Annotated in this window: 31 protein-coding genes and 1 pseudogene (1 of these 32 only partly in view); 10 read left to right on the top strand and 22 right to left on the bottom strand. The window is 37.7% G+C overall.

Annotated elements, in window-relative coordinates; genetic code table 11:
• Positions 1-341, top strand: a pseudogene (locus BWI92_RS27200) (hypothetical protein); the annotation flags it as partial.
• 74 nt (positions 342-415) lie between these two features.
• Here BWI92_RS27200 and BWI92_RS02805 read toward each other — a convergent pair.
• The 7 genes from BWI92_RS02805 to BWI92_RS02775 form a co-directional block, all read right to left on the bottom strand.
• Entirely contained in the window at positions 416-2215 is a 1800-nt protein-coding gene (locus BWI92_RS02805) for a T9SS type A sorting domain-containing protein (protein ID WP_095160603.1), read from the bottom strand.
• 101 nt (positions 2216-2316) lie between these two features.
• Complete coding sequence (locus BWI92_RS02800) at positions 2317-3246, bottom strand: sialate O-acetylesterase (protein WP_095160602.1); 930 nt, start codon at positions 3244-3246, stop codon at positions 2317-2319.
• A gap of 441 nt (positions 3247-3687) precedes the next feature.
• On the bottom strand, positions 3688-6516 hold the full coding sequence (locus BWI92_RS02795; protein WP_095160601.1) for a T9SS type A sorting domain-containing protein: 2829 nt from the start codon (positions 6514-6516) through the stop codon (positions 3688-3690).
• Positions 6517-6804: 288 nt separating this feature from the next.
• Positions 6805-7248 (bottom strand): 50S ribosomal protein L9, encoded by a 444-nt coding sequence (rplI, locus tag BWI92_RS02790; RefSeq protein ID WP_095160600.1) that lies wholly within the window; start codon positions 7246-7248, stop codon positions 6805-6807.
• 87 nt (positions 7249-7335) lie between these two features.
• A complete protein-coding gene (rpsR, locus tag BWI92_RS02785; RefSeq protein ID WP_095160599.1) occupies positions 7336-7587 on the bottom strand; it encodes a 30S ribosomal protein S18 in 252 nt (83 codons plus the stop codon).
• A 65-nt stretch (positions 7588-7652) separates the two neighbouring features.
• Positions 7653-8015: a 30S ribosomal protein S6 gene (gene rpsF / locus BWI92_RS02780; RefSeq protein WP_095160617.1), complete on the bottom strand. Its 363-nt coding sequence runs from the start codon at positions 8013-8015 to the stop codon at positions 7653-7655.
• A gap of 201 nt (positions 8016-8216) precedes the next feature.
• Positions 8217-9185: a hypothetical protein gene (locus tag BWI92_RS02775; RefSeq protein ID WP_095160598.1), complete on the bottom strand. Its 969-nt coding sequence runs from the start codon at positions 9183-9185 to the stop codon at positions 8217-8219.
• 217 nt (positions 9186-9402) lie between these two features.
• On the opposite strand from BWI92_RS02775, the gene BWI92_RS02770 reads away from it, so the two are divergent.
• Positions 9403-10068, top strand: coding sequence for a YggS family pyridoxal phosphate-dependent enzyme (locus BWI92_RS02770; RefSeq protein ID WP_095160597.1), 666 nt, complete (start codon positions 9403-9405; stop codon positions 10066-10068).
• Positions 10069-10173: 105 nt separating this feature from the next.
• Here the strand turns inward: BWI92_RS02770 and BWI92_RS02765 are convergent, their stop codons facing one another.
• From BWI92_RS02765 to BWI92_RS02745, 5 genes are all read right to left on the bottom strand, one after another.
• Positions 10174-10890, bottom strand: coding sequence for a peptidylprolyl isomerase (locus BWI92_RS02765; RefSeq protein ID WP_095160596.1), 717 nt, complete (start codon positions 10888-10890; stop codon positions 10174-10176).
• A 67-nt stretch (positions 10891-10957) separates the two neighbouring features.
• Entirely contained in the window at positions 10958-11884 is a 927-nt protein-coding gene (hemC, locus tag BWI92_RS02760; protein WP_095160595.1) for a hydroxymethylbilane synthase, read from the bottom strand.
• A 60-nt stretch (positions 11885-11944) separates the two neighbouring features.
• Complete coding sequence (gene holB / locus BWI92_RS02755; RefSeq protein ID WP_095160594.1) at positions 11945-13069, bottom strand: DNA polymerase III subunit delta'; 1125 nt, start codon at positions 13067-13069, stop codon at positions 11945-11947.
• A gap of 97 nt (positions 13070-13166) precedes the next feature.
• On the bottom strand, positions 13167-14345 hold the full coding sequence (locus tag BWI92_RS02750) for a GlmU family protein (protein ID WP_095160593.1): 1179 nt from the start codon (positions 14343-14345) through the stop codon (positions 13167-13169).
• A 344-nt stretch (positions 14346-14689) separates the two neighbouring features.
• Complete coding sequence (locus BWI92_RS02745; RefSeq protein ID WP_095160592.1) at positions 14690-14935, bottom strand: type B 50S ribosomal protein L31; 246 nt, start codon at positions 14933-14935, stop codon at positions 14690-14692.
• A gap of 1254 nt (positions 14936-16189) precedes the next feature.
• On the opposite strand from BWI92_RS02745, the gene BWI92_RS02740 reads away from it, so the two are divergent.
• The 4 genes from BWI92_RS02740 (at position 16190) to BWI92_RS02725 (ending at position 21731) form a co-directional block, all read left to right on the top strand.
• On the top strand, positions 16190-18661 hold the full coding sequence (locus BWI92_RS02740; protein WP_095160591.1) for a ribonucleoside-diphosphate reductase subunit alpha: 2472 nt from the start codon (positions 16190-16192) through the stop codon (positions 18659-18661).
• 217 nt (positions 18662-18878) lie between these two features.
• Positions 18879-19331 (top strand): regulatory protein RecX, encoded by a 453-nt coding sequence (locus tag BWI92_RS02735; RefSeq protein WP_095160590.1) that lies wholly within the window; start codon positions 18879-18881, stop codon positions 19329-19331.
• A 309-nt stretch (positions 19332-19640) separates the two neighbouring features.
• Positions 19641-20813 carry a pyridoxal phosphate-dependent aminotransferase gene (locus BWI92_RS02730; RefSeq protein ID WP_095160589.1) on the top strand — a complete coding sequence of 391 codons (1173 nt, stop codon included), beginning with the start codon at positions 19641-19643 and terminating at the stop codon, positions 20811-20813.
• 69 nt (positions 20814-20882) lie between these two features.
• Positions 20883-21731 carry a prephenate dehydrogenase gene (locus BWI92_RS02725; protein WP_095160588.1) on the top strand — a complete coding sequence of 283 codons (849 nt, stop codon included), beginning with the start codon at positions 20883-20885 and terminating at the stop codon, positions 21729-21731.
• 56 nt (positions 21732-21787) lie between these two features.
• On the opposite strand, the gene BWI92_RS02720 is transcribed toward BWI92_RS02725, so the two are convergent.
• The gene (locus BWI92_RS02720) at positions 21788-22390 is read right to left on the bottom strand and encodes a DUF4230 domain-containing protein (protein ID WP_095160587.1); all 603 of its coding nucleotides are present in this window, start codon (positions 22388-22390) and stop codon (positions 21788-21790) included.
• Positions 22391-22709: 319 nt separating this feature from the next.
• On the opposite strand from BWI92_RS02720, the gene BWI92_RS02715 reads away from it, so the two are divergent.
• Positions 22710-22988, top strand: a complete 279-nt coding sequence (locus BWI92_RS02715; RefSeq protein WP_095160586.1) for a DUF6471 domain-containing protein — start codon at positions 22710-22712, stop codon at positions 22986-22988.
• A complete protein-coding gene (dcm, locus tag BWI92_RS02710; RefSeq protein ID WP_095160585.1) occupies positions 22985-24313 on the top strand; it encodes a DNA (cytosine-5-)-methyltransferase in 1329 nt (442 codons plus the stop codon). Before BWI92_RS02715 ends, dcm begins: the two co-directional genes overlap by 4 nt.
• On the opposite strand, the gene BWI92_RS02705 is transcribed toward dcm, so the two are convergent.
• The 4 genes from BWI92_RS02705 to BWI92_RS02690 form a co-directional block, all read right to left on the bottom strand.
• On the bottom strand, positions 24294-24980 hold the full coding sequence (locus BWI92_RS02705) for an NgoBV family restriction endonuclease (protein WP_095160584.1): 687 nt from the start codon (positions 24978-24980) through the stop codon (positions 24294-24296). The genes dcm and BWI92_RS02705 overlap by 20 nt on opposite strands.
• A gap of 94 nt (positions 24981-25074) precedes the next feature.
• Complete coding sequence (hemA, locus tag BWI92_RS02700) at positions 25075-26352, bottom strand: glutamyl-tRNA reductase (protein ID WP_095160583.1); 1278 nt, start codon at positions 26350-26352, stop codon at positions 25075-25077.
• Between the two features lie 422 nt (positions 26353-26774).
• Positions 26775-27608, bottom strand: a complete 834-nt coding sequence (locus tag BWI92_RS27715; RefSeq protein WP_205749556.1) for a group 1 truncated hemoglobin — start codon at positions 27606-27608, stop codon at positions 26775-26777.
• Positions 27609-27968: 360 nt separating this feature from the next.
• Positions 27969-28394, bottom strand: coding sequence for a heavy-metal-associated domain-containing protein (locus tag BWI92_RS02690; protein WP_095160582.1), 426 nt, complete (start codon positions 28392-28394; stop codon positions 27969-27971).
• Between the two features lie 393 nt (positions 28395-28787).
• On the opposite strand from BWI92_RS02690, the gene BWI92_RS02685 reads away from it, so the two are divergent.
• A complete protein-coding gene (locus BWI92_RS02685; RefSeq protein ID WP_095160581.1) occupies positions 28788-29699 on the top strand; it encodes an NAD(P)-dependent oxidoreductase in 912 nt (303 codons plus the stop codon).
• A gap of 56 nt (positions 29700-29755) precedes the next feature.
• On the opposite strand, the gene BWI92_RS02680 is transcribed toward BWI92_RS02685, so the two are convergent.
• The 5 genes from BWI92_RS02680 to recG all read right to left on the bottom strand — a co-directional run bounded on the left by BWI92_RS02680 (position 29756) and on the right by recG (position 39447).
• The gene (locus BWI92_RS02680) at positions 29756-33232 is read right to left on the bottom strand and encodes a T9SS type A sorting domain-containing protein (RefSeq protein ID WP_095160580.1); all 3477 of its coding nucleotides are present in this window, start codon (positions 33230-33232) and stop codon (positions 29756-29758) included.
• A gap of 370 nt (positions 33233-33602) precedes the next feature.
• A complete protein-coding gene (obgE, locus tag BWI92_RS02675) occupies positions 33603-34658 on the bottom strand; it encodes a GTPase ObgE (RefSeq protein ID WP_095160579.1) in 1056 nt (351 codons plus the stop codon).
• Between the two features lie 696 nt (positions 34659-35354).
• Positions 35355-35927 carry an adenylate kinase gene (locus BWI92_RS02670; RefSeq protein WP_095160578.1) on the bottom strand — a complete coding sequence of 191 codons (573 nt, stop codon included), beginning with the start codon at positions 35925-35927 and terminating at the stop codon, positions 35355-35357.
• 335 nt (positions 35928-36262) lie between these two features.
• Positions 36263-37042 carry a DUF3050 domain-containing protein gene (locus tag BWI92_RS02665; RefSeq protein WP_095160577.1) on the bottom strand — a complete coding sequence of 260 codons (780 nt, stop codon included), beginning with the start codon at positions 37040-37042 and terminating at the stop codon, positions 36263-36265.
• A 308-nt stretch (positions 37043-37350) separates the two neighbouring features.
• Positions 37351-39447, bottom strand: a complete 2097-nt coding sequence (recG, locus tag BWI92_RS02660; RefSeq protein ID WP_095160576.1) for an ATP-dependent DNA helicase RecG — start codon at positions 39445-39447, stop codon at positions 37351-37353.
• Between the two features lie 580 nt (positions 39448-40027).
• Between recG and BWI92_RS02655 the strand changes: the two genes are divergently transcribed.
• Positions 40028-41835, top strand: partial view of a gliding motility-associated C-terminal domain-containing protein gene (locus tag BWI92_RS02655; protein WP_176464341.1) — the 5' portion only. Its footprint extends 634 nt past the window's final position; 1808 of the gene's 2442 nt are visible here — the first part of the coding sequence; the start codon lies at positions 40028-40030; its stop codon lies beyond the right edge, outside the window.

Genomic DNA, 41835 nt, shown 5'->3' with positions numbered 1-41835 from the left:
CTGTAGAATCAGCTAAGGATGCTTGGGAAATATGTCATAGCTACATGCACCGATGGAATATCGAACAGGCGTTTAGATTCGCCAAAACTGAGCTAGCTATTGAATCTCCTAGGTTATGGTTCTTCGAAAATACCCTCAAACTATTAGCCATCGTCTCACTTATTTACGACTTCTTGATGAAACTCATCAGGAATTGGCCATCTATTATCAAGATAATCATCAATCAATTTGCTCATAGAACAGGAAATCGGTGCCAAAATGCTTTGACACCGATTTATCGATTGAGAACGGCCATCCAAAACATGCTATGGTGCTACTTCGCACAACAAAATTCGGGATGACTCATGTTTGATGAAAACTTAGAGAATAACCCCAATCTTAAAATTCGGGATGGGTCATATAAACCTAACTATAACTAGCGATTGATTTGCACATGTTTGGTTGCTGTAAAGTTTTCATTTCTAATTCTTATCAGATATGGACCTTCTGGCAACTGTGTTAAATTAATATCCTTTTTAGTTTCAAAAGTAGCTATATCAGAAGCATAAACAAGCGAACCACGATTGGTATACACTTCGACTTTAAGATTTGCCCATGGATAGCGAGTATCTAATGTAAATGCACCATTACTTGGGTTTGGATATACCGCAAATCCTCCATCCTCATATAACTGTATATTTTTTCTATCGGAAATAGGAGAAAGACAAAACTTAGTACCGTAGCTCTGCGTTGAATAAAGCTTCTTGGCTGTCACCTGAATATCGCCAGAGTCACTCAATTTTATTTGACTAGTCGAACCATTCAATTGTGTTCCATTCCAAGTCCAGATATATTGTTCTGTTTGAGGGTTGGCAACTCCGATAGAATAAGGGCTGTAACGTACAATTTCATCTACCGAAACTTTTGCAGGAGTAGGTTTTACTGCTACATAAATTGGCGAAGAAAGCGCCGAATTACAGTTATTATTATCTGTTTGGAAAGCTCTAAATGTTCCAGATATAGTAACATTAAGGTTTTGTACAAGATACTGGCTTGTTTTTCCCCCTTGCACTGCCACCCAAGTAGGATAGTTTCCATTGGCTAAAGCCATTTGAAGAACAGTATTATCACCATCACAGAAAACGGTATCCTTGCTCCACGAAGTAGTTGGAGTTGCAGGAATTTGGTTTACTTTAATCGTTAATGGAGAAGAACTCAAAGAGAAACAACCTTTAGCATCTACAGTCTGTACGGTATAATTTCCGCTTTGACGAACATTGAGTGTTCTCGTTGTAGTACCTGTATTCCATTTATAACTTACAGCTCCTGTATTCGAAGAAATCAAATCAACACTTGTATCTGAGCAAAAGGTTGTTGGTCCATTTGGAACAATATTAGGCGTAACTGGTAAGGGATTTACCTTTACCACAACCGCATTAGAGGCAAATGAAGAGCAACCTTCTGAGTTAATCGTTTGAACAGTATAAGACCCTGACTGATTTACAGAAATCGCTGCGGAAGTTGAGCCTGTAGACCAACGGTATGCCAAGTTTTGACCCGAAGATGTTAATGTTACCTGTGAATCCGCACAAAACTCTAAAGCACTATTCGCACTAATCGTTGGTTGCGCAGGAGAAGCTTTCATAAAAGTTGTCAATGGAGCAGACTGTGTCAAACATCCAGAATTGTCGACTGCTGTAACGGTATAATTTCCTGCACTGTTAAGAGCAATACTTTGTCCAGAGGCTCCAGTACTCCAACGAAACGCAACACCATTTGAAGCTGAAACAGTCAAACCATCATTCTGACATACACCAACAGTTCCTGATGGGTTTGTAGTAACGGTCTGTGGGGTCGTAGTTCTCACTAAAATAGGTGAAAATTGCATCACATTACCACGGCTATCGATCGCACGAGCGTAATAAGTACCATTAGAAAGTGTTACTTTTTGTTGAGTAGAGAAAATAGCACTTTCAAAATTAACGCTACGAGACCATTGATACTGATTATATCCCGATGGCATGGTCACATCTAAAGTATTATTTCCACAAGCAAAAGATAATTGAGGCTGTACTGTTGGTGCTTGTGGTACTGAATTCTGGAAAAAACTATCATTTAGAGAGTTACTCCATGCTTGGCCTAACTGTAATAGCCCGTCGCCATGGAAATGTAAACAATCTGACCTTCCTGGATTTTGGATATTATCTGTATAAGGCCCCAAAAATGCATTGGTCATACTTGAAGCTACTGTACGTTGTGCTGCCAGTACTGGCTCCCATGACTCAGACGCATTAGAAGGATTACAATTATTGGGCGCAACACTAGCAGAGGTTTGTGCTATAACCCAAGCGATATTTTTCCAAGTTGCTCTCTTGTTTTTGAGATAACAACTTGAAGCTTTGCTGTATAATCAGATTGAGATGTTCTAAATGGATAATTATCTGCCTCTCCTTGGCACCATAATATAGACCTTGCCCCTAATAAAGGAACAAAATACTGTAATACTGATTCTAATCCGCTATAAGGTAACCGATTGGGATAATACCCTCCAAGGTATATATTTGAAGCACTACCACCTATAGAGGAAACAAACCATGATTCTATTGAAGTACCATTAAAACCTGCATTTAGGAAAAGAATAGGTACATTAAGCTTTGCAGCTAATAAATCTCCAAGTTTTCCCCAACAATACGCACCTTTTCCTCTAGGGGCAATATATGTATTGGCACTTAGTTGCGTAAAGGGGCTCAATGTGGCATAAGAGGTTCCTCCATTTATTTGGTCATTGGCATTACCAAAGGTATTTACTCTATCATCCTGAGCGCCTTGTTGCCCCATGTTAAACAAACCTTCGGCGTTGGACTGACCTGCAATAATAAATACCTCTCCCACCCCAAACCTATCAATGGACGCAATATTTCCTACTACGTTATTATTGAGTACACCTCTGATTTCCATTCGATACCATCCTTGATTAATGGTCATCGAACTTGAAAACCCTCCATTCGTAGGAAAATCTTTTAGGGTTTTCCAATCACTCCATTCCCCGGGATTGCCTTGACCTGCGTTGATAGCAATTAATCTGGCCTCAATTCTATCTACTTGCTGCTCGTATGTACCCGAAACAGTAATTGTGGCCACACCAGCATTATTACGTTGATAAACAGCGCGGTTTAGTGGCGAAGTAATGGAAAACTGCCCTAAACTTACACTAATACTTCCCAATAAAATAACTATGATACCTAATAATTTTCTCAAAAAAAGCATAAATCTACATTCAGTTTTTATTCATTCCAAAATCTACTGAGGCTTTGTAATACTTGTTTATTATAAAAGTTAATACACGGATAATTGTACTATTTCTAAACAAAAATCCTGCAAAGAAATTGCTTATCTGGCATATTCCTATCCTAGCATTACTCAAACTTAGTAACTGGTACAGAACATTTATAAACAAACATCATTTTATAGAAGATTTAAACTAATCTTCTATAAAATGATGTTTGAGATTGGTAATAAATAACTTTAGGGATTCGTACTGCATTCTGTAGTATATTTTCAATAATCAATACCTACACCACATTACTAATTATAATTTTACCCACATTAGGTATTAAGCTACAGGCAAAACGTATTAAAAGGTTTCTTTGAAAACCAATTTGCTGGGTGCCCATAGCTCTATAATGCAATTGTCTTTTACATTAATACTTAACGCGTAATTATGAGCTGTTTAGTCAAACGATAGCTTTGAGAATCTACTCTTAGCAAATAAGTACCAGTTGGTAAATTACTCAAATCTAAAACTCTACGGCTATTAAAATCAAATTTTTCAGAGACATACACCTCTATGCCCGCCATGGTATATACTTTTAAAACAACACCTTCCAAGTTAAATTTACTATCAACACTAAATACTCCACTTGTTGGATTTGGGTAGATAGAAATCCCTTTGTCATCAGGAAACTTAAATTCTGCTGTCTCTAAGGTAGAGCTAGATTTGGTATCAAAATAAGTAACTAAAGATGTTTCTGGAGATAAACATACCAATGGGGAAGCTGAAGCCAAAATAGGATATCTTCTCTTTGACTGTAATGTATAAACACCTTCAGTTATAGCGCGAATTAAGGTATCTTTTGTAGCAAGTGCTTGTCCACTCAAACTCCAAGTATACTCATCAACTGGTTGTGTGGAGCGTGCTGCCAATAAATATGGTCCTACTCTGTAAATAACTGGGGATACAGGCTTAGCTTTACGAACAGCCCAAATACCGTTTGAAGGTTTAGAATAACACCCTTTAGCATCTACCACATACCCTTTTACTAATGCTGTGGTTGAAATATCAATGGCAGAAGCATTTTCTCCGCTCAAAGTAGCATTTCTTTCCCAGTTAAATGCCACATAATTGGCATTCGCTGGAGTCAATGTTAGACGAGTCTTAGACCCTTCACAAAATACAGTATCCGAAGTAGCTCTAATGGTTGGGCTCGTAGGCAAAGGATTCACAACTGTAGGTACACCACTCGATGGCGCCGAATAACATCCGTTAGATCCTAAGGTACGAACAGTAAAGGTTCCTGCTGTTCTGATATCTACATCTTGTGTTGTTAGTCCATTACTCCAAAGGTATCCTATGGCACCTACATTTGACGAACTCAATTTAGCACTTTGACCATCACAAAACTCAGTTGAGCTTTTCAATGAAATAGTCGGTTGTACAGGTCTTGGTTTCGAAACTATTGTTACTCCATTTGACAATGGTGATAAACATGCATTTTGATCGATAATACGAACAGAGTAAGTACCATTAGTACCTATATTAAATGTTTTTGTTCTTGCTACAATAGTATTAGAATTACTGGCAACCCATTCATATAAAGCCCCATCTGATGAAGTTAACCCAACGGTTGTCCCTTCACAATAATTCAAATCAGCATTAGCAGAAACAGTCGGTGCAGCAGGAGGAGTGTTTGCATTTACAGTGAATGATGGAATTTGAATAATGTTACCATTGGGTTTAGTAATTTTGGCAAAGTAAGTACCCGGACCAACTGTAACATCTTTGGTATTTCCCATAATTTCATAGTTACTACTCACCCATTGATAGGCAGAATATCCAGCAGGTAAACTCAAGCCAAGCTTTTGATTTGAAATACAAGTAAGATTCACTGCAGGAATAGTATCAGCCATAATTGGGGCATTCAAATCAAAGAAATTTCTAGAATCATTACTACTCACTGGACTAGTTAAAGAATTAATCCAAGAATTAGCAGCCTCATCTAAACCTGAACCTGTGAAGTGAACACATTGATCTCTATCTCCAATTTTATCAACTTGGATATTATCTGTAAAAGGTCCAGGGAAAATAGGAGAAAATGACTGGTCTGCAATCGCAAGGTTTTGAGCACGAACAATAACAGGAGACGGTTTAGGAGGCAAAGCTCCAGCAACGCCACAATTAAGTACACCAGAGTAAGAGGTTCTAGCAACTACCCAAGTTAAGTTATCATTTCCTAAATCTTGACGGGTTCTAGTAATCAATCGTTTCAAGTTATCTAAATAACTTGCCTCTGTTACAGGTAAAGGCTTTTGTTGAGAAAGCGGCAACGTAGCATTTTGTTGCTCCACTGAAAGATTTAGGAGATTTTGAGTTTCTCCTTCCATCCACAAAATGGCTCTAATACCCATGTTAATTCCATAGTATCCCAATACTGCTTTTAGGTTAGCATAAGGGTAACCAGGCATATATCTGTTTATATTACCTGAATCAAATTGAAAATCACTCGGTGCACCAACAGTTGGATTTTCAGCACTTTCACGCCATACTCGTACAGAAGCACCACCCCAAGCTACATTAAAAAATACAATAGGAACATTTAATTTTGCTGCAAGTGCATCTCCTACCTTTCCCCAATAATAAGGACCAATACCCAAAGGACCAATCGTTACATCTTTAGATAGTTGAGAAAATTCAATAATAGAAAATGCATCGGTAGTTGTAGTAACAAAACTCTTATTTTTAGAGTCAAAATTCTTAATATAGGAAGCGGAGGTACCGTATCCGGGGTCATTAATAAAGTTTGCACAGTTGACACGGTCATCTGAAGATGCAGTCTCATTTGTCGATCTCAAGCCACTACCACCAGCGTTGGACTGCCCTGCAATTACAAACACCTCCCCAACACCTACGCGTTCAATACGGCTTACATTACCAACAACAGCTCCACGAAGTAAACCTCTTACTTCCATCGAATACCATCCTCCTGTTAAAGTTACGGTTCCTTTAAAAAGTCCTCCTCTTGGATTTGTTTTAAAAACAGTCCAATCAAGTGCCGTTCCTTGTCCAGTTTTTACAGGGATAAATCTAACTTGAAGCTCATCTACAGGTTGTGAATAACTTCCTACAATAGTAACAATAGCCTTATTAGCTAAATCTCTTTGAATTACTTGACGTTGTACAGGAGAGGTGATGGTAATCTGGCTTACTACAACATGGCTTATAAACCAGAAGCATAGTAGTAATGGTAATTTTTTAAGCATATCCACTTTAGATTAAAAATAATGGAGGGTTTGAGTCGAATGTTTATTTGAATTTCTATAAAGACATCCATAAAACGGATATTTGTTATATCCATTTTACTTAGACGGCATATTAGTCAATTTGGTTGCTCTAAGAATCAATAAAACTCACCTTTCTTTTATGATTTTATAGACAATATTCAAAAAACCAGTGTTTTAGAATAATCCAACAAAAATAAGAAAAGCATCCCAATACTGGGATGCTTTTCTTATTTTTCTACAAAATTCGAGTAGACAGCATCGTAATGATTAGTCAGCTACTACTGTGAATTTCACTTTATGTTTTACATCTTTGTGAAGGTCAAGAGTTGCAGCGTACTCACCTACAAACTTAACTTCAGAGTCCAAAGAGATTTTCTTACGATCTACTTCAAAACCTTTCTCCTTCAATGCTTCAGAAATTTGAAGAGTCGTAACACGACCAAAGATTTTACCACTTTCACCAACTTTAGCAGCGATTTCAAGTGCTAACTCTCCGATTGAGTCAGACAATGTCTGAGCATCTAACTTGATTTTCTCAAGTTTGTGAGCGATTTGTTTAATGTTCTCAGCAAGAATTTTCTTGTTTGATGGCGTTGCCATTACTGCGAAACCTTGCGGAATGAGATAGTTACGACCATAACCAGGCTTTACCGTAACAACGTCGTTTTTATAGCCAAGACCTGCGATGTCAGTCTTTAAGATGATTTCCATTTTTGTAAAAGATTTTTAGTCAATGATTGCAAAGACAATCCTAAACTTCTAACTCTAATTTTTTGCGTATCGACAACGCGACAATTACTATTTCAAACCGTCTGCTACGAATGGCATTAAAGCCAAGTGACGAGCACGTTTAACAGCTTGAGCTACTTTTCTTTGGTATTTCAAAGAAGTACCTGTAATACGACGAGGAAGAATTTTTCCTTGTTCGTTAACCAACTTCAATAAGAAGTCTGGGTTTTTGTAGTCGATATACTTGATGCCTGATTTTTTGAAACGGCAATATTTTTTGCGTACTACGCTTTTGTCAACTGGTTCGTTTACTAAAGTCATGATTTCTTAAGTTTAAGTTGTGAATCGTGTTTTTTAGAAATGCTAAAACATTTCAATTCAACAGCTTATTCAGCTTTCGCTTCTTGTTTTTTACCTACTAAACCTTTTCTCTTGCGGTCGTTGTATTCAATCGCATGTTTGTCAAGTACTGTTGTCAAGTAACGAATTACTTTCTCATCACGCTTGTATTCAAGTTCCAATTTAGCAACGATAGTTGGTGCTGCAGTGAACTCAAAAATTTGGTAAAATCCAGTGTTTTTGTTCTGAATAGGGTACGCCAGCTTACGAATTCCCCATGCTTCTTCGTTAACGATTTCTGCACCGTTATCGGTCAAAACTTTTTTGAATTTTTCAACGGCGTCCTTTGTCTGCTGTTCTGACAAAACGGGAGTTAAGATGAACACCGTTTCATAATTACGTAATTCCATAAAAATGATATATTTTATAAACTGTTTTTTAAAAGGATTGCAAAGGTAATTATTTTCAAACAATTATCAAAACTTTCTTATGAAAGTTTTGATAATCAAGCTAATATAAGCTAAAACAATAAGCGGTAGAAAATAGATATCAGGCCATTTACCTTCTAAAACCTATCTTCTACCGCTTATTATATTGATTTCAACGAAATCTTACTTCACTTCAAAAGTTCCTTCTCCTATCTTGAATCCTTCTGCGTACAACTCTATAACGTGTTTGCCTTCTTTGTAAGCCTGTCCACGACTATAGATAAATTCTACTGATTGATGCGAGTCATCATATACAATACGTTGTTTGGCTGTGTAAGTCAAATCACGACCATGATACCCAAAATTACCAGAACCTGTTGCCATATCTGCAACAGTACTGCCAGAAGGGTCAATGATTCTTAAATAAATCATTTTAGCCTCTTTATTAGTCAAAGGGTTTTCTTGTAAATAGAAGGTAATTCTGATTTTATCTACCTTTTTAGATTTATAAACACCTCCATCACTTTCTTTTCCTTTACTAGAAATAGCATAGACATTGATATTTTCGGCACGAAGCGCAGCGGCTTGCGTAACCTTATCAGATAGCTCTTTATTTTTGGCTTCCATTTCACGCTGACGAGCAGTGAAATTGTTAGCAGAGTCGAATAAGGCTTTTTGTGCTGAAGAAATACCTTCACGTAATAACTCCGCCTCACGGCTTAATGAATCATTCTGAGCAACCAAAATACCATTTTCTCTACGTAAACGATTGATTTCCTGTTCTTTTTGCCCTAATAATGCTTCGTACTTTTTAATCTTGACTTCATATTGCTTCATTGAAAAACCTTTATCTAGCTTTTCAAGTGCAAGTTTGTCTTCACTTAGTTGTTTTTTAGCTCGTTCCAACTCTCGCACATCTCCTCCTAAACGCTGTATCTCGGCAATTTTCATGTTGAGCTGATTAGCAATCGAGTCTAACTTTGTGTTGGCGGTCAATAACTCTTCTGCGTGCTCTAGTTTCAAATCCTCAATATCTTTGTTGTGTTGCCTCTCACGCAAATACAAATACCCCAAAGCAACAGTCAGTATGGCGAGTACTGCTACGGCTACTTTTAGTTTTTGTTCACTTTGTCGATTTGGATTATACTCCATTGTTATTTGATATTTATGAGTTTGATAATCTTTAATGAGCCATTACAAAAGCTCCTAAAAGTATAAAAAAAACGTTATATGAGCCTATTTAATTTTACAAAGCTAAGATATTACCGCAAAAACTAAAAGAACTTGTAGGGTATTACGACAAAGTAGTCAAATTTTACGCTTTCCATGCTTTATCTTTGTATCATATTGCTAAACAATCCTACTAAAGATGACTATTGCTCAAAATATAGCTGACATCAATACGCAACTTCAAGGAACTCAAGCGCACTTGATTGCTGTGACCAAAACCAAACCCGTAAGCGACTTAGAACAGGCTTATCAAGCTGGTTGTAAGGTATTTGGAGAAAATAAAGTTCAAGAAATGGTGTCTAAATGGGAAGTATTACCCAAAGATATCCAATGGCATCTTATTGGGCATTTACAATCTAATAAGGTAAAATATATAGCTCCATTCGTTAGTTTGATTCATTCGGTAGATTCGTTTAAACTATTACAAGAAATTAACAAGCAAGCCATTAAAAATGAACGGGTTATCGACTGTTTACTTCAAATCTATATTGCCCAAGAAGATACTAAATTTGGACTTTCCGAAGAAGAGGCCATTGAACTATTGGAATCTTCAGAATTAAAGGAGCTTCAGAATATCCGCTTGGTTGGTTTGATGGGAATGGCAAGTAATACCGATAATCAGGAGCAAATTAGAGCAGAATTTAAAAGCTTAAAACAGCTTTTTGACCGTATTGCAAGTACATATCAGTTACCCAATACGGCTTGGAAAGAGATTTCGATGGGAATGTCAGGAGACTTTTTGATTGCTGCCGAAGAAGGCTCAACCCTTGTACGAGTAGGCTCTGCTATCTTCGGACATAGATAATATTTAGTGAGTGGTGATTGAGTAAATGAGTGATTATTTCATATGAATTTTGCTTGGAAAAATAATCACTCAATCGCACACTCACTAAATTCAGAATGACTCCTATTACAACCAATCGGTATAACCATATTGAGCTGCAATCTTTTTCTTCTTTATCTTTTTACAAGAAATCTTCATGGCGATATCCTTCAATGGTCGATTATTGCTATCTCTTTTTTGTGTAGCCACCGAGTCTATCACCCAAAGGTTATCTAACACCTGTCCGAATACAGTGTAATTTCCATCCAAATGTGGCGTCCCTCCTATTGTTTTATAAACTTGCTGTTGCTCAGGTGTATAGGTACGTAATGGGCTTCTTTTCATTTGTTCTGCCAGTGTTTTGTCATCCCAAACTTTGCCCTGTACTACATAAAACTGACATCCTGAAGACGCTTTTTCTGGGTTATTATCTCTAGCAGCCGCGATTACTCCTTTTTTATGAAAGATATTGGGTAAAATTTCAGCTGGAACTCTATATCCTACATCGCCTTCGCCTAGCACGATTCCTTGTGCTGCTCCTTTCGACTTTGGGTCACCACCTTGAATCATAAATGTGTTGATAACTCGGTGGAAAAGTAAGCCATCATAGAATTTTTTATTGACTAATTTCAAAAAATTCTTTTTGTGCAAAGGTGTTGAGTTATACAAAATCCCATGCATATCTCCCCAAGGAGTACTAATAGTCAATAAATAATCTCTACGTTTTTTGAAGAATTGCGCCGATGTGACCTGACTAATTCCAAAACACAATAGACTTAATAACAACAATCGGTTTAGTTTCATATATAGCTCTAGTTTGTTGATGACGAATTAGAGGTATCTAAAAGACGAGATACTTTGCCTAATCGGTTTATAAATTTGCTTTTATCTCTTGCAAAATACGTCCTCCACCCAAATCTAAAATTTTCTCGGCCAAAGCAAAACCAACTTCCTCTGGATTTGAGCCTGAAAGAACCTCCTTGATAATTTCTTTTCCGTCCAAACTAATAATACCACCTGTCATAGAAATGGTATCTGTTTCGGCATCATATTGAGCCAAACCAAATACAGGAATACTACAACCACCTTGCAAACGCTTCAAAAATGCTCGTTCGGCCAATAATTGTTTTTCGGTATTAGGGTGATTCAACAAGCCTCTGATTTTTTCTTTGATGTCAGCATCCAAATTCACTGCGCACTCAATTGCCACTGAGCCTTGTCCTACAGCTGGCGTAAAAGTATCTGTGGTAATCAGTTGAGCAATATGCTCTTCGTATCCCATACGATGCACGCCCGCAAAGGCCAACAATAAGGCATCACAAACACCACTTTCGAGTTTGCCCATACGAGTTTGTAAATTACCACGCATATCTACGGTTTTGATATGTGGGTAAAAATGCTTGAGCATTGCCACACGACGAGTAGAGGATGTACCAACCACAAAAGGCTGTCCGCTTTCCAAGGCCAAGCTTTTGTCAAAACTGATCAAGACATCGTTGACTTTTTCGCGCTCCGAAAACGCAATAATTTCAAAGTTTTCACCTAAATCAGACTGCAAATCTTTGGCCGAGTGTTGGGCAATATGGATTTCACCTGAAAGAAGTTTTTCTTCTAGTTCTTCGGTAAAAACGCCTTTTGAGCCAATTTTTGATAAAGAACGATCCAAAATTTGGTCGCCTTTCGTTTCAATAATCACGATTTCGACAGGCAAACCGCCTGCTTCTAAAGTTTCTTTAACAAAATAGGCCTGCCATAAAGCTAATTTCGACCCTCTCGTTCCTAGTTTAATCGTTTGCATGCTGATATATAATTAGTATGTTGTGAATGATTAAGAGTATTTTCATCCACCAGAATTTCTTTATTTCTGTTTGAATAATTTGGCAATCAGTAAAGACAAATCCAAGTGCAGAATTTTGGCACGAGCATTTCTTTCGAGGTAATAATAGGTTTGTGAAAACTCTCCACTAATCAATTCTAAAGCACGCAAATTAACCGCTTTAGAAAAATTTTGGACAAAAGTTAACTCCTCGCCTTCTAGCCTCACGAGACTTTCGGCACCACTTTTCCACATCAGCAAATCTCTAAAGATATTCAGTCCGTACTCCATCATACCTTTTTGATCTTCTTTTGAAAAAGCGTCAAACTCATCGGCCAGTTTCACCAATGCAGCCACATCTGGTTTGTAAGCCATTCGCATCCAGTTGGCAAACCATTGGTGTTTTCCTTGTCCTTGATTTTTACTCAATGCCAAAGCTTTATTGAGATTGCCTTCCGACAAATATGCAATTTGCTTGGCACGCGAGCTTTCCACATGAGCCTTTTCAGCTAAATACGAAGTAATATCCTCATCCGAAAACTGAGGAACACTCACTCGTTGAGTCCTTGACAAAATAGTCGTCAACAACTTATTGGCATCGTTACAAACCAGTAGAAAAAGCGTTTTGGCTGGTGGTTCTTCAAGGATTTTCAGTAAAGCATTCGCAGAGCTTTGATTGAGCATTTCGGGTTGCCAAATCAACAAGATTTTATATTCTGCTTCAAATGCTTTTAAGGACAATTTTTGTATGATTTTTCTGGCTTCTTCGGCCGAAATATTGCCTTGTTTGTTTCCTTCTACACCTATATGTTCAAGCCAATTAGGCAATGCTCCATAAGGTTGTTCAGCCGTGAATTCACGCCAAAGAGGCAAATAGGCATCAGATTCTGCTTCTTTTACCTTTTTAGTTGTTGCTGTTGGAAAAATATGATAAAAGTCTGGGTGAACTAACTTGCGCATTTTAGCACAAGAAGCACAGCGTCCACAGGCATCGTCTGACTGTTTATCTTCGCAATTGATATAGGTTGCATACGCCCAAGCCAATGCCAAATTACCCGACCCCACTGGCCCATGAAACAACTGCGCATGCGCAACGTGATTGCTTTGCACCGAATGAATAAGGGTCTTTTTGATGGATGATAAACCGGGTATTTCTCTAAATAACATAACTTTTGAACTGGCTTTGAGCTATTGGGTAAAGCAAACAGCTTCACACTTTAAGACTTTCTATTTATTTTCCTGAAAGTATCTAAATAATCGAACCTTAGAATGCACTACGATGCGCCTCGGTTTGTTCAAATACTGCTTTCAGAATATTTTCTTCTATTCCTTCAAAAACACGCCCTCGGCGCTCTAATACTGCACGAGCCACTTGGTTGGCTTTGCGCAAATGGTAGGTTTTGAACCCTGCGCTACCGCCCCAAGCAAAGGATGGTATATGCTTTGGCTGGAAATCTGCACCAAAGATATTACAATTTATGCCAACCACCGTACCTGTGTTAAACATTGTATTGATACCACACTTAGAATGATCCCCCATAATGAGTCCTGCAAACTGCAACCCTGAATTTTCGAAACGGTTTGTGACATAACTCCAGAGTTCTACTTTCGAATAATCATTTTTCAGGTTTGAATTGTTGGTATCGGCTCCCCAGTTACACCACTCGGCAATAACCGAGTTTCCCATAAAACCTTCGTGCCCTTTATTGGAGTTTCCAAAAATCACCACATTACTTACTTCTCCACCTACTTTACAACCTGGTCCTATGGTAGTATTAGGGCGCATTTTGCCATCCAGATTTACGACAGAACCTTCCAATATCGCAAAAGGCCCTTGAATTTTGGCACCTTCCATAATGATTACACCTTTGCCAAGATAGATAGGCCCTTTTTCGGCGTTGAGCGTAGCAGCTTTGATATTAACACCCTCTTCCACAAAAATCTGCGATTCGTTATATACTGCCGTAAAGCGATCAGTAATAGGCTGAGAAGTGCGCCCATGCGTTATTCGAGCAAAATCCGCTTTAATTTGTTCTCCGTTAAGTAGAAATATATCGGTCAATTGGCGAATAATCGTCGCAGCGCCATCCCATTCGATTACCTCAATAGTATCAAGAGTATCAAGCAATGTGGCAGCGCGATAGGCCAAAGTAACACCCTCAAAACTTAAAAGTTGTCCTGAACTTAACCCTTGAATAGCTTCCAATAAGGCAGGATTGGGACAAACAGCCCCATTGATAAAGATATTATCTGATTGAAGTTGGAGTGGATACTTCTCTTGTAGATAATCTTGTGTGGCAAAAGAAACCGTATTATCGAGATAGCTTTGCCATTTTTCAGTAATAGTATCTATCCCAAAACGGATTTCGCTAACTGGTCGCACAAAAGTAAGAGGAAGCAAAATCGCTCTAATTGAGGAGTCATCAAATATGATATAATTCATCGGTATATATAAATTTGAATGGAATGAGTGTGTTGCACCGAATTTTTGCTGTGTTCTAGCAAACCTAAAAGATTCTTGGAGAGAATACTAAATTTTCCAATTAAATTAATGAGCTATCGACAATAACGATGTATTAAGAATAGCTCAATCTTATTCATAGTACTTTTCCAAGTTTCTCAAAAATTCAGTACTTTTTTTATAGTGTTTGATTTTGCCCCAAAAATACGCAATATATTACTTGTTAAAAATGTCTTTGGATTGATTTTTAAAAACAAAAGCCTCTTAGCACGAAACTAAGAGGCTTTTTGATACAACATATAAGCCATAAAGGCTTTGTTGTGAAATTATTTCTTCTGACCGAAACGTTTGTAGAATTTATCAACACGTCCAGCAGTATCAAGCAATACGTTTTTACCAGTATAGAATGGGTGAGATAAAGAAGAAACCTCTAGTTTGAATACTGGGTACGTTTCGCCTTCAAATTCTGTTGTTTCAGTAGTGTTAACGCAAGACTGAGTCAAAAATTTAAAGTCAGCAGACAAGTCATGGAAAACAACTGGTCTGTAATTTGGGTGAATGTCTTTTTTCATTTCTATTTTTTAGTTTTGAGACGATTCCCTGCCGTCTCGGTTAAATTGAAGCGTTTCGACAAGTCGTGGCTGGGAGGTTAGCGTTATCAGTAGGCCAATTATCTGAAGATAAGGCGATAACGTTTCACAAACAAGAGTCTCGAAACGGGACGCAAATTTACATTTTTTTTAGTGCTTTCAAAAACTTTTTTTCATGAAAATATTAATAGACAGCCGTTTACTCGCTAAAGATTTTTTTTGAAAAAAATATTGTAGTAATATTCCAAGTTGCACTTTGTCTAGTGAACTGATTATCTAAAGTTTGAGTTGTACATTATAAATAATCGCTAGAGATGGCCTTGCGAGAACTATTTTTTTTCATTGCGTTGGGTAGATAAAATTACTAACTTTGAAGAAGAGAGAGCCTCACAGAAAACCAAACATCTCCGCTCAGTTTGAGCTAACTATTGTTTATTATTAAATCATTTTGACTGGCAAGTTTCTCGATGCATCAGACTTAGACAGTTCAATAATGAACAATCTCATTAAAAAACGCCTACTCCAAATTTCCTTAGTTTGGTAAGTAGAGCATCTAGGCCATTTTACTGCTAATACATTAATAATCTGCAAATTAAAACAAGATTTGCAATTAGTAAAAGCTAATAAATTCGTAGCTTAGGTGGACAGCTACGCTAAATTTCAAATGTTCATCGTTTACAAAATATTTGATAGATACTATTATTATCTTTTAAGTTATCGTGTAGAATTAGTTTCAATTTATGTGTTTAGGCAACAGGCACAAGGCAAAGAGTGTTAAAATGTTTTTTAACAACAAAAGACAGACTTTTTTCCAAAGCCGTTACCTGAAAGCCCAAAGCACAATCTCAAATTTTATTTTACCCACGAACTTAAATAATCGTGTAAAATAAGATTTAATCAATTGGAGATGTAAGATATTGATAATTAAAATTTTACATTCACAATTCACAACTCATAATTCTGCACTAATACTTAAGTAATAGTGCAGAATAAGATTTAAGTTTTTTGTTGAAGGCATAAGGCAACAGGCACAAGGCAAAGAGTGTTAAAATATTTTTTAGTAACGATGGATATATTTTTTACCGATTGCCGAAAGCTGAAAGCCGTAAGCTCAAAAATTAAATTTTATTTTGCCCACTAACTTAAGTAAAAGTGTAAAATGTGTCTATCACCCAAAAATCCTTTAAGAAGAAAAATTAGTGGCTAATGCTTTAACCCCTAAAATCAATAGTTAATATGTACGTTATTAAAAGAGATGGCAGACGCGAGTCTGTAAAGTTTGACAAGATTACCGCTCGAATCGAAAAACTTTGCTACAGCCTCGACCCTTACTTTGTGCAACCGTTGGAAGTAGCCAAAAAAGTAATTACTGGCTTGTATGACGGTGTGACAACGACTGAATTAGATAACTTGGCTGCCGAAACAGCCGCTTCGATGACTACCAAGCACCCTGACTATGCGGTATTGGCAGCAAGAATCGCTATTTCGAACTTGCACAAGAATACCCAAAAGTCATTCTCAGCAACGATGAAAAAGTTGTACAACTATGTCGATCCAAAGACTGGTGAAAATGCAGCTCTTTTATCGAAAGAGGTTTACGATGTCATCAAAAAACATGCTGGTGAACTAGACGCTGCTATCATTTATGATCGTGATTTTGGCTATGATTATTTTGGTTTCAAAACTTTAGAGAAATCATATTTGCTCAAATTAGACGGTAAAATTGCGGAACGCCCACAACACATGTTGATGCGTGTGGCTGTTGGTATTCACTATGACGATATCGAGTCTGTACTCGAAACTTATAACCTCTTGTCAGAGCGTTGGTTTACCCATGCTACCCCTACCCTTTTCAATGCTGGTACTCCAAAACCACAAATGTCATCTTGTTTCTTGTTAACAATGCAAGACGACTCTATTGAGGGTATTTATGATACGTTGAAACAATGTGCTAAAATTTCACAATCAGCGGGTGGAATTGGCTTGAGCATTCATAATATCCGTGCTATGGGTTCTTATATCAAAGGAACCAACGGTACTTCAAATGGTATTATTCCGATGCTTCGCGTGTTCAACGATACTGCTCGTTATGTTGATCAAGGAGGTGGAAAACGTAAAGGTTCTTTTGCTATTTACTTGGAACCTTGGCATGCTGATGTATTTGATTTCTTACAACTTCGTAAAAACCACGGTAAAGAAGAGGTTCGTGCTCGTGACTTATTCTATGCACTTTGGGTGCCAGATTTGTTCATGAAACGTGTGAAAGACAATGACGTTTGGTCGTTGTTCTGCCCTCACGAATGCCCAGGCATGGATGAATCTTACGGTGAAAAATTTGAAGAACTTTACACTAGCTACGAAAAAGCAGGTAAGGCTCGTCGTGTGGTAAAAGCACAAGATTTATGGTTCGAAATTTTGGAAGCACAAACTGAGACAGGTACTCCGTTCATGCTTTTCAAAGACCACGCAAACCGTAAGTCAAACCAAAAGAACTTAGGTACCATCAAGTCTTCAAACTTGTGTACTGAGATTATCGAATATACTTCAAAAGACGAAGTAGCGGTATGTAATTTGGCATCTTTGGCTTTACCAAAATTCATTAAGCAAAATGAAAGAGGGTTCTTAGAATTCGACCACCAACGTTTGTATGAAGTAACAAAAGTGGCGACTAAAAACCTCAATAAAATCATCGACCGCAACTATTACCCAGTAGAAGAGGCTCGTCGCTCAAATATGCGTCACCGTCCAATTGGTTTGGGTGTGCAAGGTTTGGCAGATGCCTTTATCTTGTTGCGTATGCCATTCGAATCTGATGAAGCTCGTCGATTGAACAAGGATATTTTCGAAACGATTTACTATGCTTCGATGGAGGCTTCGATGGAACTTGCCATCAAAGAAGGTCCTTACGAAACATGGGAAGGCTCGCCTATCTCTCAAGGTATTTTCCAATTTGACATGTGGGATGTAACACCAGATTCAAATCGTTGGGACTGGGAATCGCTTCGTAAAAAAGTAGTTGAAAATGGCGTTCGCAACTCTTTATTGGTAGCACCAATGCCAACAGCTTCTACTTCTCAAATCTTGGGTAACAACGAATGTTTCGAACCATATACTTCAAATATCTATGCTCGCCGCGTATTGTCGGGTGAATTTGCAGTGGTAAACAAGCACTTGTTGAAAGACTTAGTGAAATTAGGTTTGTGGAGTGATTCTATGAAGAATAAATTGATTTCGGCAAACGGTTCGGTTCAAGGTATTCCAGAAATCCCACAAGACTTAAAAGAGCTTTACAAAACAGTTTGGGAAATCAAACAAAAAGCAATTATCGAAATGGCTGCTGACCGTGGTGCTTATATTTGCCAGTCTCAGTCATTGAATATCCACATTCAAGACCCGAACTTCGGTAAGCTGACTTCTATGCACTTCTATGCATGGGAGAAAGGTCTTAAAACAGGTATGTATTACCTTCGTACTAAGGCCGCAGCTGATGCTATCAAATTTACAGTTGAGAAGCAAGCCGATGTAGCCATCGAGCACGCAAACGTTGTACACGAACATGACCTTAATTATGAGGCCTATGCTGCCAATGCGAAAGCTAGTGCCAGCACGTTCAATATTCCAGGACTGAACAACGTAACAGAACAAAACTGGTCTGCGATGCAATGCTCTCTTGACGACCCAGACGGTTGTGAAGCATGCGGGTCTTAATTATTGGCTTTAGGCTTTGAGCAGTCAACTATCAATTAGTTTGCTGTACAAGCCAAAGCAATCTAAAATCCCTCAATCTGTCATGGATTGAGGGATTTTGTGTTAAAATTGAAAGATTCCAAACAAAAAGGCATACCCGTTATTGAGGATATTATGCTAAATAATCCGATAGCTGACTGCCCAAAGCCTAAATCGCTATCCACTTACCTACATTTCTATGAATAAAGAAATTCTCAAAAAAGCTGCAGGATTCTGTGCGTATCAGGAAAGAACCCATCGAGAAGTAAAAGAACGGCTCGACGAATGGGGCGTGTGGGGAGATGAAGCCGATGAGATAGTAGTCTGGCTTATTGAGAATAACTATCTCAACGAAGAGCGATTTGCCAAAATCTTTGCCGGCTCAAAATTTAGAGTTAAAAAATGGGGTAGGCTCAAAATTCGCCAAGAACTTAAAATGCGTGGCGTATCCGATTATTGCTTACAAATGGGTATGAAAGAAATCGACCCCGACGAGTATATTCAAACTTTGGAAGATGTTCTTAGCAAAAAAAGAACTGAGATTAAAGATACCAATCCATTAGTGGTCAAACAAAAGTTGCTTCGTTATGCTCTTAGCAAAGGATACGAACAGGATTTAATCTGGGATGCGCTAGGTCGAATCACACTTTAATGACTGTTGAATCATGTCTTTGGTTGTGAGATTTTTAGCTCTTTTCAACAAATTCTCTTTTTTTTGTCAAATAATTTTTTTCAGACTACCTTTGAAGTCATGAACCAGTCAATCAACACATACCGTGCTTATTATTACTACGCTTTGCAGGCTTAGTCGGTTGTGTTATGACTTTAATTTGAAAAAATCAAAAAACTAATAATACACAAGCCGACTCAGTGAGTCGGCTTTTTTGTTAACCAATTATTCGATAGCCTTGATTATTTAGTAAAGAAAAAATCTTGCTAAATAATATGTCTTAGTAAAACGATGAACATAAAACCAGCATCCCGCATGAACTTGGTTCAGGAGTACTACTTCTCTACCAAACTTAAACAAATAGCAGATATGCGTGCATCAGGCATTGATGTACTCAATTTAGGTATTGGAAGTCCAGATTTGCCTCCGTCTGTCGAAACCATCGACGCCTTGACAGACAGCGCTGCACATCCCAAACACCACGCCTATCAAAGCTATGTGGGTATTCCTGCCTTGCGTGAAGGTTTTGCTCAGTTTTATCAAAAGTTTTACGGGGTAACACTCAATCCAGTGAATGAAGTATTGCCTTTGATTGGGTCAAAAGAAGGTATTATGCACATTGCTATGGCATATTTGGAAGCTGGCGATGAAGTATTAGTACCTAACCCTGGCTATCCGACTTACCGAGCAGCTTCGCTACTAACAGGTGCAACTGTGGTAGATTATGACTTGGCAGAAGAAAATGGTTGGTTACCAGATTTGGATGCTTTGGCACAGAGAGATTTATCAAAAGTTAAACTGATGTGGGTCAACTACCCACACATGCCTACTGGCGCGCAAGCCAATACTGCGTTTTTCGAAAAACTCAGAGATTTTGCCATTGCACATAACATCCTGATTGTAAACGATAACCCATATAGTTTTATCCTAAATAATTCTCCACAAAGTATTTTGGAGGTTGAAGGCATGAAGGAAGTAGCGATTGAATTAAACTCTCTCTCAAAGTCGCATAATATGGCTGGATGGCGTATGGGGGTTTTAGTTGGAAATGCCGAATTAGTAAGTCATGTATTGAGGTTCAAGTCGAATATGGACTCTGGTATGTTTTTACCATTGCAAATGGCAGCAGTAAAAGCACTCCAAAATCCTCAATCTTGGTATGACTCTTTGAACGAGATTTATAGACAACGTCAGACTAAGGTATTTGAAATTATGGACTTGCTCGACTGCAAATACGACACCAAACAAATAGGAATGTTTGTATGGGCTAAGATTCCTGATACTTACACCAATAGCTACGAGCTTTCAGACGAGATTTTACTAGGTTCGGCGGTATTTATTACCCCAGGGGGCATTTTCGGAACGGCTGGCGAAAGATATATTCGTATCTCGCTATGTGCCGAAATCACCCTTTTTGACCAAGCTATTCAACGCATTCGTCAATCAAAAGGAATCTGTTCTTAGGGTAGCGGGCTAAGTTTTAAATATATTTCAACATTTATCGGAAACGATAATCATCGAGCATTTACAAAAATGAATATATCAGTAGTCGGACTTGGTCTTATTGGTGGATCAATGGCCTTAAGTCTTAAAGAAAGTGGGTTTGCGGATTCGGTTATTGGCGTAGATAATAAAACCGAACACGTTATCAAAGCCCTTGAACTCCAGTTGGTTGACCGTGTGGCTTTACTCAACGACGCCATCAAACAATCAGACATTATTATTTTGGCTGTGCCTGTAGATGCCTTAGTAAAACTTTTACCAGAAGTGTTAAATCATATTTCTGAAAATCAGGTAGTCATAGAAGTAGGTTCCACCAAAAAACCTGCGGTAGATTCTGTCAGAAATCACCCTAATCGTGGAAATTTCATTGCTACTCACCCCATGGCAGGTACTGAGTTTTCGGGACCAGAAGCGGCCATTCGAAATTTGTTCGATAATAAAACTTGTGTGCTCTGTGATGTGCAAGATTCGAAGCCAGCACTCGTGAAGATGATTGAAAAAATGTACACCGAGGGACTAAAAATGCGATTGACTTATCTTGACTCGGCTGCACATGATGTGCATACTGCCTATATCTCGCATATCTCGCATATTTGTTCATTTGCTTTGGCCTCTACAGTTTTGCAAAAGGAAAAAGATGAAGAAAGTATCTTTAACTTAGCAAGTTCTGGTTTTGAGTCAACAGTACGTTTGGCCAAATCAAATCCTGATACTTGGATTCCGATTTTCAGACAAAATCAAGATAATATCATCGATGTACTTGACGAGTATATCAATACCTTATTGAAATTTAAAGGTTTGATGTTGGCCGATGGTTACGATAAATTCAAAGATTATTTAACTCAAGCCAACGATATTAAACGTATTTTGAATAAATAAGAGAAGAAGAAAGGGGCAACAGAATAATTCTATTGCCCCTTTCTTATGTTTTGACTTTATTTCAATCTTCTTGGCGTATCCTTCATGGCATATTTAAGGACTACTTTTTTTCCAGAAACTTTTTCAATAAAAGGTTTCAACATCTGCTCAGCGGATTCTTTGGTTTGCTCCAAAATACCCATCGATTGCGCTGATTGTTGTACCTGCACCTCGGCTTTTTGAAAAGCCTCATCCACCAGTTTTGCTTCGTCCATAAAAGCATACTGCGTATCATATACCTTCGATTTGGAATGGTCTATTTTATAATTACAAATCTCTGGTTCAGGCAAATGGACAACTACAGTATCTTTTAATTCTTGTAAATCGGCCACTTTGATTTTTGTTAAATCGATACAACCAGTGGCCTCACCTGTCACAATTAGCAAGACTTTGGCATCTGGTAAAAAATTCTTCTTGATTTTAGATTCTACAACATCCCTAAAATTATATTTTACCAGTTCGATTTTACCCATTGAAGTAATCTCTTGAAGTAAAATATTATGACTTACCTCTGGCGTTTCAGCATTGTCATTTTTCAAAAATTTATATTGTTCCCAAAGCCAAATTCCACCAGCAATAAGGAGAAACAGCAATAGCAAACGGATGATTGTTTTGAGCATATTCTTAAATTATTAATTGCGTATCGGTTAAATGTAAATAGGGTATTCAACATTTTTACATTTATCAAGGTAACAAAAAAAGCCTACAAATAATTGTAGGCTTGAGGAATATTATCTTTAGTTGTTACTGAGTGTCAAGTATTGTGTCAGATTTGGATTTTTAATATAAAAATCCAATCCTTTTAGGAAAGTAGAAGCCTATTAAAAGTCAAACTGAAGTCTTTCAGCAACAATACCGTTTGCTTTATTTTTATATATGTCATTTTATTAGCAAATATGATAATTATTATATATTATTGCAAACTAAATCTTTATAATTATGTCAAACTGGGATGATAAAGCAAAACGACTATTAAAGTCAGAAATGATTAAACGTGGTTTTAACAATGCAGATTTGGTTGGATTGCTTAACGAAATAGGTATTGAAGAAACAAAAGCAAGTATCGACAGTAAAATTAGTCGAGGAAGTTTTAGTGCGACATTCCTGCTACAATGTCTTACAGTCATTGGTTGTCATAAGTTAGAAATTGAAGATTATGAAAATCAATTGCTTATGGTTGCCGAACCAAATGAACCTTATAAAACTCCAAAAAAATGAAAAGCAATACTGTAAAATTTATTGATTTATTCGCTGGCCTTGGTGGTATTCGTTTAGGTTTTGAAAAAGCATTCAAAGATGCTGGATTGAAAACGGAATGTGTGATGACTTCGGAAATTAAACCTTATGCTGTAAAAACATTAAGGCATAATTTTGGGCATGAATTTTTAGCTGGTGATATTTTTGAAATTCGTAATGAGTTTATTCCCGATTTTGATTTTCTATTAGGAGGTTTTCCGTGCCAGCCGTTTAGTGCAGGTGGAAAACGTCAAGGTTTTTTAGATACAAGAGGAACTTTATTTTTTGAAATTGAAAGAATTTTAAGAGATAAAAAGCCCTATGGATTCATTTTAGAAAATGTTGAAGGGCTAGTGAAACACGATTTAGAAAATAAGAATGATAAAATCGGACGGACTTTAAAAACTATTTTGCATACACTTGAAAATGAGTTGGGTTATAAAACAAGCTGGAAAATTTTTGACAGTTTGGAATTTGGCTTACCTCAATCCCGTAAAAGAATTTTCATAGTTGGAACCAAAGATGAGAAAATTGATTTAAACGGAAATGAACCTCGATTTCAAGCATTAGAAAGTGTTTTAGAAAAAGGATTGCCTACTTTGAAATCAGATTTTATAGATAAACTTTTGGCTCACTTTTCCTTGGAAGATTTGTATGGAAAATCCATTAAAGACAAACGAGGTGGTGATAATAATATTCATAGTTGGGATATAGAAAGCAAAGGAAGTGTTTCAAAACAACAAGCAGAAATTTTAAACCAATTGTTCAAACAAAGACGAAAAAAACAGTGGGCCGAAGAAATTGGTATAGACTGGATGGACGGTATGGCTTTGACCTTAGAACAAATTAATACATTTATCGACTTACCAAAAACTGAGTTAAAAATCTTACTCGAAGATCTTACTCAAAAGGGATATTTGAAGTTGGAACATCCGAAAAAGCTAGTAAAAATTCAAACGGAAAGCGGTATTGCTACTTCTCGTGAATATGATGAAACCAAACCAAAGGGTTACAATATTGTAACAGGAAAGTTAAGTTTTGAAGTAAATAAAGTTCTTGACCCGAAGGATATTGCTCCGACTTTGGTGGCAACAGATATTTCTCGTTTGGCCGTTCCTGACGGCCAAGGCTTACGTAGATTGACCATTCGTGAGGGTTTACGTTTATTTGGCTATCCTGAATGGTACGAAATTCCAACAAAAGAATATGATGCTTTTGATTTATTAGGAAATACGGTTGCTGTTCCTGTAGTGGAGTTTGTAGCGAATAAATTAGCCGAAGTTTATGTTAGCGAACTTGCAGTCTAACACCTGTATGCTCCTCGTAATTTTTTAACACATTTTGTAGCCAATGTCCGTTTCCATGTCGGGTTTGCGGATATTGGTAACGTGTTTCATTTAGTGCAGAAAGGAACTCTTCTAATGAGCTAAAAGGTTTGAATTTGGTTTTTTCTGAATACCAAGTTGAAGGGCGAATATTGTAAATAACATTTTTCTTTTCTTGAACTTTTAACGGATAAGTACTACTCGAACACGCTAATTCCCAAATCTTTTTAATCCATACATCTTTAATAGTCAACTCGCTACCTTTCATTTGGTAAGCGAAGATGAGATAGTCTGAATTTAATCGATAAGCAGAAGTCAACAAAGAGTTGCAATAAGAATCAAAATTTGCTAGGTCAAAACCTGGACCTCTATCCCAATCAAATGATTTCACTTCAAGCAATCCTAATTTTTTATCGTATTTGTCAAGATAAAAGTCAGGAAATACTTGGGAATTAGCATTTTCTTCAAATTCAACGGATTCTTTAATCAACCAAGCTTTCAACCATTCTTGCAGAAGATTTCCAACAGTATCTTTAGTTTCAATAGAAATTGTTAGATCTTTGAGTGAAAAATTAATAATTCCCTTTTCTCCGATAATCTTATATTCATTTACCAGTTTGTTGTGTAGTTCCTTTCCCGATAATTTCATTCTGTCAGTTTATTTAATTTTATGAAATGTATTACTTTTTCGTTGTTAGGTTGTGGTGTATATGATAGTATGCAAATATCAGGCAACAAGGATATTAATGAGAATAAGATGATTCGTTTTGTTTTTCTAAATCAAAAATTTCGTTGATAACGTCTACCAATTGGTCAGCTTCGCCACGTTTACATGCTGCTTTGAGCTGAAGAACAGGAAGTTTAATGATTTTCTGAACAATTCCCATAGTGATTTTATCTAATTTCTCAGATTCTTCTGGAGAAAGGTTTTTCAAATGACGAGCAAGCTCTTCTTTACGGATTTGCTCTAGGGCATTTTTCAATTTATTGATAGTTGGAGAAACCACCATTTCTTTTGACCAATCTTCAAAACCTGCTGTAGCTTCTGAGATGATTCGTTGAACTTGTGGAATAGAATTCAAGCGCGTTTGTAAAGCCTCATCAGCTCTTTGGCGTAAAGTATCGATATTGTAAACCAATACACCTGGAATCTCTTCCAAATTTTCCTCAACACTACGAGGTACAGATAAATCAATGAAATATTTGAACGTAAGAATTTCCATTGACTGAATCATTTCTTTGGTAATCAATGGCTTATCAATCATTACTGATGAGATAACCACATCAGCACGTTTGATTTCTTCTTCCATATCCACAAAATCAGCAATGCGAAAATTGTGTCCTTCGGCAATGGCCTCGGCTTTGGCACGAGTACGGTTCATGACGGTAATTTCAGCAAATTCTTTGTCTGCCATATTTTTGCAAACATCAATACCGATTTCACCAAGACCTAGAATTAATACTTTTGGTAAAGTAATATTCTGCGTCATCTCCTCAGTCAGTGCTACGGCTGCATACGAAGTAGAAGCTGCTCCATCACGGAAGGCAGTTTCTTGCGCAACACGTTTGTTAGCAAAGAAAATCGTGTGCATCAAACGGTGCAAAAATGGACCAGCCATGTTTAAATCCGCAGCGATTTGATACGATTGCTTTACTTGATTTGGAATTTGAAGGTCGCCTACTACTTGTGAGTGTAGACCAGTAGCAACTTCAAACAAATGCTGTACAGCATCTGCTTGAGCGTTGTATTGTTGGAAATATGCAAAATATTCGTCGGTGGTAGCAATGCCTTTGTCAAGCAACAAAAGCTTAATAATGTCAGTATTGCGGTTTTCCTCTGACACGTAGTAAACTTCCGTACGGTTGCAAGTCGATACCAAAATAGCTTCTTGGATATCGAACATATCTCTGATTCTGAGGGAGAAATTCTTGATTTCATCCTCATTCAAAGCCACTTGCTCACGTACCGCTAAGGGAGCTGACTTATATGATAAACTGATTGATTTGAATTGATTTTGCATAACACTTAACTATTCCAAGCACAAAATTACAACATGAATAGACATTAATAACTCCATTTTTAGCTAATTATTTATACTTAAACATAATTTAGAATGAGTATAAATAATTGCGAGATTTTGAAAGATTAAAACTTGGAAATGTACTATTTTGAAGCTTAATCTTCCGTAAAATTTCATACTGCGAGTTAGTAAAATTTATCGCTCACGAATATGACTTTTGTCACATTCAGACATGACAATTTTTGCTAGTACTCCAAAATTAGGTTGATGATAAGAAGGTAGCTATTCAATTTTGATAGAAAAACAGGAAGAAGTTTAAACGCAAGGATGAACTTTTGAGAACGAGCTATTGATAAACCATCTGAACTTTTATCAAAAGCTCATTCTCAAAATCATTAAAAGACATCTTTCACTTTACTCAACTATTGACCAACGATATCGGCACGCATACCACCCAAAGCAGTCAACAATTCGATTTTAGCTTTAGACTGAACGTTGTATTTCACCAAAGAAGCTTGCAAATCTTCTACCAAAGCATTGAAATGTGCATCAGTGATTTTCATTCCTTTGTGAGCAGTTTTCATGTCTAAGCCTGTGTACTTTTCAGGACCACCAGAAGCCTGTCCAACTTGATTAATCAAATTGTTACGAAGTTTCATCAAACGAGCAGGATCAGCGGCAGCAGCAGCAAAAAATGCATTGATTCGAGTATCAGCGGCTACTTTTCCAATAAAGTCATCAATCACTGCCGAAATACCCGCATTGGCTCCTAATCGGTTGTACAATGCAATTTGCCCTTCTACAATATCACCTTTCATACTAGCTAATGCTGTCAATAATTCTGTTTTTTCGGTTGCACCTACTTTAAACTTATCCAAAGCTGAAGTTAAATCTTCTACCAAGGCTCCAAATTCACCATCGGTAATACCCATACCTTTATGGGCTGCTTTCATGTCAAGCCCTGTGTATTTTTCAGAACCACCCGTTGCCATACCAACTTGGTTGATAAGGTTGTTACGAAGTTTAGTCAAACGAGCTGGGTCAGCAGCGGCATCTGCAAAGTAGGCATTGATTCGACTATCACTTGCTACATTGGCAATAAATTGGTCAATTACAGCTGAAATAGCAGCATTACCGCCAAGACGCAGATACAATGACTGTGTTGGTTGCATCGTATCGTCATCTTTTTTACAAGATGTAAACATGAGCATTCCAGACATGAGGATAGCTCCCCACAGTTGCGCAGATTTTTTCATATTTCTTTGAAATTTGATTGGTGATTACAAAAGTTGTCCACACCCGCAATGGTTAACCTTTGCGAATTAAAATAGAGAGAAAACGGGCTAATTTTAATCAATAAGCGTTTAGCATGTTGAAAAGCTCAACACTTCAAACAAAGCAGGATTAAACTGTTTAAAAAGTAATATTTGATACAGAGTAAGGAATTTAAGTAAAAGAAGAAAGTACAAAAATGCTCTACCAAAAGGTATTTTACATACTTTCTTCTTACTTGATCAATAATAACAAGAAACTAAAGTTCTGTATGGTAAAACAGAAAGTTAATAACTATACGTAATCTTTTACGACAAACAAAGGACGGATCTTGTCGTTAAGAATTATCTAAAGCATAAAGCTTTCTTGGCATCTAATACAAAATCTATATAACCCATCGGAATCGGACATTTAGGTCCCTCCATTTGGCTAAACTCAAGTTTTGTTGCCATTACAGGAAGCTTCTCTACTTTTTCTTTGAGTGCTTCCTCACTTACTTCATCAGCATGATACGTCACACTAACTGTCTGATTCTTAGGATTTACAGTTGAGGCTGTTACTCCTGTAGTACTTTCCAACGAAGATGCCAAGGATGTGCTGTCTGTCGTAGAAAGGGGCTTTGAGAGATTAAATACCACCAATTGAATGGGTTTCAAGTTCAGTTTATCAGCTAACGACGGTTCTTCCCAGTTTGCATATACTACAAAGGTCAAAAAGAGGATACCTATAGTTACCGAAACTGCTTTTGTGATTTTCAATAGAGTTTTCATATATATTTCAGGATTAAAATCAATTGTAAGGATTATCTACACATATTTTCAAGGTAAATGGTACTTGTTGTCAAGGATAGTCAATTACTATTTTTCTTCAATTATTAGTGAAAGTTTTAAAAGAGAAATAGGGTTAAAAATGATTTAAAAATAAATTATAACTACTGGCTGATTGCGTAAAGGCCATAAACAACCATCGGCTGTAAACCGATAGCTATTTTCGACTTACAAACATATCTACGACTTATCTGAAAGTTCGGATTTACATAGTTCTATTTTTTTCTGTTTTTTCCATTTTTTGATTTGTGAATAAAAAGGTAATACTCTATCATTGTGAAATGACTCAGTCTGACTAAATAATACATTGATTTGAACTATATCATATAGGATAAAATGCAAAGAATTTTGATTACAGGAGCCAATGGACTATTAGGACAAAAACTTGTTCATCTTTTGGCAAATAATCCAGAGATTGACCTAATTGCTACGGCAAGAGGTAAAAGTAGACTTAGCATTTCGGAGGGATTTAGCTATGAAGAAATGGATTTATGCAATCCAGCCCAAATACAGGAGGTAATCGATAAAGTACGGCCTGATAGCATTATCCACACCGCAGCCATGACCAATGTAGATATATGCCATCAAAATCCAGAGGATTGTTGGGAGGCCAATGTTACAGCGGTTGAGTATCTGATTGAGCAATGTCAACGCCACAATATTTATTTGTGTCATGTATCTACAGACTTTGTTTTTGACGGAGAAAATGGCCCTTACCAAGAAGAAGACCAGCCCGCTCCTATTTCGATTTATGGTAAAAGTAAATACGAAGCCGAATTGCGTGTACGTGCGTCTGGGTTACGGTGGAGTATTATCCGCACGGTTTTGGTCTATGGAATTGTGCCTGATATGAGCCGAAGCAATATTATTCTTTGGGTAAAAAGCTCTTTAGAAAAAGGTCAAGCCATTAAAGTAGTTAGCGACCAACTTCGAACGCCTACTTTGGCTGAAGATTTAGCCATAGGCTGTTGGCTAGCAACTCAAAAGCAAGCTCAAGGTATCTATCATATTTCGGGAAAAGATTTTATGAGTCCTTATGATATGGCAATTGCTACAGCAGATTATTTTGCCTTAGACAAAACCCTCATTACTGAAGTTACCGCAGATACCTTTACGCAGGAAGCCAAGCGACCTCCTCGAACAGGCTTTATTTTAGACAAAGCCATCCATGAATTAGGATACAATCCCGTTAGTTTTGAGGAAGGGATTGCGATAATGGTAAAACAACTCAACGCCATACATGATTAATAGAAAAAGGCTGACATATCTGTCAGCCTTTTTCTATTAATCATGTATCTGAAAACCTATCTAATTACAGATACATGTTTTGTTTTTTCATAACCATCTAATTTCACACGAACAATAAATGAATTGAATGGTACATTACTCAAATCGATTTGTTTACGTGAATCAAACTTTTCGACTACATAGAAAGAAAGTAATCGGCCTACTAAATCATAAACTGATACTTGTGCACCAACTAAATCATCAGCCACCTCAACCGTAAAGATACCTGTCGTTGAAGGGTTTGGATAAATACTTAATCCATCGAGGTTAGGGTCAGCTTTGAAAGCTTTCACTGCCGAAACTTTTGAGAAACAAACCAATTTATTATCAGGCAAAGCAATTGGAGTATAAGTAAAGCTAGAACGAACTTGGTAATTTCCATCCATTCTTACCTTGATATTTTTGGCATTACCTGTAATTGCTTTTCCATTTAACAACCATTCGTAGCCATTTGAATCGCCATCACCTGTAGACTCAATCGTGTAAGAACCTACTTGTGTAACTACAGGTGTCACAGGAGTTGCTCTGACATCGATAAATCTCTGTGTAGAGGCAGGAGAAAAACAACCATTAAAATCTTGAACTCTTACCGTATAGTTACCTCCACGTTTGGCGTACCATACGTTATTTGCCCCGTATCCGAGAGAATCAGCTCCAACCCACCAATAAGCTTTGTAGTTACTTACGGTACTAATCTGGACACTATCGCCCGAACAGAATATGGTATTACCACCTGCAAAAATATTTGTAGAAGCAGGAAGCGCATTTACTTTAGCTTCAATTAAATTAGATGGCTTAGACAAACACTTAAATCCATTGATCGTTTGTACAGAGTATAAACCTGCCTGATTGATGGTGATACTTCGTGTACTAGCGCCATTGCTCCATTTGTAGCCTACGTCAGCAGATGAATTCAGGGTAAGACTTTTATCTGCACAGAAAGGGTTAAGTCCTACTGCTGTAATAATTGGAACAGTCGGCAATGGATTTACTGTGATTTTAGCCGTATCAGAATATGCGACAGACTGACAACCATTCGCGTCTGTCACTTGCACCGCGTATCCACCTGCACCTTTGGCGTATAAGTCTCTTGTGGCAACGGTCAGTAACGTACCATTAAAAGTCCATTTGTAAGATGCTGTATTATTGGGTAAGGTATTTGGTAAACTAGAACGTAACAAAGCGCTATCGCCATCACAAATAATTTTACCATTTACCGCTTGAATCACTGGCTTGGTTGGAAGAGGGTTAACCGTAACAATTTGAATAGACGAATAAGGAGAATTACATGTTCTGGAGTCTTGTACTTTCACACTAAATTTACCTGTACGTTTAATCAAAATGCTTGAGGTTGTAGCATACTCTAATCCAGTGTCTTCATCTCTCCAGCTAAAATTTGCGATGTTATTATTCGCAAATAGAGCTACCAAAGTCACATCTTTTCCATCGCAGAATACGGTTGGGCTAAGTGCGTAAATAGTTGGAGCTTGAGGAGCCTCGAGTACTGTTACCAAAGTTGTATCAGAACTTTTTGATACACATCCTTTTAAAGATTGAGTCTGTACAGTGTATTTACCCGATTTATTCACAAGGATACTTTGGGTATTCGAAAAGTTTGTCCTTTCACTTAATTTCTCACTCCAAATATAAATAGTCTCTGATGACGAAGATGTTAAGGTTACACTTTTATCAGGACAAAAAGTCAAAGATCCACTGGCCGCAATCGTTGGCTTGGGAGGCAATGGGTTCACTATAACACTGATATTACTTGAAGCTAATACGGAGCGACAGCCCTTGTCATTAATAGCAATTACATTAAAAGATCCTGACTTCGTTACAGTAATAGCTGCAGTATTTTCTCCAGTGTTCCATAAATATTGAAACGATGTTGAAGAGGTCAAAATAACCTTTCCTCCATCACAAAATTCCAATGGTGAAGTATAAGAGATTACAGGTTGTGAAGGACGGCTATTGATTGTTACTATAAAAGCTGTTGATTCTACAGACTTACAACCAAGTGTATCGGTGTACACCAAATAATATGATCCAGAAGACGTAGCCGTAATATTTTTAGTTGTTTTAGTATTTGACCACAAGTAAGAACCTTTTGTGTAAGATCCTGTATTTTGAAGGGCAAATTGCACACTATCTCCTGTACAAAGTCCGATGTTAAAGCCACTTTGTTGAATAGGATTGCTTGGATATGTTACCACAGAAACTACAGGAGTAACAGGGCGAGCATTCATCTTGGTAGTTACCGATGTTGCTGGCAAAGAGTAGCAACCATTTGCATCCAAGGCTCTTACCGTAATTACAGCTGAATTTCTCACAGTCAATTTCGCAGATGTATTTGTGACAGTATCACTTATGACTCCTCTTACATTGCGTGTCCAAACATTTTTAAAAGCACTATATGATGAACTCAAACCTACAGTGAACCCTTCACAAAAAGTAAGGGCTGCATCGGCAGTGATGGTAGGCTTTGCAGGCAAAGCGTTGATGCTAAGAACAAATGTGTTAGAAACTGGAGATATACATCCAAAAGAGTTAGTAAATCTTACGCTATAGCTTCCTGCCGTTTTTGCGTAAATGGTTCTTGTAGTCTGGCTATTACTCCATGTATACGAACCTGTTCCTTTATTATCTGAACTGATTAAAAGGCTATCTCCAGCACAAATACTCAAACTTCCACTTGGTGTAATAACTGGTGCAGTAGGTACAGGATTGACTGTTACAGTAATAGGATCTGACGATGGCGACACACAACCATTGGCATCTTTAGCCACTACCGAAACGGTATTGGTCACTCTTATTGTAATTTTGTTGGTTCCAGTAGTAGTAGTATCCGCACCCACAGAGCGAGTCCAAACGTTACTACCAGCGGTATATGAAGAACTCAATCCAACTGTATTCCCACTACAAAAAGTAGTAACACCATCTGCCGAAATAGTAGGCTTGGCAGGCGCACTTGGATAAAGCGTTAACGAAATAGCATTAGACGTCGCCGAGCATGAAGAGGTAGGGTTGGTAGTTGTTACTGTAAATGAATAAGTTCCACCTGTGACAATCGAATTACCCGTAACAGTCAATGCTGAAGCACTTCCTACTGTCACAGGAGTAGGGCTAGAGCTACGTTTCCACGTATAATTAGCAGCAGTAGAAGCATTGAGGGTTACACCACTTGTTCCACAAAATATACCCGAAGTTGAACTTGCCGCACTAGCAGTAATGGCACTTGGGACAATTTGAGCTACTGTGTAGGCTGTAGCAGTTACCCAAGTAGTACTTAAGGCTGTCTCTTTATATCTTGCATTGTAGGTACCTGGCCCGACAATAATCGTACTGTCTGTACCAATAACAGTTGTAGGAGCTGAGGCATTAGTCCATTCGTAACTAAATTTACCTTTAGTCACTCTAAGCTTTACAGTACCACTTCCTGTACATGTATAAGTACCTGCTACTGGAGTTATCGTTGCTTGCGAATATCCATACATAATCGTCAAACAATAAAATAATACAAGGTAGAATAGTCTAAGTGTTTTTTCATAACTGCTTTTTATTTACTCTTAGTCATTAAGATGCTTTCTAAAAGGATTATGCAATGGTTTTGGGTCAAGGTTTTATACATTCTTCACTTTAGAAGCAATTAGTAGGCTACTGATACGAGCGATTCCTGAAGAATACACTCTAGAACTATTAAGTTGTTAATGCAGAATAAAATTGCATTAGTATGCTTTAGGCTATAAGCGGTAGGCATTAGGAAAAAAGTTTCTATTGTTCGCTAGAAATTCATCCAGACTTTTAGCATACGGCATAAAGCTTAAGGCCTAATGCCGTATATCTACAAGTTGTCTATTTCAAAATTTATTCTTCAGAGGGAGCTGCTTCTTCATTCTCTTCTTCTGGCTGTACGAATAATTCTTGAGCTTTTTGTAACGAGCCCCAAATCATATCTTTCAACTCCATAAGTCCTTGTTGCATCACTGATGAAATCATTACGAAAGGAAGGTTCTCTGGAATCTGTGTTTTGATTCTTGCTAAATCTTCGTCTTCCGTCACTAAGTCCATCTTCGAAATGGCAATCATACGTTCTTTATCCAACAAGGCTGGATTGTATTCTTTAAGCTCATTCAGCAAAATCCTGTATTCCTCTGTAATGTCTTCGGCCGTAGCTGGAATCAAAAACAATAAGATAGAGTTACGCTCGATATGACGCAAAAAGCGTGTTCCTAATCCTTTGCCTTCAGCTGCTCCCTCGATAATACCAGGAATATCAGCCATAACAAACGATTTGAAATCACGATAAGAAACTACACCAAGGTTTGGAACCAATGTTGTAAATGGATAATCAGCGATTTCTGGTTTTGCAGCAGAAAGCACCGACAATAAGGTTGATTTTCCTGCATTTGGGAAACCAACAAGACCTACATCGGCCAATACTTTTAATTCAAGTACCACCCACATATCTTCGCCATCTTCGCCAGGCTGAGAATGATGTGGTGCTTGATTGGTTGAGCTTTTGAAGTGCACATTACCCAAACCTCCTCTACCGCCATGCAACAAGACTACTTCTTGTCCGTCTTTGGTAACTTCTGCCAAAACTTCTCCTGTCTCAGGGTCTTTTGCAATCGTTCCTAATGGAACTTCGATGTACATATCTTGACCTTGTGCGCCAGTACGACGACCACCTTCGCCTCCGTTTCCGTCTTTGGCAAAAATGTGTTTTTGATATTTTAAGTGGAGAAGTGTCCAGTGTTGGGCATTCCCTTTGAGGATAATATGTCCTCCACGACCACCATCGCCACCGTCTGGTCCACCTTTGGGAACGTGCTTTTCACGACGAAAGTGAGTTGAACCTGCACCACCATGTCCAGAGCGAACGTTGATTTTTACGTAGTCAATGAAGTTTGATGTCATAATTACTAATTGAGATTTATAAAGGGCCTATGATTTCGGCCAATTGTAATGGTTAATACTATTTATTGAGATTTTCAAGCAGAGTGGTCAGGAGTTATCAGTCTTTAGAAAACCCCTTCTGCAATCTGATAGTTCAATGAGGGATTTTTGTCATGATAAAGTCTTATTCTACATTTCAACTTTATTGACAGCGTATCTCCTATAAAACTTGGGGTTAGGTTTTTGACCTAGCTGAAGACCAACAGCCACTGGCTATGGACTTATTTTCAGCGAGATTGAATAAGAATTGGCAGCTTCTATTGTATCCTTTTGCAAAAATAAGCAATTCTAAGGCATTGACCTATAAGGAAGTAAATAACTAATTAATCGGGATAGCAAATTACGTTATTTCGTAAAGCAGTTCTTCTGTTTTACGCTTGGGTCTACTGAGTTATAAATTAGTAAGCAAAATAAAATTTAAGATTGTGCTTTGGGCTTTCAGGTAACGGATTTCAGCTTTGGGCATTCAGCAAAACATATCTATTGTTATTAAAAAACGACTTAACACTCTTTGCCTTGTGCCTCGTGCCTGTTGCCTAAATCATATACCTTACGATTACTTAATAAACTAGGCTTTAGACAAAGGAATCCAAGATTTGATTTGTCAAAAGCCTAGTTGTATATGTGGTAAATGATGAGCGTGGAGTTATGAATAGCTAACTATTTTACTGCATCGATTGCACTACAAATATTTTGGAAAATTTCTTCGATAGCACCAATACCGTCTACTTTACTCACTTTACCTTGTGCTTCGTAGTATGGTAATACATGGATGGTTTTTGAGAAATATTCGTCAATTCTTTTCAAAAGTTTCTCTGCATCGTCATCAGCGCGTCCACTTACTTTTTGACGCTCAGCGATACGAGTTTTGATTTCGTCTTCTGTAACATCCAACTGAACAACGCCGTTGATACTTTGTCCATTTTTCTCTAAGAAAGCATCTAAAGCTTCAGCCTGAGGAACTGTTCTTGGGAATCCGTCAAAGATAAACCCTTCTGCTTGTGGATTATTTTTCACTTCTTCTTCCAACATTTCGATAGTAATCGAATCTGGAACCAAAAGTCCATCTGCAAGAATTTGTTTTACACGCTTACCAAGCTCGGTATCGTTGGCAATATGCCCACGGAACATATCGCCCGTAGAAATGTGTACTAAATTGTATTTTTCAATCAATTTGGCTGACTGTGTTCCTTTACCTGCCCCCGGAGGTCCAAACAAGACGAGATTTAACATTGGTTTAAACGTTGTTTTGTGAATTGAAAATTGTGTTTTGCTATAAGAGTTGCAAATTTACAAGAAGCACTTTGAATTACCGTCCTATCTACTAATAATTTAGCAAAAGGAATTATTTTACATTTCCTAGAATCAGGTATTGTGAAAACGGTCTTTTGATGTTTTTTTAAAATATCTGAAAAACAAAAAGCGGAAAGCCTTGTTATACAGGACTTTCCGCTTTTTATCAACTTATCGACTATCTAAAAAAATGGATTCTACCAATATGGAGATTTTCTTAAAAATCGCAGTTTTATTTCGAGAATACTCAATGTTATTGATTCTTTGCTTATTTACTATACCTCAACTGCTTGCACTTTAGCTTCTACGCCGTCCCAAAGTACTTTACGCATCTGTAAAGCTCTCTCTGAATAGGTCAGCGCCTCATGCCATTTTGTTTCGTCTGTTCCGCAAAGTTCTGTTACCATCTGAATCGCCAAATGACTATGGTGATCGCCGTCTACTTCGATATGACGCTCAAGGTAATATCTAAACTTGGCAATACGCTCTGGCATTTCGGCGTGTAGGTCTTTCACCATGGCAATAAACATATCTGGAATCAAATCTTCACGACCAAATGTAAATACTGCGGCTTGGATATGTGGCTGGTTGGTAGCAATTACTTCAAATGTAAAGTTGACAAAATCTTTTACACTTTGGCTCACTCCTACAATATCCAATGCTTCTGAAACACTCGTTTTTTGTGATAATAAAGCCAAAAACTGTTCGATTTGCGATAAGTCTGCACCTGATTGTCTCATAGCATCCAGATACAACTCAAAATGGCTCATACGCACACCAGCTTCGTCAACATCACTTTCTTCGCCATTGACAATTTCATTAATCAAATAACGGGTTTCGGCGCTACCTACAGGAACCCAAGGTACTTCGACACAAGTAAGGTTACGTTGAAGAGCCTTGAGAATCGACATAAAATCCCATACTGCAAAAATATGGTCTTGCATAAAAAGCTGCAAATGTTCGATTTGATTGATTTGATGATATACTGAGTGATCGGTCAATGCCTCTCTCAAAGGGGCTATTGCTTCTTGGATTTTACTAATTGAATTATTCATAACTAACTTTTACAATCGTAGATTTGGGATTGCTGTTTTTAGATTTTCCTATATAATTAAGTATTAGTGCAAAATAAAATTGCATTAATACGCTCTAGGCAATAAGCCGTAGGCATTAGGCAAAAATTGTATTTATGATTTTGTTAAAAATATTTTTTGCCTATAGCATATAGCTTAATGCCTATTGCGGGTAAAGTTAATTTTATTTTGTCCATTAACTTACGAGAAAGGTATTTATTTAGATTGGTATAGTCAAATATAGCAACTTTATCTAAACTCTTATACAATTTTCCGCGTTCATTCTAAATTTAACTAATTCTCGACCAGTTACTTTGGTTCGTTTTTAGCGAGTCTATTTGCTCACGAATCATGGCATGTTCTTCTGCACTCAAATTGGGATCGGCCTCTAAAATGGCTTGAGCACATTCTCTTGCTACTTTCAGTATTTCGCCATCTTTCGCCAAGTCTGCAATTTGCAAATCGATAATACCACTTTGCTGTGTACCCGAAATATCCCCAGGTCCTCGCAACTGTAAGTCTACATCAGCTATTTCGAAACCGTCGGTGGTGCGTACCATTGTTTCGATACGTGTACGACTATCTTTTGACAGTTTGAAATCGGTCATCAGAATACAAAAACTTTGTTCGGCACCACGCCCTACCCTTCCTCTAAGCTGATGTAACTGTGCCAAACCAAATTTTTCGGCACTTTCAATCACCATTACTGAAGCATTGGGAACGTTTACTCCTACCTCAATCACCGTCGTGGCAACCATAATTTGAGTTTCGGCCTTTACGAATCTTTGCATTTCAAAATCCTTATCGGCAGGCTTCATTTTTCCGTGCACGATACTTACCTGATATTCTGGAAATGCTCTTACTATGCTTTCATAGCCATCCATCAAGTCTTTATAATCCAACTTTTCGGATTCTTCAATCAAAGGATAAACCACATAAACCTGTCGCCCTTTCTGGATTTCATCACGCATAAAACCGAAAACATTGAGACGATGAGAGTCGTAACGGTGAACGGTTTTGATAGGCTTGCGACCTTTAGGCAATTCATCTATCACCGAAACATCCAAATCCCCATAAAGTGTCATTGCCAAGGTTCTTGGAATCGGTGTGGCCGTCATGACCAAGATATGCGGGTGCATATATTTGTTTTTTTCCCAAAGTTTAGCCCGCTGTGCTACGCCAAATCGATGTTGCTCATCAATTACACAAAGTCCTAAATTTTGGAATTGCACAATATCTTCAAGTAAAGCGTGCGTTCCAACAATGATTTTCACCGAACCATCCAAGAGCCCTTCATGAATCAAAGCACGAGCTTTTTTCTTGGTCGACCCTGTGAGTTTTTCGATTCTGATACCTAACAGTTCGGCAAACTCTTTTAGACCTTGATAATGTTGGTCAGCCAAAATTTCGGTAGGCGCCATCAAACAAGCCTGCGCACCGTTGTCGATTGCCAGCAACATACAGATAAAAGCCACGATGGTTTTTCCCGAACCTACATCACCTTGCAACAAGCGATTCATTTGTCGTCCCATGCGCATATCTGCGAAGATTTCTTTAATTACTCGCTTTTGTGCATTTGTCAACGGAAAGGGAAGATACTCATCGTAAAAAGTTTTTAGTAAAGCTGCACTTTTAAATATCTGACCTTCATAATCAACTCGGCGTAGCACTTTTTGTTTGATAAGACGTAATTGATTATAAAATAATTCTTCAAACTTCAAGCGTCGACGAGCCTGATGAAGCCATTGGTCAGAGTGTGGCAGGTGAATATTATAAATGGCGTCTCGTTTGGCAACCAAACGATATTTTTGCAGCAAAAATGTAGGTAAGTTTTCTCGAATCAGTGGATAGGCTTTTTCTAATAAAGCCCTTTGCATCATCGCAATCTGTTTGGACTCGATATACTTTTTACGAAGTTTTTCGGTAACACTATAAACGGGTTGGTAATAGCCTCCTTTTTCGTTTGTACCATTCAGCAATTCCAGTTCAGGATGTTGCATTTGTGGACGTCCCTGAAAAAAGGATGGCTTCCCAAAAAGTACATATTCAGCTCCCATACGAAGGTGCTTTTCAAGCCAAGTAATTCCCTGAAACCAAGTCAATTCCATTGACCCTGTACCGTCGGTAAAAGTCCCAGTCAATCTTTGTTTGAAACCCTCTCCTACCTTCTCAAGCGTGCGCAAACGACCTTTGATTTGGGCATATTCCATGTCCTCTGTCAATTCGGATATGTGATGAAACTGCGTTCGATCTTCATATCGAAATGGATAGTACTGAATCAAATCCCCAAAAGTAAAAATCTGCAACTCTGTATTGAGCAATTGTCCTCGCTGTGGACCAACATTTCGGAGTAACTCAATTCTAGTTTCAAAAAAATCGTTTTGCATGTTGTTATTTTTAAGTGACAAAGGCTCAGGAGCGAAAAGTCTTTATTTTACGCTTTGCACTTTCGTCAATTGGGTCTCAGGTAAATGCGATGTAAAATATTTACAAATTTAACTTCTTCTCACATATCTTTCATGTTAAACAACCATTGAGCCCTTTTTATCTTCCTAAATATTTTGTATATTTATTATGATTAGTTTTTAACAAGTAACTATCTCAAAAGGTTATAAATACCATTTTATAACTGATTATTAACCATTTACAAAATCGTAATATCAAAACCTTTGAGCTATATTTCTTTTATTGTATATATTACTTTTGTAAAAACATTCATTTGCTTATTTACGCCATAATTTAAGAGTTTTGTGGTAATTACCCCACTCCCCCATCTACCCTTTTATCCTCTATTGCTTTATAGTTTCTATCGTCAACAAGTATGAATGAGTTGTTCTAGCACAATTATTGCTAGAAATTACTTAAGGCCCGCCAGCTTTAGTGAATCCGCTTAATGTAACACAACACTATAAGCCCTTATTTCAAATGACCAAGCACATTTTCAGGTGTTTAAGCTTTTGTTTATGTATGATTATCTCGAATTATGTACACGCAGCTTCGGTGCTGGGTGGTAATTTAGAACTAATCAGCAGAAGTAGCACTACAAATGGAAAATTTCGTCTATTACTTCATGTGTATTATGACAAATCTGGTGGCGCGCCAACTAGCAGTGATGATAATCTTAAGGTAGGTATTTTTCAGAAAAGTAATAACGCACTCAAGGCTTCGCTCACGCTCAAAGCTTCATCGCTCACAGGGAAAGATGTCCCCTTCAACAATCAAGATTGTGCTAATAGTCAACAACTTGGCATTTTGCAAGTAGACTACGAAAGCGATTTCGTGGTGTCTTCTGCCGACTATGCAGATGCTGGAGGATACTATGTTGTTGTTGAAAAATGCTGCAGAGCCAACGTAACTAATATTAGCAGTCCGACCTCAACGGGAGCTTTGTTTTACTTGGAGTTTCCTGCGCTTAAGCAGTCTGGTAATGAGTTCTATAATTCCTCTCCCGAATTTCATGCTATTATAGGCGCCTATATTTGTAAAGGACAAGCATTTAGCTATGATTTTGGAGCAAGCGATCGTGACAACGACCAACTATCTTACGCCTTGGTGACACCCTACAAAGGTTCTTCGACAAGCTCAAATAGTAACCCACCCCCAACGGGTTCGGGCAGTTATGCAACGGTAAGCTGGGCAGGCGGAAGCAGTGCTACCGCTCAAATCCCGGGGAGTCCTGCGCTGAGTGTCAATGCTTCGGGTATATTATCGGTCACAGCCAGTACAGTGGGCACGTATTTGTTTTGTGTGGAAGTTACAGAAAAAAGGAATGGTGTAACGATTGGCAAAACTCGTAGAGATTTTGTCTTAAAAGTAATAGACTGTTCTGCAGCGGTATCTGCCACGCCCGTGATTAGTGATGCTTCTGGAAGTCCTATTAGTACAGGAACCGTTTGTAAAAATGGCTATATCGACTTGTCGACTACCGCCAATAGCAATTATACCTATCAATGGCAAAAAGATGGCTTAAACATCGCTGGTGCGACGGAATCCAAAGTAAAAGCTGAAGGCGCAGGAACCTATACCGTTTTGGTATCAGCCAAAAATGGTTGTGGACTTCCTAAGGCCTCTTCAAATGTAACCTTGACAGAAAGACCTGGGCTGGATTTATACTTAAGTCATGTGTATCGTGATGCTTGCACAAAGTTTCTCTTAAATGTGAAAGAAAACCCTCCTGGTTCTACTTTTCAAGAAACTGATTTTCTTTATACATGGTATATCGATGGTGTAAAACAAACAAAAACGTTTAATGGTATTCAATATGATATTACCAATTTTGCAGTAGATGAATTCCCACTTCCTACTCAGGCTCAAAAAATTGAATATACTGTCACATTGAGAAATGCAGCTACTGGCGCAAATAACTGTACCTATATTTTGAAAAAAACCATTGACTATCCTACTCAGCCAAACGCCACACTAACTACTAGTAGCGGTTTGACTGATTACTGTGATTCGGATGATTTTGTAATAAGTGCTCTCAATAGCTCAGACTTTGATTACGTTTGGAGTAAGAACAATGCCATTATGCCAAACGAAAAAAGTAATTCTATCAAAGTAAGAGATTTAGGAACAAATACTTTTCAATTAAAGGTCTCAACAGTATCAGGTTGTACCAAAACAAGCGATATCACTGTCACAGGAACGGCCTCAACTCCAGTTACTTTTAGTTTAGACCCTATTTGTTTGCCAACTACTGCAACGATTGATTTAACAAAATTTGTTAATCCATACGACGCAGGCGGAGTTTTTAAAGATTCACGGGGAACGACATT

Source organism: Flectobacillus sp. BAB-3569, assembly GCF_002270355.1.
In the GTDB taxonomy this organism is placed as follows: domain Bacteria; phylum Bacteroidota; class Bacteroidia; order Cytophagales; family Spirosomataceae; genus Flectobacillus; species Flectobacillus roseus.
The sequence above is the reverse complement of the archived record's forward strand: the minus strand, read 5'-3'. Positions and strand labels throughout refer to the sequence as shown.

Bases quoted from the DNA above. Each gene is read 5' to 3' on its own strand.
- BWI92_RS02805 (WP_095160603.1), bottom strand. From the start codon at position 2,215: ATGACCAATGCATTTTTGGGGCCTTATACAGATAATATCCAAAATCCA.
- BWI92_RS02800 (WP_095160602.1), bottom strand. From the start codon at position 3,246: ATGCTTTTTTTGAGAAAATTATTAGGTATCATAGTTATTTTATTGGGA.
- BWI92_RS02795 (WP_095160601.1), bottom strand. From the start codon at position 6,516: ATGCTTAAAAAATTACCATTACTACTATGCTTCTGGTTTATAAGCCAT.
- rplI (WP_095160600.1), bottom strand. From the start codon at position 7,248: ATGGAAATCATCTTAAAGACTGACATCGCAGGTCTTGGCTATAAAAAC.
- rpsR (WP_095160599.1), bottom strand. From the start codon at position 7,587: ATGACTTTAGTAAACGAACCAGTTGACAAAAGCGTAGTACGCAAAAAA.
- rpsF (WP_095160617.1), bottom strand. From the start codon at position 8,015: ATGGAATTACGTAATTATGAAACGGTGTTCATCTTAACTCCCGTTTTG.
- BWI92_RS02775 (WP_095160598.1), bottom strand. From the start codon at position 9,185: ATGGAGTATAATCCAAATCGACAAAGTGAACAAAAACTAAAAGTAGCC.
- BWI92_RS02770 (WP_095160597.1), top strand. From the start codon at position 9,403: ATGACTATTGCTCAAAATATAGCTGACATCAATACGCAACTTCAAGGA.
- BWI92_RS02765 (WP_095160596.1), bottom strand. From the start codon at position 10,890: ATGAAACTAAACCGATTGTTGTTATTAAGTCTATTGTGTTTTGGAATT.
- hemC (WP_095160595.1), bottom strand. From the start codon at position 11,884: ATGCAAACGATTAAACTAGGAACGAGAGGGTCGAAATTAGCTTTATGG.
- holB (WP_095160594.1), bottom strand. From the start codon at position 13,069: ATGTTATTTAGAGAAATACCCGGTTTATCATCCATCAAAAAGACCCTT.
- BWI92_RS02750 (WP_095160593.1), bottom strand. From the start codon at position 14,345: ATGAATTATATCATATTTGATGACTCCTCAATTAGAGCGATTTTGCTT.
- BWI92_RS02745 (WP_095160592.1), bottom strand. From the start codon at position 14,935: ATGAAAAAAGACATTCACCCAAATTACAGACCAGTTGTTTTCCATGAC.
- BWI92_RS02740 (WP_095160591.1), top strand. From the start codon at position 16,190: ATGTACGTTATTAAAAGAGATGGCAGACGCGAGTCTGTAAAGTTTGAC.
- BWI92_RS02735 (WP_095160590.1), top strand. From the start codon at position 18,879: ATGAATAAAGAAATTCTCAAAAAAGCTGCAGGATTCTGTGCGTATCAG.
- BWI92_RS02730 (WP_095160589.1), top strand. From the start codon at position 19,641: ATGAACATAAAACCAGCATCCCGCATGAACTTGGTTCAGGAGTACTAC.
- BWI92_RS02725 (WP_095160588.1), top strand. From the start codon at position 20,883: ATGAATATATCAGTAGTCGGACTTGGTCTTATTGGTGGATCAATGGCC.
- BWI92_RS02720 (WP_095160587.1), bottom strand. From the start codon at position 22,390: ATGCTCAAAACAATCATCCGTTTGCTATTGCTGTTTCTCCTTATTGCT.
- BWI92_RS02715 (WP_095160586.1), top strand. From the start codon at position 22,710: ATGTCAAACTGGGATGATAAAGCAAAACGACTATTAAAGTCAGAAATG.
- dcm (WP_095160585.1), top strand. From the start codon at position 22,985: ATGAAAAGCAATACTGTAAAATTTATTGATTTATTCGCTGGCCTTGGT.
- BWI92_RS02705 (WP_095160584.1), bottom strand. From the start codon at position 24,980: ATGAAATTATCGGGAAAGGAACTACACAACAAACTGGTAAATGAATAT.
- hemA (WP_095160583.1), bottom strand. From the start codon at position 26,352: ATGCAAAATCAATTCAAATCAATCAGTTTATCATATAAGTCAGCTCCC.
- BWI92_RS27715 (WP_205749556.1), bottom strand. From the start codon at position 27,608: ATGAAAAAATCTGCGCAACTGTGGGGAGCTATCCTCATGTCTGGAATG.
- BWI92_RS02690 (WP_095160582.1), bottom strand. From the start codon at position 28,394: ATGAAAACTCTATTGAAAATCACAAAAGCAGTTTCGGTAACTATAGGT.
- BWI92_RS02685 (WP_095160581.1), top strand. From the start codon at position 28,788: ATGCAAAGAATTTTGATTACAGGAGCCAATGGACTATTAGGACAAAAA.
- BWI92_RS02680 (WP_095160580.1), bottom strand. From the start codon at position 33,232: ATGTATGGATATTCGCAAGCAACGATAACTCCAGTAGCAGGTACTTAT.
- BWI92_RS02670 (WP_095160578.1), bottom strand. From the start codon at position 35,927: ATGTTAAATCTCGTCTTGTTTGGACCTCCGGGGGCAGGTAAAGGAACA.
- BWI92_RS02665 (WP_095160577.1), bottom strand. From the start codon at position 37,042: ATGAATAATTCAATTAGTAAAATCCAAGAAGCAATAGCCCCTTTGAGA.
- recG (WP_095160576.1), bottom strand. From the start codon at position 39,447: ATGCAAAACGATTTTTTTGAAACTAGAATTGAGTTACTCCGAAATGTT.